The sequence below is a fragment of the Mesorhizobium sp. WSM3868 genome (assembly GCF_002294785.1).
In the GTDB taxonomy this organism is placed as follows: Bacteria; Pseudomonadota; Alphaproteobacteria; order Rhizobiales; family Rhizobiaceae; genus Mesorhizobium.
On sequence record NZ_NSGB01000019.1, the window covers coordinates 1 to 56,793 of the forward strand.

The 56,793-nt window shown below is 63.3% G+C and carries 52 protein-coding genes and 2 tRNA genes (1 of these 54 only partly in view); 25 read left to right on the plus strand and 29 right to left on the minus strand.

All coding sequences use genetic code 11. The features are described 5' to 3' along the window. The 3 genes from CK221_RS24440 to CK221_RS24450 all read right to left on the minus strand — a co-directional run. On the minus strand, positions 1 to 350 hold a 350-nt coding region (locus CK221_RS24440; protein ID WP_143749098.1), incomplete at its 3' end, for a transposase. 152 nt (positions 351 to 502) lie between these two features. Then, the gene (locus CK221_RS24445; protein WP_095779569.1) at positions 503 to 1,666 is read right to left on the minus strand and encodes an alpha/beta hydrolase; all 1,164 of its coding nucleotides are present in this window, start codon (positions 1,664 to 1,666) and stop codon (positions 503 to 505) included. Between the two features lie 106 nt (positions 1,667 to 1,772). Next, complete coding sequence (locus CK221_RS24450; protein ID WP_066998881.1) at positions 1,773 to 2,882, minus strand: alpha/beta hydrolase; 1,110 nt, start codon at positions 2,880 to 2,882, stop codon at positions 1,773 to 1,775. A gap of 215 nt (positions 2,883 to 3,097) precedes the next feature. Between CK221_RS24450 and ilvA the strand changes: the two genes are divergently transcribed. Beyond that, on the plus strand, positions 3,098 to 4,354 hold the full coding sequence (gene ilvA, locus CK221_RS24455) for a threonine ammonia-lyase IlvA (protein WP_095779570.1): 1,257 nt from the start codon (positions 3,098 to 3,100) through the stop codon (positions 4,352 to 4,354). Further along, a complete protein-coding gene (locus CK221_RS24460) occupies positions 4,351 to 4,923 on the plus strand; it encodes a DUF1697 domain-containing protein (protein ID WP_095779571.1) in 573 nt (190 codons plus the stop codon). Before ilvA ends, CK221_RS24460 begins: the two co-directional genes overlap by 4 nt. A 12-nt stretch (positions 4,924 to 4,935) precedes the next feature. On the opposite strand, the gene CK221_RS24465 is transcribed toward CK221_RS24460, so the two are convergent. After that, positions 4,936 to 5,223 (minus strand): DUF2218 domain-containing protein, encoded by a 288-nt coding sequence (locus tag CK221_RS24465; protein ID WP_095779631.1) that lies wholly within the window; start codon positions 5,221 to 5,223, stop codon positions 4,936 to 4,938. A gap of 125 nt (positions 5,224 to 5,348) precedes the next feature. Continuing rightward, a complete protein-coding gene (gene gloA, locus CK221_RS24470) occupies positions 5,349 to 5,789 on the minus strand; it encodes a lactoylglutathione lyase (RefSeq protein WP_066998873.1) in 441 nt (146 codons plus the stop codon). Positions 5,790 to 6,048: 259 nt separating this feature from the next. On the opposite strand from gloA, the gene CK221_RS24475 reads away from it, so the two are divergent. The 3 genes from CK221_RS24475 to CK221_RS24485 all read left to right on the plus strand — a co-directional run bounded on the left by CK221_RS24475 (position 6,049) and on the right by CK221_RS24485 (position 8,129). Then, on the plus strand, positions 6,049 to 6,642 hold the full coding sequence (locus CK221_RS24475) for a cold-shock protein (protein ID WP_066998870.1): 594 nt from the start codon (positions 6,049 to 6,051) through the stop codon (positions 6,640 to 6,642). Between the two features lie 191 nt (positions 6,643 to 6,833). After that, positions 6,834 to 7,346 (plus strand): DUF192 domain-containing protein, encoded by a 513-nt coding sequence (locus CK221_RS24480; protein ID WP_066998868.1) that lies wholly within the window; start codon positions 6,834 to 6,836, stop codon positions 7,344 to 7,346. Between the two features lie 15 nt (positions 7,347 to 7,361). Next, positions 7,362 to 8,129 carry an alpha/beta hydrolase gene (locus CK221_RS24485; RefSeq protein WP_095779572.1) on the plus strand — a complete coding sequence of 256 codons (768 nt, stop codon included), beginning with the start codon at positions 7,362 to 7,364 and terminating at the stop codon, positions 8,127 to 8,129. A 121-nt stretch (positions 8,130 to 8,250) separates the two neighbouring features. On the opposite strand, the gene speB is transcribed toward CK221_RS24485, so the two are convergent. Continuing rightward, positions 8,251 to 9,216: an agmatinase gene (gene speB, locus CK221_RS24490; RefSeq protein WP_095779632.1), complete on the minus strand. Its 966-nt coding sequence runs from the start codon at positions 9,214 to 9,216 to the stop codon at positions 8,251 to 8,253. Positions 9,217 to 9,257: 41 nt separating this feature from the next. Further along, on the minus strand, positions 9,258 to 9,872 hold the full coding sequence (locus CK221_RS24495; RefSeq protein WP_095779573.1) for a hypothetical protein: 615 nt from the start codon (positions 9,870 to 9,872) through the stop codon (positions 9,258 to 9,260). Between the two features lie 121 nt (positions 9,873 to 9,993). On the opposite strand from CK221_RS24495, the gene cysE reads away from it, so the two are divergent. Beyond that, positions 9,994 to 10,842: a serine O-acetyltransferase gene (gene cysE / locus CK221_RS24500; protein ID WP_095779574.1), complete on the plus strand. Its 849-nt coding sequence runs from the start codon at positions 9,994 to 9,996 to the stop codon at positions 10,840 to 10,842. A 137-nt stretch (positions 10,843 to 10,979) separates the two neighbouring features. Next, positions 10,980 to 11,183: a DUF3126 family protein gene (locus CK221_RS24505; protein ID WP_040969488.1), complete on the plus strand. Its 204-nt coding sequence runs from the start codon at positions 10,980 to 10,982 to the stop codon at positions 11,181 to 11,183. On the opposite strand, the gene CK221_RS24510 is transcribed toward CK221_RS24505, so the two are convergent. Then, entirely contained in the window at positions 11,180 to 11,899 is a 720-nt protein-coding gene (locus CK221_RS24510) for a hypothetical protein (RefSeq protein WP_348628446.1), read from the minus strand. The genes CK221_RS24505 and CK221_RS24510 overlap by 4 nt on opposite strands. Positions 11,900 to 12,241: 342 nt before the next feature. Here CK221_RS24510 and clpP point away from each other — a divergent pair, with 342 nt between their 5' ends. From clpP to hupB, 4 genes are all read left to right on the plus strand, one after another. After that, positions 12,242 to 12,871 carry an ATP-dependent Clp endopeptidase proteolytic subunit ClpP gene (gene clpP / locus CK221_RS24515; protein WP_066998854.1) on the plus strand — a complete coding sequence of 210 codons (630 nt, stop codon included), beginning with the start codon at positions 12,242 to 12,244 and terminating at the stop codon, positions 12,869 to 12,871. A 296-nt stretch (positions 12,872 to 13,167) separates the two neighbouring features. Next, the gene (gene clpX, locus CK221_RS24520) at positions 13,168 to 14,442 is read left to right on the plus strand and encodes an ATP-dependent Clp protease ATP-binding subunit ClpX (RefSeq protein WP_059185169.1); all 1,275 of its coding nucleotides are present in this window, start codon (positions 13,168 to 13,170) and stop codon (positions 14,440 to 14,442) included. 275 nt (positions 14,443 to 14,717) lie between these two features. Beyond that, on the plus strand, positions 14,718 to 17,129 hold the full coding sequence (lon, locus tag CK221_RS24525) for an endopeptidase La (RefSeq protein ID WP_066998851.1): 2,412 nt from the start codon (positions 14,718 to 14,720) through the stop codon (positions 17,127 to 17,129). Positions 17,130 to 17,324: 195 nt separating this feature from the next. Beyond that, positions 17,325 to 17,597 carry a DNA-binding protein HupB gene (gene hupB, locus CK221_RS24530; protein ID WP_027166452.1) on the plus strand — a complete coding sequence of 91 codons (273 nt, stop codon included), beginning with the start codon at positions 17,325 to 17,327 and terminating at the stop codon, positions 17,595 to 17,597. 83 nt (positions 17,598 to 17,680) lie between these two features. Here hupB and CK221_RS24535 read toward each other — a convergent pair whose 3' ends face one another. Continuing rightward, positions 17,681 to 18,703 carry an aldo/keto reductase gene (locus CK221_RS24535; RefSeq protein ID WP_095779575.1) on the minus strand — a complete coding sequence of 341 codons (1,023 nt, stop codon included), beginning with the start codon at positions 18,701 to 18,703 and terminating at the stop codon, positions 17,681 to 17,683. A gap of 187 nt (positions 18,704 to 18,890) precedes the next feature. Here CK221_RS24535 and hxlB point away from each other — a divergent pair, with 187 nt between their 5' ends. Together hxlB and CK221_RS24545 are read left to right on the plus strand one after the other, a co-directional pair. Next, complete coding sequence (gene hxlB / locus CK221_RS24540; RefSeq protein ID WP_095779576.1) at positions 18,891 to 19,457, plus strand: 6-phospho-3-hexuloisomerase; 567 nt, start codon at positions 18,891 to 18,893, stop codon at positions 19,455 to 19,457. A gap of 4 nt (positions 19,458 to 19,461) precedes the next feature. Beyond that, positions 19,462 to 20,205 (plus strand): creatininase family protein, encoded by a 744-nt coding sequence (locus CK221_RS24545; protein ID WP_095779577.1) that lies wholly within the window; start codon positions 19,462 to 19,464, stop codon positions 20,203 to 20,205. 30 nt (positions 20,206 to 20,235) lie between these two features. Here CK221_RS24545 and CK221_RS24550 read toward each other — a convergent pair whose 3' ends face one another. From CK221_RS24550 to CK221_RS24560, 3 genes are all read right to left on the minus strand, one after another. After that, the gene (locus tag CK221_RS24550; protein WP_066998838.1) at positions 20,236 to 21,153 is read right to left on the minus strand and encodes a carbohydrate ABC transporter permease; all 918 of its coding nucleotides are present in this window, start codon (positions 21,151 to 21,153) and stop codon (positions 20,236 to 20,238) included. An 8-nt stretch (positions 21,154 to 21,161) separates the two neighbouring features. Then, a complete protein-coding gene (locus tag CK221_RS24555) occupies positions 21,162 to 22,283 on the minus strand; it encodes a sugar ABC transporter permease (protein WP_095779633.1) in 1,122 nt (373 codons plus the stop codon). 153 nt (positions 22,284 to 22,436) lie between these two features. Next, positions 22,437 to 24,101: a sugar ABC transporter substrate-binding protein gene (locus CK221_RS24560; protein WP_095779578.1), complete on the minus strand. Its 1,665-nt coding sequence runs from the start codon at positions 24,099 to 24,101 to the stop codon at positions 22,437 to 22,439. Positions 24,102 to 24,379: 278 nt separating this feature from the next. Between CK221_RS24560 and ugpC the strand changes: the two genes are divergently transcribed. The 3 genes from ugpC to rbsK are packed head-to-tail and all read left to right on the plus strand — an operon-like array spanning position 24,380 to position 26,851. Beyond that, the gene (ugpC, locus tag CK221_RS24565; protein ID WP_095779579.1) at positions 24,380 to 25,438 is read left to right on the plus strand and encodes a sn-glycerol-3-phosphate ABC transporter ATP-binding protein UgpC; all 1,059 of its coding nucleotides are present in this window, start codon (positions 24,380 to 24,382) and stop codon (positions 25,436 to 25,438) included. 26 nt (positions 25,439 to 25,464) lie between these two features. Then, on the plus strand, positions 25,465 to 25,917 hold the full coding sequence (locus CK221_RS24570) for an RbsD/FucU family protein (RefSeq protein WP_066998829.1): 453 nt from the start codon (positions 25,465 to 25,467) through the stop codon (positions 25,915 to 25,917). 4 nt (positions 25,918 to 25,921) lie between these two features. Next, positions 25,922 to 26,851, plus strand: coding sequence for a ribokinase (rbsK, locus tag CK221_RS24575; RefSeq protein WP_066998826.1), 930 nt, complete (start codon positions 25,922 to 25,924; stop codon positions 26,849 to 26,851). A gap of 811 nt (positions 26,852 to 27,662) precedes the next feature. Here the strand turns inward: rbsK and CK221_RS24585 are convergent. Beyond that, positions 27,663 to 29,009, minus strand: a complete 1,347-nt coding sequence (locus tag CK221_RS24585; RefSeq protein ID WP_095779580.1) for an FAD-binding oxidoreductase — start codon at positions 29,007 to 29,009, stop codon at positions 27,663 to 27,665. Between the two features lie 229 nt (positions 29,010 to 29,238). After that, positions 29,239 to 29,315 (minus strand) — tRNA-Asp (locus CK221_RS24590). Positions 29,316 to 29,533: 218 nt separating this feature from the next. On the opposite strand from CK221_RS24590, the gene CK221_RS24595 reads away from it, so the two are divergent. Further along, positions 29,534 to 29,609: transfer RNA gene (locus tag CK221_RS24595), tRNA-Val, on the plus strand. A 21-nt stretch (positions 29,610 to 29,630) separates the two neighbouring features. On the opposite strand, the gene CK221_RS24600 is transcribed toward CK221_RS24595, so the two are convergent. The 13 genes from CK221_RS24600 to CK221_RS24660 all read right to left on the minus strand — a co-directional run bounded on the left by CK221_RS24600 (position 29,631) and on the right by CK221_RS24660 (position 41,959). Continuing rightward, a complete protein-coding gene (locus CK221_RS24600; RefSeq protein ID WP_095779581.1) occupies positions 29,631 to 30,401 on the minus strand; it encodes an SDR family oxidoreductase in 771 nt (256 codons plus the stop codon). Between the two features lie 13 nt (positions 30,402 to 30,414). After that, the gene (locus CK221_RS24605) at positions 30,415 to 31,410 is read right to left on the minus strand and encodes an ABC transporter permease (protein ID WP_095779582.1); all 996 of its coding nucleotides are present in this window, start codon (positions 31,408 to 31,410) and stop codon (positions 30,415 to 30,417) included. A 97-nt stretch (positions 31,411 to 31,507) separates the two neighbouring features. Then, the gene (locus CK221_RS24610; RefSeq protein WP_066995049.1) at positions 31,508 to 32,548 is read right to left on the minus strand and encodes a sugar ABC transporter substrate-binding protein; all 1,041 of its coding nucleotides are present in this window, start codon (positions 32,546 to 32,548) and stop codon (positions 31,508 to 31,510) included. Between the two features lie 39 nt (positions 32,549 to 32,587). After that, positions 32,588 to 33,352, minus strand: a complete 765-nt coding sequence (locus CK221_RS24615) for an ATP-binding cassette domain-containing protein (RefSeq protein WP_095779583.1) — start codon at positions 33,350 to 33,352, stop codon at positions 32,588 to 32,590. Continuing rightward, entirely contained in the window at positions 33,349 to 34,515 is a 1,167-nt protein-coding gene (locus CK221_RS24620; RefSeq protein WP_095779584.1) for an ROK family transcriptional regulator, read from the minus strand. Before CK221_RS24620 ends, CK221_RS24615 begins: the two co-directional genes overlap by 4 nt. 141 nt (positions 34,516 to 34,656) lie before the next feature. After that, entirely contained in the window at positions 34,657 to 35,385 is a 729-nt protein-coding gene (locus CK221_RS24625; protein WP_245430737.1) for an ABC transporter permease, read from the minus strand. A gap of 23 nt (positions 35,386 to 35,408) precedes the next feature. Beyond that, the gene (locus CK221_RS24630) at positions 35,409 to 36,182 is read right to left on the minus strand and encodes an ATP-binding cassette domain-containing protein (protein ID WP_066995060.1); all 774 of its coding nucleotides are present in this window, start codon (positions 36,180 to 36,182) and stop codon (positions 35,409 to 35,411) included. Continuing rightward, on the minus strand, positions 36,182 to 37,234 hold the full coding sequence (locus CK221_RS24635) for an ABC transporter substrate-binding protein (RefSeq protein WP_179295198.1): 1,053 nt from the start codon (positions 37,232 to 37,234) through the stop codon (positions 36,182 to 36,184). Before CK221_RS24635 ends, CK221_RS24630 begins: the two co-directional genes overlap by 1 nt. Positions 37,235 to 37,299: 65 nt before the next feature. Beyond that, a complete protein-coding gene (locus CK221_RS24640; protein ID WP_067328264.1) occupies positions 37,300 to 37,734 on the minus strand; it encodes a VOC family protein in 435 nt (144 codons plus the stop codon). Positions 37,735 to 37,736: 2 nt separating this feature from the next. After that, a complete protein-coding gene (locus CK221_RS24645; RefSeq protein WP_066995066.1) occupies positions 37,737 to 38,471 on the minus strand; it encodes a FadR/GntR family transcriptional regulator in 735 nt (244 codons plus the stop codon). Beyond that, a complete protein-coding gene (locus CK221_RS24650) occupies positions 38,468 to 39,904 on the minus strand; it encodes an FAD-binding oxidoreductase (RefSeq protein ID WP_095779586.1) in 1,437 nt (478 codons plus the stop codon). Before CK221_RS24650 ends, CK221_RS24645 begins: the two co-directional genes overlap by 4 nt. 137 nt (positions 39,905 to 40,041) lie before the next feature. After that, positions 40,042 to 41,325, minus strand: a complete 1,284-nt coding sequence (locus CK221_RS24655) for a M23 family metallopeptidase (RefSeq protein WP_095779587.1) — start codon at positions 41,323 to 41,325, stop codon at positions 40,042 to 40,044. 166 nt (positions 41,326 to 41,491) lie between these two features. Next, positions 41,492 to 41,959: a peroxiredoxin gene (locus CK221_RS24660; protein WP_095779635.1), complete on the minus strand. Its 468-nt coding sequence runs from the start codon at positions 41,957 to 41,959 to the stop codon at positions 41,492 to 41,494. 97 nt (positions 41,960 to 42,056) lie between these two features. Between CK221_RS24660 and CK221_RS24665 the strand changes: the two genes are divergently transcribed. After that, on the plus strand, positions 42,057 to 45,467 hold the full coding sequence (locus tag CK221_RS24665) for a DUF3971 domain-containing protein (RefSeq protein ID WP_095779588.1): 3,411 nt from the start codon (positions 42,057 to 42,059) through the stop codon (positions 45,465 to 45,467). Positions 45,468 to 45,476: 9 nt separating this feature from the next. On the opposite strand, the gene tyrS is transcribed toward CK221_RS24665, so the two are convergent. Beyond that, a complete protein-coding gene (gene tyrS / locus CK221_RS24670; RefSeq protein WP_095779636.1) occupies positions 45,477 to 46,730 on the minus strand; it encodes a tyrosine--tRNA ligase in 1,254 nt (417 codons plus the stop codon). Between the two features lie 350 nt (positions 46,731 to 47,080). On the opposite strand from tyrS, the gene CK221_RS24675 reads away from it, so the two are divergent. After that, on the plus strand, positions 47,081 to 48,724 hold the full coding sequence (locus tag CK221_RS24675) for a glycosyltransferase family 39 protein (protein ID WP_095779589.1): 1,644 nt from the start codon (positions 47,081 to 47,083) through the stop codon (positions 48,722 to 48,724). Positions 48,725 to 48,760: 36 nt separating this feature from the next. Continuing rightward, positions 48,761 to 49,612, plus strand: coding sequence for a phosphatase PAP2 family protein (locus tag CK221_RS24680; RefSeq protein ID WP_066995296.1), 852 nt, complete (start codon positions 48,761 to 48,763; stop codon positions 49,610 to 49,612). Between the two features lie 29 nt (positions 49,613 to 49,641). Here CK221_RS24680 and CK221_RS24685 read toward each other — a convergent pair whose 3' ends face one another. Continuing rightward, positions 49,642 to 50,316, minus strand: coding sequence for an alpha/beta hydrolase (locus tag CK221_RS24685; RefSeq protein WP_066995082.1), 675 nt, complete (start codon positions 50,314 to 50,316; stop codon positions 49,642 to 49,644). Between the two features lie 247 nt (positions 50,317 to 50,563). Between CK221_RS24685 and CK221_RS24690 the strand changes: the two genes are divergently transcribed. The 5 genes from CK221_RS24690 to CK221_RS24710 all read left to right on the plus strand — a co-directional run. Continuing rightward, the gene (locus CK221_RS24690) at positions 50,564 to 51,724 is read left to right on the plus strand and encodes a cysteine desulfurase family protein (protein WP_095779590.1); all 1,161 of its coding nucleotides are present in this window, start codon (positions 50,564 to 50,566) and stop codon (positions 51,722 to 51,724) included. 237 nt (positions 51,725 to 51,961) lie between these two features. Continuing rightward, positions 51,962 to 53,479: a Fe-S cluster assembly protein SufB gene (gene sufB / locus CK221_RS24695; RefSeq protein ID WP_067328280.1), complete on the plus strand. Its 1,518-nt coding sequence runs from the start codon at positions 51,962 to 51,964 to the stop codon at positions 53,477 to 53,479. Between the two features lie 26 nt (positions 53,480 to 53,505). Then, positions 53,506 to 54,261, plus strand: a complete 756-nt coding sequence (sufC, locus tag CK221_RS24700; protein WP_066995090.1) for a Fe-S cluster assembly ATPase SufC — start codon at positions 53,506 to 53,508, stop codon at positions 54,259 to 54,261. A gap of 25 nt (positions 54,262 to 54,286) precedes the next feature. Beyond that, entirely contained in the window at positions 54,287 to 55,561 is a 1,275-nt protein-coding gene (gene sufD, locus CK221_RS24705; protein ID WP_095779591.1) for a Fe-S cluster assembly protein SufD, read from the plus strand. Positions 55,562 to 55,664: 103 nt separating this feature from the next. After that, positions 55,665 to 56,793 carry the 5' portion of a cysteine desulfurase gene (locus CK221_RS24710; RefSeq protein ID WP_095779592.1) on the plus strand. Its footprint extends 113 nt past the window's final position, so 1,129 of the gene's 1,242 nt are visible here — the first part of the coding sequence; the start codon lies at positions 55,665 to 55,667; the stop codon falls past the right edge of the window.

Genomic DNA, 56,793 nt, shown 5'->3' on the forward strand with positions numbered 1-56,793 from the left:
GACCAACGTCTTTTTTTGTACGACAGACCCTCGGCGTGGACGAACTCCCAGACCGAGCGATAGTCGACCTCAAGCCCTCGTTCGGCGAGCTCGGCGACAAGCCCGCGCAGCGTGAAGGCCTGCTTGCGGCAGCGCTCAATGAGCCAGTCGCGCCAGGCCCCCGATAGCTTCTTCGGCTTGGAACCACCGACTTTGCGCGGTGCTACGCTGCCGGTTTCCTCATCGAGCTTCACCCACTCGATCGCAGCGCTGTAGCTGACCCCGAAACGCTTCGCAGCTGCGCGCCGCGACATTCCCTCTGTCTTCACCGCCGCCACGACGCGCTCTCGCAGATCCATCGATAGTGCCATCCATGCTGGCCTCCTTCCCAGCATGAATGGTGAATCATAAACCCGCTGATTTGGGAATCCTCAACGACTCCCAACAATTTCATCCCGCTCTAGCATCGCCGATGTTGGGGTGAGGCCGGCCTGACCCGCACCTCGACACGCCTAACCGGTGCTCAGCCGCCGGTGGCGATCGTCAGCACCCTGAACGGCGTGGTGATGACCACCTCGGCGACCGAGCCGACCGCCTTGCCGAGACCCTGGCCGATATTGTTGAGCTGCGTTGGATCCGGCTCGTCCGAGGCAAGACCGGCAGGCGTGCGCAGTCGATTGCCGAGCAACTGCACCAGGATCGGATTGTCGGCGAATTTGGCATGGTTTAACCGGTCTCCGCCCTTGGTTTGGGTCAGATCGACCACCGTCACGCCGTAGTTGGCGAGATCTGCCGCGTTGTCGTAATCGCCGACGCGCGGCTTTTCGCCGGAGATGAAGCTGGACAGCTTGAGCGCCCGGTCGTCGCCCGAGAGAAGGATGGCGAAAGGCTTGTCGGGCTTGCCGTAGCGGATCATCTGCTTCTTGAAAACATCGACGTCGATGTCAGGCGAGGCGAGGATGACGTAGCCGAGCTTGCCGTTGAGATCGCGGTCGCCGGTGATGGCGAGCTGGCGCAAAGCTTCCATCGTCAGCCAAGTCCCCATCGAATGGGCAATGATGTCAATGCTTTTGGCGCGGGACTTGGCAAGCATCCTCAGTGTCGCTTCCAGGTCGTCGCGCGCGGCGGTGGAGCTGTCCTTGTCATAAATGTAGCCGGTCGTCTTGCCGCTCGACGCCCACGAGAACAGCACCGGTGTGCCCGGATAATTCGTGTCGTGCGCGATCTGCGTCAGGCGGTAAACGCCATCGTCGAAGCCGTTGTTGAAGCCGTGCACGAAGACCAGGGCGCGGTCGCCGCGTATGGCAATATCTGTGCCGACCGCCTTCGCGAATTGCGAAGCGTCCCCATAGTGGACGACATCGGTGGCGGTGAACTGCCTAGCCGGAATGCTGTCGGCCGAACCCTTGGCGCGCTCGATCGCCCCAAGCTGGTGGATCCTTGGAACCGTGACGTCGACACGCGCGTAGCTGGTGGTCAGCGAACGGTCGCCGTCGAAAACCTGCCGCGGGTCCTTGGTCGCCTGCTGCCGGGTCGTGGCGACGAAGATCTCATGCTTGGCCGCAATTTCGGATGCAGGCGCGGTAACGGGCTTCCGATTGAGCAGGTCAGGCGCGTTCTGCCCGGCGCAGCCCGTCAGGGCGAGCGTGAAGGCAAGGCCAAGGACGATCTTCCAACGCACGATCACCCGGGATCCCCCAAGGGCGGCAAACCTCTCGGGCTCCTTCGATAAAGCCAGCGAGCGGTCTGGTCCAGTTCAAAGTCCGTGCAGGGCGGCAACCGCGTGAACACGGTTATTGAGTGGCGAGCTGGCTGATCCGGTCGGTGACGTCGCGGTCGCTGGCAAAGCCGTCGTCCTGGCGCAGCCGCTGGCCGATCATCTTCACCAGCATCGGGTTGTCGGCGAATTTGGTGTGGTTGAAGCTGTCGTTGCCCTTCACCTTGGAGAGGTCGACCACCGTGACGCCGTAGGAGGCGAGGTCGGCCGCGTCCCTGTAGTCGCCGACGCGCGGCCGTGCACCGGCAATCAGGCCGGAGAGCCGGAGAGCGCGGTCGTCGTCCGACAGGAGCAGGATGAACGGCTTGTCGGGCTTGCCGTAGCGGCGCATCTGGCTCTTGAAGACATCGACGTCGATGTCGGGCGAGGCCAGGAGAACATCGCCGAGCTTGCCGCCGAGGTCGCGGTCACCGGTGATGGCGAGCTGTCGCAGTGTTTCCATCGTCACCCACGTCCCCATCGAATGGGCGACGATGTCGATGCGGCGCGCACCGGTCTGCGCCAGCATTCTCAGCGTCACTTCCAACTGGTCGCGGGCGGCGGCGGCACTTTCCTTGTCATAGACATAGTCGGTGGTCTTGGCGCCCGAAGCCCATGAAAAAAGCACCGGCGTGCCGGGATAGCCGGAATCGTGAACGATCTGGGTCAGACGGTAGACGGCATCGTCGAAGCCGGTGTTGTAGCCGTGGACGAAGACCATGACGCGGCCGCCGCGGGCGTCGATGTCGGCATTGAGCGCGCTGGAGAATTTCGGCTGCGTGTCGTAGCCGACGACCTCGGAAGCCATGAAATATTTGGTCGGATCGTTCGACGTCCCGCGCGAGCGACGCTCGATCTGACCGGTCTCATGAACCGGCGGGACGGTGACGTTGACGCGGGCGTAATTGAGCGTCGCCGAGCGCTCGCCGTCGAAAACCTTGTTCGGGTCGTCGGAGCGCTTGCGGGTGGTGGCGATGAAGATCGAATGGTTGCCGGCGATCTCGGTCGCCGTCGTCGGCACCACGACGCTGCCCAGGATTTCCTGTGACGGTCGTCCCGCGCAGCCTGCAACCAGCAAGGCCAGGGCAAAGATGCAAATCGTCTTCAAATGCACGTCGAAACTTCCATTCGGGCCGCAATTGGCCATCCGCCTCCGCGAAATCTCCCGGACAGGGGAAGTGCGGCGGAAGTAAGTCGTGTCCAGCCGAAATTTGATCGGCGGGTGCCAATCGCCTCGGCACTGTTGCGCGAAAACCAAAGCGGCGGCAGGAGGGCGGCGAGCGGCTGCATCGGTGGCCGCGAAAACCAAACTATGCAATAGGCTTGGGCTGCGAACCACATGGTCTCGGAGCCGGTTGCCTCATGAACAGTTTTTCTTCCCGCGTCGCAGGCGCCGCGGAGGCGATCCGCGGGATCTTTCCGGAAACGCCGCTGCAGGAGAACGACTATCTGTCGAGAAAGACCGGCGCCCGCATCCTCCTGAAGCGCGAGGACCTGACGCCGGTCCGCTCCTACAAGATCAGGGGCGCCTTCAACTTCTTCCGCAAGGCGCTCGCCGCCGGCAACAATGCCGAGCTGTTCGTCTGCGCCTCGGCGGGCAACCACGCGCAGGGCTTTGCCTTCGTCTGCCGCCATTTCGGCAAAAAGGGCGTGGTGTTCATGCCCGTGACGACGCCGCAGCAGAAGATCGACAAGACGCGGCTTTTCGGCGGCGATTTCGTCGAGATCAGGCTGGTCGGCGACTTCTTCGACGATTGCTATCGCGCCGCCTTCGAATTCACCGAAGCCGCCGGCGCGCATATGGTGCCGCCCTTCGACCACAAGGACATCATCGAGGGGCAGGCGACCGTCGCCTACGAGATCGCAACCCAGATGCCGGGCGGGCGCATGCCCGACATCGTCATGCTGCCGGTGGGCGGAGGCGGCCTGGCTGCCGGCGTCACCCATTATTTCGCCGACCAGCAGCGTGAATTGCGCTTCGTATTCTGCGAGCCGGCGGGTGCGCCTAGCCTTAGCGAGAGTCTCGCCGGCGGCAAGCGGATCAGGCTCGCCAAGGTCGACAACTTCGTCGATGGGGCGGCGGTGGCTGAAATCGGCCGCGAGCCGCTGCGCCATCTCAAGGAATTCACCGCTGACGCGGTGCGCCTTGTCCCGGAAAACCGGCTTTGCGCGACGATGATCGAGATGCTCAATGTCGAGGGCGTGGTGCTGGAGCCAGCCGGCGCATTGGCGATCGACGCGCTCAAGGATTTTTCCCGCAAGGAGATGAGGGGCAAGACCATCGTCGCGATCGTCTCGGGGGGCAATTTCGATTTCGAGCGCCTGCCGGACGTCAAGGAACGAGCGCTGCGTTTCGAAGGGCTGAAGAAGTACTTCATCATCCGCTTCCCGCAGCGGCCGGGCGCATTGCGCGATTTCCTCGAAATGCTCGGCCCGGACGACGACATCACGCGCTTCGAGTATCTCAAGAAGTCGGCGCGCAATTTCGGCTCTGTGCTGATCGGCATCGAGACCAAGGACCGGCGCAATTTCGATCTGCTGAAGGCCAATTTCGACGCCGAGGGCGTGCAGTATCAGGACATCACCGACAACGAGACGCTCGCGGGGTTCATCATATGAGCGGGCCAAAAACGGGCGACAAAGGAACGGTGTTCGTAGCCCTGTTTTCCGGGATCAATGTCGGTGGCAACCGCATCGTCAAGATGGCGGAGCTGAGGTCGTTCTTCGAAGACCTCGGCTTCACAGACGTATCGACCTACGTGCAAAGCGGCAGCGTCGTGTTTCGTGCCAACAACAGCGACGCTGCGGCGCTGACCAAAGCACTCGAAGCGGCCTTCGAGAAGAAATGGGGGTTCAATTCCCGCATCATGGTGCGCAATGCCGGCTGGTTCGAGCGCCTGGTGAAGGACAATCCCTATCCGGAGGTTGCGGGCGAGCCGACCAAGCTGCATGCCTATGCGCTGGAGCGAGAGCCGACCGCGGAAGAGGCGAAGCGGCTGGCGGAAAAGTGTGCCGGCCCAGAGCGCTTCGAGATCAAAGGCGACGTGCTTTACCTGCATGCGCCGGAAGGGCTTGGCAAATCGGTGTTTGCCAATCTTATTGGGCGAACGCTCAAGGTGCCGGGCACGGCGCGCAACTGGCGCAGCGTGCTTGCGCTGCTCGAAATGGCCAGCAAGGCCGCCGGCTGACGCTCAATTCTTTCAGGCAGCCTTCTGCCAGTCGAAGGTCAGCTCCTCGCAGAAGGCGAAGCGCTTGATGTGGTCGGCGACCACGGCTTCCAGCCGCTCGAGCGAGGCGGCGTCGTCAGCGGCGACCGCGATGTGGAGAGCCTTGTCGTCTGCATCCATCACGGTGCGGCCGAGCGAGAGCTGGATGGCGCCGTGATGCGGGTCGAATTCGACCGGGAACTTGTGCGCCCAGTGCTTGCAGAGCTGCTGCAGATAGCGGCTGGCGTTTTCAGTGGCGACGTCGGCGCGGCTGGTCGGCATGAAATTCTCCCGGCGGATCAAGAAAAGCGCCAGCCTGATCTGGCTGGCGCCACAAGCGCTTAGATAGGCGCGATCCGGCAAAACGCCATAGACCGGCCGGTCAAATCCCCGGGAGGGGCAGGCGCCTACCAGCTTCCCGTATTCGACATCGAGGCCCATGGCTCCGCCTTTGCCTTGGCCGGGCCTTTCTGCAGGAGCTCGATGGAGATGCCGTCCGGCGAGCGGATGAAGGCCATGTTGCCGTCGCGCGGCGGCCGGTTGATGGTCACGCCATTGTCCATCAGCTTCTGGCAGGTGGCGTAGATGTCGTCGACCTCATAGGCGAGGTGGCCGAAGTTGCGGCCGCCTTTGTACTCCTCCGGATCCCAATTGTAGGTCAGCTCGACCAGCGGCGCCTTCTCTGCAATGCCGCTTTGCTCATCATCGGGCGCGGCGAGGAAGATCAGCGTGTAGCGTCCCTGCTCGTTCTCGTAGCGACGCACTTCCTTGAGGCCGAGCTTGTTGCAGTAGAAATCGAGCGATTGATCGATGTCGGCGACGCGGACCATTGTGTGAAGATAGCGCATATCGGATTCCTCGCGGCGTTACGTTTGCGGCGCACCATAGGAGCCGCTCCGCCAAAGGGCAATCGTCCGACAAAACCGATAAGGTGATCGATTTCAGCCGCGCCTTTGCTCTTCAGGCCGCGCCGGTAAACAACAATTGAGGCTTTCCGGTGCTCAACGGTGAAAAAAGGCACGTCAGGTCTTGCACACCCCGGAAGCCGCAGTGTTAATCTGATGGCAAGAATCACTAGCGGTTGCAGTTGGAAAAGGGGGCGTTCTTATGGGGGAAAAAGCCTCTTTTACGAGGCGGGACGGAAGCCTTGACGACGCCTTGACGCGAGACAGTGGCGGCGACTCCGCCGGGCTTGTCGAAATCGCCGGCGCTATCAAATGGTTCGACGTGGCCAAGGGCTACGGCTTCATTCTTCCGGACGACGGCGTCTCGGGTGATATTCTCCTCCATGTGACATGTCTTCGAAGAGATGGCTTTCAGACCGCGCTGGAAGGCGCGCGCGTCGTCTGTCTCGTCAAGCAGGGCGAGCGTGGCCTGCAGGCGTTCCGGGTTCTTTCCATGGACGCCTCGACAGCGGTGCATCCGGCCGAGCAGGAGCAGCGCACGCATGTCACCGTGACTGCCGAGAGCGGGCTCGAGCGGGCGCTGGTGAAGTGGTTCAACCGCACCAAGGGCTTCGGCTTCCTGACCCGGGGCGAGGGCACCGAGGACATCTTCGTCCATATGGAGACGCTGCGCCGCTACGGCATTACCGAGCTGAGGCCCGGCCAGGTCGTTCTGGTCCGTTTCGGACGCGGCGACAAAGGCCTTATGGCCGCCGAAATACACCCCGATATGGGCACCTTGCCGGTCTCGCATTAAAGCGCGGCCCGACGCACTTTATTTTTTGCTTGATGCAGGTTCGCCAAAACCGCTTGGCAGATTTGGGCGACATGCATCGGGCTCTCTCGATACGATCGGGATGCCCTGCCCGGTGCAAGGCCGTTCCTGTCCAAAAACCAGTTCCACTCGCTCGGATCATGGTCTAGGACAGGGCCTGGACGAGGTATCACATGGCTCATCGCAACTGGCTGACCGCAGGCGCGCTTTGCGCCGCCATCGCTCTGGCCGCCATTTTCAGCGCCTTGAGACCGAGTTCGGCGGACGGTCAGGCGATGATGCTGCCTGCCGATCCGACGCGGCTCGTCGCGATCACCGGCTCCGGCAAGCATTCCTTCTCAATCGAGATAGCCGACAGCTCGGAAGAACGCGAGGCCGGGCTGATGTACCGCAAGGACATGGCCGACGATCACGGCATGCTGTTCGTGTTCGAGCGGCCCGCTGAGGTGAATTTCTGGATGAAGAATACACCGATGCCGCTCGACCTGGTCTTTATCGGCCAGGACGGCAGGATCAAGGCCGTCAAGCGTGGCGAACCGGAATCGGAGGCGATCATCTCGCCCGGACAGCCGGTAAGCTTCGTGCTTGAGCTGAAGGCGGGAACGGCCGCCAAGGACGGTCTGAAGGACGGCGATCTCCTGCGTCACCCAGCGATCGATAAGACCTCGGGCGCCGGCTCCAACTGACCGCGGCTGCACCAGATGCAATATTTTTCCCATGACGGCTTCGAACTCGCTTACCTCGACCGCCGGCCGGCGTCCGGTCAGGGCGATCCGGTGCTGATGATCCACGGCTTCGCCTCCAGCCACTACGTCAATTGGGTCTCGCCGGGCTGGTTCAAGACGCTGAACGACGCGGGGTACCGCGCCATCGCCGTCGACAATCGCGGCCACGGTGCGTCGACGAAGAGCTACCAGGAGGCGGACTACACGCCGGCCAAGATGGCCTCGGACGCGGCCGCGCTGCTCGATCACCTCGGCATCGAGCACGCCCATGTCATGGGCTATTCGATGGGCGCGCGGGTATCCGCCTTCATGGCGTTGTCCAATCCGGACAAGGTGGCGACGCTGGTGTTCGGCGGCCTCGGCATCGGTCTTGTCGACGGCGTCGGCGACTGGGATCCAATCGCCGATGCGCTTCTGGCCGAGGATGCCGGTACGATCAGCCATGCGCGCGGCCGCTCGTTTCGCGCCTTCGCCGACCAGACGCGCAGCGACCGCCGGGCGCTGGCCGTCTGCATAGTCGGCTCACGCGCGTCAATGAGCGAGGACGATGTCGCGCGGATCGCCCAGCCGACCCTGATTGCCGTCGGGACCAAGGACGACATCGCCGGCTCGCCCGACGAGCTTGCCGCGCTGATGCCCCACGCAGAGGCTTTTCGCATCGAGGGCCGCGACCACATGCTCGCCGTCGGCGACAAGAGCTTCAAGCAGCGCGTGCTGGAGTTCTACGCCGAAAATCCGCTCTGACCCATACCGTCCGCTGCGGGCGACGACGCGTCTACCTAAAGCAGGTTGCGCGAAACGCGACCTGCTTTTGACCTTTGCGATGTCCTTTTCCCGAAACTGGAAGCACTTCGGGGAGAATGCTTTAGCCGCGCGTTCTCCTGTCGGCGATGGATTTCGCCATAACGCAAAGCAGCTCGAACATCATGGTCGCGCCGGCAAGCGCCGTCATGCCGCCAATATCAAAAGGAGGCGCGACCTCGACGACGTCGGCTCCGGCGAAATTCAATCCGTCGAGCAATCGAACCAGCTCCTGCACCTCGCGGGTGGTGAAGCCGCCGAGCTCCGGCGTGCCGGTGCCGGGGGCCATCGACGGATCGATGCAATCGATGTCGAAGGTCACGTAAGTGAGGCTGTCGCCGACAAGATCGCGTGCTTCCTGCATGACGGAAGCGGTGCCGCGTTTGACGAACTCTTCCATATATACGATGCGCACGCCCTGAGCGGTCGCCCAGTCGTGTTCGCCCGGCTCATAGATCGAGCCTCGAATTCCGATCTGAATAACCCGCTTCGGGTCGAGCAGCCCTTCCTCGATCGCGCGGCGAAAGGGCGTCCCGTGTGTATAGGGATTCTCGCCGAAGTAGCAGTCGTTCGTGTCGGAATGCGCGTCGAAGTGAATCATGCCGACGGGTTCCTTGCGGGCGATGGCGCGCAGCACCGGCAAGGTCGTCAGATGATCGCCGCCGGCGGCCAAAGGAAGAGCGCCGTCAGCAACGATGGCGGCAATGCCGTCCTCGATGCGCTTCAATCCGTCGAGCAAGTTGATCGGATTGACCGAGAGGTCTCCCACATCGGCGACATTGGCAATGCTGAACGGCTCGGTTCCCGACACGTGGTGGACGCGGCGCATCAGGCTCGACTGGTTCCTGATTTCGCGTGGACCGTGGCGGGCGCCGGCCCGATTGGTCGTGCCGCCATCCCAAGGAATCCCGACAAGGGCAATATCGAGCCCCTTCGCGTTCGGCACCGCCGGCAGCCGCATGAAGGTGGAAAGCCCGGCAAATCGCGGCACCTGGGCGGCGTCGACGGGTTGGAAGAAGTTGTTTTCCATGGTTTCGGTCATCCCAGAGGCGTTCACGTTCGGCGTGGCGATCAGGTCTGTTGAGACTGGTCTTGCAGGACCTGCAGCGATCGGACCAGATTTTCCCTGGCCCGAGCCTCGAACCGATCGCGAAACGATTGTGTGTTGAAAATATGCGGACGGGCCAGGAAGCTCGTCAGGACAGCCGCGCGGCCGGCGCGCCAGATCGGTTCCTCGACCCAGCCATATTCGCGCCGGACCGCCTTCTCGTAGGCGTCGAAGCGGTTCGGGTCGGCACCGAGGATCGCGAGGTCCATGTCGAGGAAAAGGGCGGCATCGCTTGCGGCATCCTCATCTTCGAGCGGCGGCAACTGGTGCGTGGCGGTGGCGCTGATCATGGCCAGAATCCGGGCAAGCCGGGCCGGGTCGGTGCGGCCGGAGAGCTTCCTTTCTGCCAGCACGGCGCTCTTTGCCTCGTTGTCCTTGGCGCGGCTGTCATAGACCGCATCATGGAACCAGATCGCCGCTTCGATTGCTTCTGGATCGTCAAGAAGGTGCCGGTGTTCGGCTGCCAACGCCAGCATTGCTTCGATGTGAGGCAAGCCGTGGTAGTGGCGATCCGCGCTCTGATAGAGCGCGGCAAGCTCGCTTTTCAGCGCATCGTCGATCAAGGGTTCGTTTTCCATCGCCGCTTGAATCTCGGTGAACCAAGTCCATTTGACAAAGCACTAAGGAAAATTGAGTTCAACCGTGTTATGATCTGGCCTATATGTGCCGCCGGATGAATGAGCAGGCCGGAGACCGTCGATGAACAGCGTTACGATAGCCCGCCCCAGCATGGTGCAGCCGGTCGACCCGATCTGGCGCGCGATCAGGGATGAGGCGATGGAAGCGGTAAACCGCGATCCGTTGCTGGCTGCTTTCCTCTATTCCACCATCCTCAACCAGGAGAGCCTGGAAGAAGCGGTCATTCACCGCCTGGCCGAGCGCCTGGCGCATCAGGATATCGGCTCCGACCTCATCCGGCAGACCTTCAAGGCCATGCTTGCCGACGATCCGGAGTGGAGCACGACGGTCCGCGTCGACATCCAAGCCTATTACGATCGCGACCCTGCCTGCGACCGCTTCATCATGCCGGTGCTTTATTTCAAGGGCTTTCATGCCATCCAGACGCACCGTTTGGCGCATTGGCTGTGGAACCAGAGCCGCAGGGACTTCGGGCTCTACCTGCAGAGCCGCTCGTCCTCGGTGTTCCAGACCGATATCAACCCGGCCGCCCGCATCGGCAAGGGCATTTTTCTCGATCACGCCACCGGCCTGGTGGTCGGCCAGACCGCCGTCATCGAGGACGATGTCTCGATCCTGCACGGCGTGACGCTGGGCGGCACCGGCAAGGCCAGCGGCGACCGCCATCCGAAGATCCGCCGCGGCGTGCTGATCGGCGCCGGCGCCAAGATACTCGGCAACATAGAGATCGGCCATTGCTCGAAGATCGCGGCCGGTTCGGTAGTGCTTTCGCCCGTGCCGCATAACAAGACGGTCGCCGGCGTGCCGGCGCGTGTCGTCGGAGAGACCGGCTGCGACCAGCCCTCGCGACAGATGGACCAACTCCTGCCCTCGCAGACGATGGACCACGTCGTCAGCTTCGACATCTGATTCTGCGGTCATCGCCAGTGGCCGGAGTCCGGTCGCCACTCAAGGCTCGGTTGTAATGCTGCCGGCTTGCCTTTACATCGCCATCGTCGGCGTGTCAGAAGCGCGTTCCAACGAACAGCCGCATTCGGAGAAGACTTTTGAAGCCAGACGAAATCAGAAAGCTGGACGCCTACTTCAAGCGCGTCTTCCAGAATCCCAAGCTGCAGGTGAAGGCGCGCCCGCGCAAGGAAGACTCTGCCGAGGTCTATGTCGGCGACGAATTCCTCGGCATCGTCTTCAAGGACGAGGACGACGGCGACTATAATTTCTCGATGGCGATCCTCGACGTCGACCTGGCCTAAGCCGGCTTTCCGGCCGGGCTCGCCATGCCGACCCGGTCGGAAACCCCCCCGCGTGATTTTCCGGCTAGTCCACGCAGTGCCGCGGGATATGCACCCGCCGCCAGTCGGTCGAGCCTTCCCGCACCACCACCCGCCGCGCTACCCTCCGGTATGAGGGCGCGATTTCCGTGATGCGCCGCTCTCCTGGCCGCACCAGCACCTCGCGGGCCACGCCTTCGTATTCGGCCGGAAGGACGACGCGCCGGACGCGCTCCGGCTCGACGATGACCGTTTTGGCAACCCGCTTTGGCAACCCGCGCGTAGCGCGCCTCACGCCACACCTTGCACAGCACCTTGCGGCCGTGGATGACCCGCCATTCCCAGGCATAGCCGCCGTCATCCACCTTGACCGTGTGATAGACGGTGCGCGTCACGGCCGGTACGACTTCATAGCTGATGCGAGGCGTGGCGATCTGTTCGATGCTCTCGGTCGTGCCGTAGATCGGCGCGTCATAGTGGACGAGCTGGCCGCCGGGGCTCACCATCACGTCTTCATAGACCGTGTCGTAGATCGCCGGCCGATGCACCGGCTCGTAGCATTCGAGCGTGCGGCCGCCGGCCGCGGCCTGCGACACGGCGGTAAGCATTGCGAGGCTGGTCGAGGCGAGCGATGCGGCACCCTTGCGAAGGGAGCTCTTGCAAAAGGAACTCGTGCAAAAGGAACTCTGGCTAAACATGACGTTCACCCGTTGAAAAAAGGACGCCGGTTCAACGCGGGAGCGTATCGGAAGGTCCGCCATGGACGGGGATTTCACGGCTTGTCGTTAAGCAGCGCGGTTAAGAAACTGCTACCGTGGCGGCCGGGTAGCGCCCTGGCATTTCGGGCAAAGGGCCATCTCCGGCGCAACCTGCAGCATTTCCTTGGGCCGAGCCGCTTGCTTCGACTTAACCAGATGGCTAGGAGGGGCGGCCTTGCGCTAGGGTGAGCCGGCATCCTATTTAGGATTCAACGATCCAGAACCGATTCCGCCCGATTGCTCAGGTCTACGGCGCCGGAATCCGTCCAACAAGGGTAGTCCATGAAGAACCCCGTCGAAACCTACATGAACCTCGTTCCGATGGTGGTCGAGCAGACCAATCGCGGCGAGCGTGCCTACGACATCTTCTCCCGCCTGTTGAAGGAACGCATCATCTTCATCACCGGCCCGGTCGAGGACGGGATGGCGACGCTGGTTTGTGCACAGCTTTTGTTCCTCGAGGCGGAGAACCCCAAGAAGGAAATCAACCTGTACATCAACTCGCCGGGCGGTGTGGTGACATCGGGCATGGCGATCTACGACACCATGCAGTTCATCAAGCCGGCGGTATCGACGCTCTGCATCGGCCAGGCAGCCTCGATGGGCTCGTTGCTGCTTTGCGCCGGCCACAAGGATATGCGGTTTGCCACGCCGAACGCCCGTGTCATGGTCCATCAGCCGTCCGGTGGCTTCCAGGGCCAGGCGTCGGACATCGAACGTCATGCGCAGGACATCATCAAGCTGAAGCGCCGCTTGAACGAGGTCTATGTCAAGCACACCGGCAAGAGCTATGACGAGATCGAGCGGACGCTCGACCGCGACCATTTCATGACCGCCGACGAGGCCAAGGAGTTTGGTCTGATCGACAAGGTCATTACGACGCGCGAACTTGGCGAAACCCCCGCCGCATAGGCTCTGATTGGGGGCTGAATGGCGGGATAACGCGCTTTTGGCGCGGCTTGCGGCATTTCGGCCACAATTGCCTGTTCCCTCAAGGTTCGGGATTGCCTACGTTAAGGCTATGTTGATTTTCGACGGCTTAGCTTTGCATGGGGTTGCTGCGAATCATTGTCGCGTTTTCTGATTGTGTTTCGGACGGAATGCGCTGTGTGAGCCGGGACACTGGCGCCGGCGGATTCCTGCGATAGATTGATGAGGCGCCAATGCGGCCAGACCATCGGCTGGCAGGCGGTGAAAGGACAGAAAAAATGAGCAAAGTTAGCAACAACGGCGGCGATTCAAAGAACACGCTCTATTGCTCGTTTTGCGGCAAAAGCCAGCACGAAGTGCGCAAGCTGATCGCCGGTCCGACCGTCTTCATCTGCGACGAGTGCGTCGAACTCTGCATGGACATCATCCGCGAGGAGAACAAGACCTCGATGGTGAAGTCGCGCGAGGGCGTGCCGACCCCGCAAGAGATCCTCAAGGTTCTCGACGACTATGTCATCGGCCAGCCCTACGCCAAGCGGGTGCTGTCGGTGGCCGTCCACAACCACTACAAGCGCCTCGCGCATGCCGGCAAGAACAACGACGTCGAATTGGCAAAGTCGAACATCCTGCTGATCGGGCCGACCGGCTGCGGCAAGACGCTGCTCGCCCAGACGCTCGCCCGCATCATCGACGTGCCGTTCACCATGGCCGACGCCACGACGCTGACCGAAGCCGGTTACGTCGGCGAGGACGTCGAGAACATCATCCTGAAGCTCTTGCAGTCGGCCGACTACAATGTCGAACGTGCGCAGCGCGGCATCGTCTATATCGATGAGATCGACAAGATCTCGCGCAAGTCGGACAACCCGTCGATCACCCGCGACGTCTCGGGCGAGGGCGTGCAGCAGGCGCTGTTGAAGATCATGGAAGGCACGGTTGCCTCCGTGCCGCCGCAGGGCGGCCGCAAGCACCCGCAGCAGGAATTCCTGCAGGTCGACACCGCCAACATCCTGTTCATCTGCGGCGGCGCCTTTGCCGGACTGGACAAGATCATCTCGGATCGCGGCCGCAAGACCTCGATCGGCTTCGGCGCAACCGTGGCGTCGCCCGAGGATCGCCGCACGGGCGACCTGTTCCGCCAGGTCGAGCCGGAGGATCTTTTGAAATTCGGCCTGATCCCGGAATTCGTCGGCCGTCTGCCGGTTCTGGCGACGCTCGAGGACCTCGACGAGCCGGCGCTGATCCAGATCCTGACGGAACCGAAAAATGCGCTGGTCAAGCAGTATCAGCGGCTGTTCGAGATGGAGAATGTGGATCTCACCTTCCACGAGAACGCGCTGTCGGCGATCGCCAAGCGCGCCATCGAGCGCAAGACCGGTGCGCGCGGCCTGCGTTCCATCATGGAAGCGATCCTGCTCGACACGATGTTCGAGCTTCCGGCGCTGGAAGGCGTGCGCGAGGTGGTGATCTCGGAAGAGGTGGTCTCGGGTAACGCCCGGCCGCTTTACATCTATTCCGAGCAGAAGGAAAAGAAGGGCAATGTCAGCGCCTGAAATGGCACTGATCCGGCAAATTTTCATGGAACGGCGCCCGTGTGGCGCCGTTTTGCTGTGAGGGGGCTTACCTGTAGGTGATGGAGTGGCTGATCAAAGCATGCTAACCCTTGATCTTTGCACCGCCCGCATCCACCTAACAGCGGAAGGCCGAGGGCCCGAATTCTGCGCTGTAAAATTCCCGTCACAAACGGTGGTAGGCGGAACGACGCTCGGTCGTTAATATAAGATTCGCGGTTGGCTCAATTAGCGGCCGCGACATGAAAGGTTGGACAATGGCCAAAATATCCAGGGCTTCCGGCGACGGCGTGTTTGCAGTCCTCCCACTGCGCGACATCGTCGTGTTCCCGCACATGATCGTCCCGCTCTTTGTCGGGCGTGAAAAGTCGATCAAGGCGCTGGAAGAAGTGATGGGTCAGGAAAAGCAGATCCTGCTTGCCACCCAGATGAACGCAGCCGACGATGATCCTGAGCCCGATGCGATTTTCGACATCGGCACGCTCGCCAATGTGCTGCAGCTCCTGAAGCTTCCCGATGGCACCGTGAAGGTGCTGGTCGAGGGCGCCTCGCGCGCCAAGATCGTCTCGTTCACCGATCGTGCCGACTTCCACGAGGCCCGCGCCACCGCGTTGGTCGAGCCGGAGGAGGAAGAGGTCGAGATCGAGGCGCTGGCCCGTTCGGTCGTCACCGACTTCGAAAACTACGTCAAGCTGAACAAGAAGATTTCGCCCGAAGTGGTAGGTGCCGCCAGTCAGATCGACGACTATTCCAAGCTCGCCGACACGGTTGCCTCGCACCTGGCCATCAAGATCCCCGAGAAGCAGGAGATGCTCGCCACGCTCTCCGTCAAGGAGCGTCTCGAGAAGGCGATGGGCTTCATGGAAGCCGAGATCTCCGTGCTCCAGGTGGAGAAGCGCATCCGCAGCAGAGTCAAGCGCCAGATGGAGAAGACGCAGCGCGAGTACTACCTCAACGAGCAGATGAAGGCGATCCAGAAGGAGCTCGGGGAGGGCGAGGACGGCCGCGACGAGGCTGCCGAGATCGAGGCGCGCATCAAGAAGACCAAGCTCTCCAAGGAAGCCCGCGAGAAGGCGGAAGCCGAATTGAAGAAGCTGCGGTCGATGTCGCCGATGTCGGCTGAATCGACGGTGGTGCGCAACTATCTCGACTGGCTGCTGTCGATCCCGTGGGGCAAGAACTCCAAGGTCAAGCAGGATCTCGGCTACGCCCAGGACGTGCTCGACGCCGATCACTTCGGCCTCGACAAGGTCAAGGAGCGTATCGTCGAGTATCTCGCCGTGCAGAGCCGTCAGAAGAAGATCAAGGGTCCGATCCTGTGCCTCGTCGGCCCGCCCGGCGTCGGCAAAACCTCGCTCGGCAAGTCGATTGCCAAGGCCACGGGGCGTGAGTTCATCCGAATGGCGCTCGGCGGCGTGCGCGACGAGGCCGAGATCCGCGGTCACAGGAGGACCTATATCGGCTCGATGCCCGGCAAGGTCATCCAGTCGATGAAGAAGGCCAAGAAGTCCAACCCCCTCTTCCTGCTCGACGAGATCGACAAGATGGGCCAGGACTTCCGCGGCGATCCGTCGTCGGCCCTGCTCGAGGTGCTCGATCCGGAGCAGAACTCGACGTTCATGGACCATTACCTCGAAGTCGAATACGACCTGTCGAGCGTGATGTTCGTGACGACGGCGAACACGCTGAACATCCCTGCGCCCCTGATGGACCGCATGGAGATCATCCGCATCGCCGGCTACACCGAGGACGAGAAGATCGAGATCGCCAAGCGGCACCTGATGCCGAAGGTGATCCGCGATCACGCGCTGCAGCCGAACGAGTTCTCGGTCGGCGAGGACGCGATCCGCGGCATCATCCAGACCTACACCCGTGAAGCGGGCGTCAGAAGCCTCGAGCGCGAGCTGATGAAGCTCGGGCGCAAGGCGGTGACCGAGATCCTGAAGACGAAGAAGAAGACGGTGAAGATCACGGCCGACAACCTCGCCGATTATCTCGGCGTGCCGCGCTTCCGCTTCGGTCAGGTCGAGGCCGACGATCAGGTCGGCGTCGTCACGGGTCTTGCCTGGACGGAAGTCGGCGGCGAGCTGCTCACCGTCGAAGGCGTCATGATGCCCGGCAAGGGACGCATGACGGTGACCGGCAACCTGCGCGACGTGATGAAGGAATCGATCTCTGCGGCGGCCTCTTACGTCCGCTCGCGGGCCATCGATTTCGGCATCGAGCCGCCGCTGTTCGACAAGCGCGACATCCACGTCCACGTGCCGGAGGGCGCGACGCCCAAGGACGGCCCGTCGGCGGGTGTGGCGATGGTGACGGCGATCGTGTCCGTGCTCACGGGCATTCCGGTCCGCGCCGATGTGGCAATGACCGGCGAGGTGACGCTGCGGGGCAGGGTGCTGCCGATCGGCGGCCTGAAGGAGAAGCTGCTTGCCGCGCTGCGCGGCGGCATCAAGAAGGTGCTGATCCCGGAAGACAATGCCAAGGACCTGGCGGAGATCCCGGACAATGTGAAGAACAACATGGAGATCATTCCGGTGTCGCGGGTCGGCGAGGTGCTGAGGCACGCGCTGGTCAGGATGCCGGAGCCGATCGAATGGGTCGAGCCGGTCAATCCGCCGGCCGGCGCGGACGCCGGCGACGACGCCGGCAAGTCGCTTGCGCATTAGTTTCTTCTAAGGTTGCAATGCACAAAGAGAGAGCCGGGCTTTCAGCCCGGCTTTTTCATGTGAAAAATCTCCGAAAAAGTGGAAAAAAGCCCGGAATTCTGCGGTTTTCGGCTTGGGTTCCGGAACGCTTCTTTCTAAAGTCCGTTTCCTGCCGGATGAGTCGTAGTTCCGGTTTTCTCATGGAAGGGAATTTTTATGAACAAGAACGAACTGGTGTCCGCCGTCGCCGACTCCGCAAGCATTTCGAAGGCTGATGCGCAGTCCGCCGTCGATGCGGTGTTCTCTGTGATCACTGGCGAACTGAAGAAGGGCGGCGATGTCCGGCTTGTCGGCTTCGGAAATTTCACCGTGTCAAAACGTGCTGCTTCGACCGGCCGCAACCCGCAGACCGGCGCGGAAGTGAAGATTCCGGCGCGCACCGTGCCGAAATTCTCGGCCGGCAAGGGCCTCAAGGACGCGGTCAACTAGGACCTTTTCTTTTTAAGATCAGATGAGCCGGGCTTGCCCGGCTCTTCCTTTTTGTGACCCGCGCCAGGGGCATATGTGTGGCATCAGCCGGTAGGCGCGTCGGCGCGCATCAGGCCTTCTTGCTTGAGATCCGCCCACAATGCTGCCGGGATCTTCACGTCGAGCAGTGCACGGTTGCTTTCGACTTCGGCCGGCCGTTGGCCGCCGGGTATTACCGACATCACGGAAGGGTGCCGCAGCGGGAACTGCAACGCCGCCTCGATCAGTCGCACGCCATGGCGCTTGCAGACCGCCTCGATGCGTGCCACGCGATCGAGCACGTCTTTTGGCGCCTCTGTGTAGTTGTAGAAGGCGCCGGGCTTCGGCCCTGTCGCCAGTATGCCGGAATTGTAGGGCCCGCCAAGAACGATGCCGATGCCGCGCTGCTCGCAGAGCGGCAGGAAGCTCGCAAGCGCATCCTGCTCGAGCAGCGTGTAGCGGCCGGCGAGCAGAAAGAGGTCGAAATCACCGCGCTCGGCGAGCGTCTGGCAAACCTGCCACTCGTTGATACCGCCTCCGAAAGCCTTGATCACGCCCTGGTCACGCAGCGCGAGCAGCGCGTAATAGCCCGAAGACATGAACTCCTCGATGCGCCGGTCGGAAGCCTCCTTGCTGCCATGGGTGAAGATGTCGACATCGTGCACATAAAGGATGTCGATGCGGTCGACGCCGAGCCGCTCCAGCGAGGCCTCGAAGGAACGCATCACGCCGTCGTAACTGTAGTCGTAGACTTCCCGGCGCGAGGGCGTGTCGAAGAACTTGCCGATGCCGGTTCGCTGGTCGGGCGCAGAGACGCGCATGAGGCGGCCGACCTTGCTCGACAGCACATAGTCGTCGCGTTTCTTGCCGCGCAGGAAGGGGTTGAGCCGGGTTTCGGAAAGGCCGAGGCCATAGAGCGGAGCGGTATCGAAATAGCGGCAGCCGGTCTTCCAGGCCGCCTCCAGCGTGGCATTGGCATCCTCGTCCGAGACAGCGCGGTAGAGATTGCCGAGCGGCGCGGTGCCGAAACCAAGCTCGGTGAAGGTGATGCCGCCATTGCCGATGCGGTCGAAATGCCGTGTCTTCATATCGGCAAGATGTCCTGGATTGATTTGTCTGACATGACACTAGCACGCCGGTGGCACAGCAAAAGCGCCGAGGCTCGTTGGACACGAATTTTCGCGGTGATAGCATGAACGAAAACAAGTGTTTCGCGCCGAACGCGATCGCAAAGCCGCATGCCTATCAAGGCATCGGCAGACAGGATGAGCAGCCATGACGCAAGCCGGATCGGAGTTGTTTGCGACAGCGCTGGGCGAGCTCGGCGCCGTGTTGGGGCGCATCGATGACGGTCGGGTTGACGCGGCCTGCGCAATGCTCGCCGGCGCTGGCAAGATCGTCGTCTATGGCTGCGGCCGCGAAGCGCTGCAGGTCAAGGGCTTCGCTATGCGGCTCTTCCATCTCGGCCTGCCGGTTTCGGTGGTCGGCGATATGACCACGCCGCCCCTCGGCCAGGGCGATGTCTTCCTGGCGAGTTCCGGACCGGGCGAGACCGCCACCGTTCTCACCTTGATGCGCGTGGCCCGGGAGGCCGGCGCCAAGGTGGTGTTGCTCACGGCCGAACCGGCGGGCAGCGCGGCAAAGCTTGCGGACTTCACGCTGCTCGTTCCGGCCCAGACCATGGCGAGCGACCAAGGCGCCGCCAGAAGCTCGGTGCTGCCCATGGGCTCGCTGTTCGAGGCAGCGCTTTTCCTGGTGTTCGAGGTGATGGTGCTGAAACTCGAGGCGCTCACCGGCGCAACGCCGGAGACGATGCGCGCCCGGCACACCAACATGGAGTAGGGACATGCGCTACGAACTGATGCTGCCGCACCAGATCCGCAACGCGATCGAGGAGAACTGGCCGCTCGCGCTGCCGCTCGGCGTGCTCGAATACCATGGCGAGCACATGGCGGTCGGCATGGACACGCTGGCCGTCATCAAGACGCTCGAGCTTATCGAGAAGGAGCGGGACATCGTCATCCTGCCGCCCTTCTATTATGGCGCGGCGAGTTATGCCGTGGCGCCGCCGGAAGGCAGCGGCTCGGTGCAGGTCGGCGGTCCGGTGCTGGCGCCCTTTGCGGAGGAATTGTTCTATGGCCTGCTGCGCATCGGCTTCCGCAACATTCACGCCATCATCCATCACCAGACCGAGAATTTCGTCGCCGGCATGCCGACCGATCTCGCCTTCAAGACCGCCGGCCGGCAGGCGATTTTCCGCTTCCTGGAGAAGGAACGCGGCGAGGGCTGGTGGGGCTCGGAGAAGATGGTCGACTACTATGCCGGCCATGCCCAGGGCGAGAACGTCTTCAACTGGGTGCAGGTGCACCCGCTGATGCCGGCCGCAATGACCGGCAAATATCCATTCGACCATGCCGGGATCGGCGAGACATCGCTGATGCTGGCGCTACGTCCCGAAGCGGTGGATGCCGGTCATTTCGCGGACAATACCGGCTGGTACACAAAAGGCGCATCGGATGCCTCGGCCGAGCTGGGCCGGAAGGGTGTGGCGATGATCCTCGAGCATTTGCGGGCGATATTGCGGGCCTAGCTCGCTTCTCCCACAAGAAGGGGAAGGCGGCTATTTCACCGAACCGGCCGTCATGCCCATGATCAGATAGCGTTCGAGCGCGATGCCGATGATCGCCAGCGGCGTGATGGCTGCTGTCGCCAGGGCTGCCATCGACCACCAGTTGATACCTTGCGAGCCGGTCTGGCTCGCCACCATAACTGGGATGGTCTTGGCATCCGTCGACGTCAGAAGGGCGGCGAAGAAATATTCGTTCCAGCAGAGCACCATCGCCAGGATGAAGGCGGCGACCATGCCTGGGAGCGCGATCGGCATGACAATGCGGAAGAAGGCGCCCCAGATCGACAGGCCGTCGACGAGTGCCGCCTCCTCGAGCTCGACGGGAATGGAGTTGAATTGGTCGCGCATGATCCAGATGACGATCGGCAGCACCATCAGCGTGTAGAGGAGCACAAGGCCGATGCGGGTGTCGAGCAGGGCCACTTCGCGGTAAAGCACCAGGAAGGGCAGCGCCAGCACCACCGGCGGCAGGATCAGCTGCGAGAGGAAGAAGAAGGAGATGTCCTCGTTCTTGAACCAGGCGAACTTGTAGCGGTATCGGGTCAAGCCATAGGCGGCGAGGCTGCCGATGATGATGGCGAGGCTCGACGCGCCGACAGAGGTAATGACCGAGTTCATGAAGCGTTTCAGGAACTCGTCGCGCACCGTCGAGGTCTGGACGATCGAATCCGGCGACAGCCCGAGTGAGCGCCAGCCCTTCCAGTCTGGCTGGAAGTCGACGAAGGGGATGAGGTGCCCCTGCGTGACATCGACCGCCGACTTGAACGAAGTGGTGATCGTCCAATAGATCGGGAACAGGCAGACGAAGGACCAGAACACCAGGGCGCCATAGATGAAGACGCGGCTGGCGAGGAAGGCCGCCGGGGAGCGGATATCGGAAACGGTATATTCGGTGGTCTGGACGCTCATATGGACGCTCAGTTGACGTTGCGCACGAAGCGACTGGCGAGCTTCAGCAGCCAGGTGACGAACACGACGATGATGATCAGATAGACCATGGCGAGCATGGTGCCGTAGCCGACATTCGAACGGTCGCGATATTCGCGGTAGATGAAGCTCGAAACGGAATCGGTGGCGCCGCCGGGCCCGCCGGACGTCACCGTAATGATGATGTCGGCGAGCTTCAGCTTGAAGATGATGCGCAGGATCACCGCCGTCACGGACACCGGCAGCATCAGCGGGAAGGTAACCTGCCAGAAGGTCTGCCATGTCGTCGCGCCGTCGACGCGCGCCGCCTCGATCACCTCGCGCGACATCGCTTGCAGGCCGGCGAGCAGCATGATCATCATGAACGGAATGAAGGTCCAGGCGTCGAGCACCATGATCGAGATGCGCGCGATGATCGGGTCGGAGAAGAAGGCGGGATTGTCCCAGCCGAGATGGCGCGCCAGCGTCGATGCCGGTCCGAACCGGTATTCCATCAGCGACTTGCCGACCATCCAGGAGACCGCCACCGGCGACAGCATGAGCGGCAGCAGGAAGACCACACGGAAGAATTTCCTGGCGCGGATCTGCGCGTTGAGCAGCAGCGCCAGTCCGAAGGCGATGACATATTCGACCAGCACCGCCAGCACATAGAGGACCATGTTGAAGAGCGCGTTGCGGTAGTAGGGGTCGGCCAGCATCTGCCAGAAATTGTCGAGACCGTTGAACCTGCGGCCAGCGAAGGAGCTGAGGTTCCAGTCGGTCAGCGCGATATAGAAGCCGAACAGCGTCGGGAAGATCACCATGGCGACGGTGAAGAGCAGCGCCGGCAGCAGGAACAGCGCGCGCTGGCCGTCCTCGCCGCGCGTCAGCACTTGCCAGGCGCCGAGCGCCACGCCCCACAGCACATAGGCGTAGACCACCGGACGCCAGGTATAGAAGCCGATCGTGTCGACCTCAGTCTTGTAAAGGATCTGCATGACGATCGTCGCCAGCAGCACGAGCGTCGCGGCGATCATCAGGGCCCAGCCGAGGCGCTTGCGGCCGGGCGGAATCAGATCGATCGCTGCGGAGTTAGCCGGCCATGCATTGGCGGTTGAAGTCTGCTCAGCCACGCCTCTCGCCTCTACCTTGCTTTGGATGCAATTCCGGAGGAAAACCGCTTCACGCTTTTCCTGGAATTGCTGGAAGTCCAAATGACCGGCCATTGCCGGTCAACATGCGGCCCGGCGACGAGGTCGCCGGGCCGCGACTTCTCATGGGACAGCCTACATGCCGAGCGAGGCTTTGTAGAGCTTGATTTGGTTCTCGCGGCCGATCTGGTCGGTCAGCTTCTCCCAGGCGGCGGCGATGGCATCCGCACCTTCCTGCGCCTTCATCTTGCCGGCGAAGGTGTTGGCCAGGATGTCCTCGGCGGCGCTGTAGTACTGGAAGATGCCGGGGATGCGCGGCTCGATCGCGGCGTTCGGATGGTTGTAGGAGTCGCCCTCCGACTTGAGATAGGAGGTGATGAAGGCCTCGTCATAGCCGGCCGCCACCCATTCCGGAATGTTGAAATGGGAGTTGCGGTAGGGCTGGAAGCCGGAAGGATAGGCCGCGCACCACAGCGACAGATCCTTGCCGCCGAGATGGGCCGCCGCCGACCACGCCGCCTTCTTCTTCTTCTCGTCGCTGTCGACGCGGGCCATGACGTAGACGCCCCAGCCGAGATAGGCGCAGTTCGGCGCATAGTTCGGGCCGCTGGCCAGCTTGTCCCACTTTCCGGTCTTCGAATTGTAGACGTCGTCCGAGCCCGGCAGGATCGAGAAGCCGGTGACGTCGCCGATGACCGAGGAGTCGTTGGTCTTGACGTTGGAGCCGATATCGCCCCACCACGGGATCATCGAGCCCGTGCCGGCCAGGAACTGCTGGAAGCCGGTGGTGTTCGGATCGGCGTTGATCTGATCCGGCGGCTCCGAGGGCAGGGCGTCGATGACGTCCTGGATGGCCCGCACCCAAGGCGGGTTGTTGATGCGCGGCTTCATCGTATCCGGATCGAACAGCCAGGCCTTGTCGTCGGGGTGCTTGGCATAGGCAGAGGCGCGGCTGCCGAGGAAGTAGAAACCGAAGCCGCCCCAGGGCTTGGGCGCGTCGAGATAGCCATAGACGTCCTGGCCCTTGAACTGCTTGCCCTTGAGGAACTTGGTGACTGCCTGCACTTCCTGCCAAGTCTTGGGCACGCCCCATTCGGTCGTCGCGCCGCTCTCCTTCCAGGCCTTGGCGAGATCGGGATCGGAGAATACGTCGGTGCGGTAGTTGAAGTTGTGCGTATCGCCGTCGATGGTCACGCGATACTGCTTGCCGTCCCAGGTGCCGACCGGCGGCTTGAGGTAGTTGACGAGATCGTCCATGTCGATCTGCTTCTTGACCCAGTCGGGCATCTCCGAGGTGAGGCCCTTGCCGCAGACGTCGCCCTCGAAGGGCGCACCCATCTCGATGATGTCGAAGTCGACGGTTTTGGTCGCGATCGACTGCTGCAGACGGGCGTTGTAGTCGGCCTGGGCGAGGTCGATCCAGCTGATCTTGGCGCCGGTATAGGCCTCCCACGGCTTCAGGAAGCCGCGGAACAGCACGTTGTGCAGGTTCTGGTTGTTGAGGCCCATGAAGGTGAGCTCGACACCGGCAAACTCGCCTTGCTTGACGTTGGCCTTGGTCGCTTCCAGGCAGAGCTCACCGACTTTCTGGAAGTCGGCGTCCGTCGGCTGGCCTTTGCCGACGCCGGGTATCTGCAGGATTTTCGCGCGCAGGTCGTCGGCGGCAGCCGCCGGCCTGGTCAGCGCGCCAAGCCCCGTGCCGGACGCTGCTGCGAGCGCCGCCATGCTGGCCGCGCCCTTCAGCAAATCGCGGCGGGTCGCCCCGGCACGCACCAGTTTTTCGTAAAGATCGACTCTCATCTCAAGGTTCCTCCCAGAACTTCAGTCGTGAATTGATTCTGCCAATCTCTCGACGTCGAAACGTCTGCGGTTCTCCTATACCATAGGGCAGCGTGGGACCCCACCCTGCGTCGCCTGGAGATCCGATTTTCGGGACAAGGACCGGCATTCGGATTGGCACTCGTCACTATTCGCGTAATCGATTACCTTGTCAACAAGATTGGCTTTTTATCTATAAGATACCGACTTGCCCTTGCGGTTGGCAATGGCTAGCTTCACCGAAAAAGATAGGGGAGACAATGGCTCAAGTCGCGATCGCCAATGTGGCCAAGGCTTTCGGAACCGTCAAGGTTCTACATGAGGTCAGCGTCGATATCGCCGACGGTCAATTCGTCGTCCTGGTCGGCCCTTCGGGCTGCGGCAAGTCCACGCTGCTGCGGATGGTGGCGGGGCTGGAAACGGTTTCCGGCGGAACGATTTCGATCGGCGACCGCATCGTCAACAACCTGCCGCCGGCCAAGCGCGACATCGCCATGGTGTTCCAGAACTACGCGCTCTATCCGCACAAGACGGTGGAGCAGAACATGGCTTTCGCGCTGAAGCTGCGCGGCACCGATCCGGCCATCGTCGCCGAGCGGGTGAAGCGTGCGGCCGACATCCTCGACCTCAATCCCTATCTCAAGCGCTATCCGCGCCAGCTTTCCGGCGGCCAGCGCCAGCGCGTCGCCATGGGCCGCGCGATCGTGCGCAACCCGCAGGTGTTTCTGTTCGACGAGCCGCTCTCAAACCTCGATGCCAAGCTGCGCGTGCAGATGCGCACCGAGATCAAGGAACTGCATCAGCGGCTGAAGACCACCACCATCTACGTCACACACGACCAGATCGAGGCCATGACCATGGCCGACAAGATCGTGGTGATGCGCGATGGCCGCATCGAGCAGATCGGCGCGCCGCTGCAACTGTTCGACCGGCCGGCCAACCTGTTCGTCGCGGGCTTTATCGGCTCGCCGGCGATGAACCTGCTGAAGGGCACCGTGAAGAAGGGTGAAAAGCCGGAGGTCGACATAGCAGGCTCGGCCTTTCCGATGCCTGCCAGCATCGCCGCGGCGGACGGCCAGGCCGTCGTCTATGGTGTGCGGCCCGAGCATCTGGAGATCCATCCCGACGGTGTGGCGTCCACGATTTCGGTGGTCGAGCCGACCGGCTCGGAAACCCTGGTGTTCGTGCGCTTCGGCGAGGGCGAGATGGTGGCGCTGTTCCGCGAGCGTCACGACTTCAAGCCTGGCGATACGCTGAAGCTCAGGCCGCGGCTCGACCATGTCCATCTCTTCGACGCAGGGACCGGCAAGCGTCTCTGACCGCAAACACACATCGAGGAAACCCAATGCTCAAAGGGATCAATCCGCTGCTCAACGCCGACGTGCTCCAGGCACTGCGGGCGATGGGGCACGGCGACGACCTGATCATCGCCGACACCAATTTCCCATCCGACTCCGTCGCCAAGCAGACGGTGCTCGGCAAGCTGCTGCGCATCGATGCGCCGGCGGCCGAAGTGGTGAAGGCGGTGCTGTCGCTCTATCCGCTGGACAGCTTCGTCAACGACGCGGCCGCGCGCATGGAGATCGTCGGCAAGCCGAACGAGATCCCGCCGGTGCAGAAGGAGGTGCAGCAGGAAATCGACGCGGCCGAGGGCAAACCCTGGCCGATGATCTCGATCGAGCGCTACGCCTTCTACGAGCGGGCCAAGAAGGCGTATTGCGTCATCCAGACCGGTGAGCGCCGCTTCTATGGCTGCTTTGCCTTCCGCAAGGGCGTCATTCCGCCGGATGCGGAGTAAGGAGATGTCCGCCAGCAAGCCAGTCGTCATCCTGGGTGTCTTCGTCGCCGACACCGCCTATCGCGCCGACCGCCAGCCGCGCATGGGCGAGACGATCCTCGGCAATTCGTTCAAGCTCGGACCCGGCGGCAAGGGCTCGAACCAGGCGGTCGCAGCCGGCAAACTCGGCGCCGACATCACCTTCCTGACCCGGCTCGGCATCGATGCCTTCGCCGACATGGCCAAGCAGACGTGGAAGGATGCGGGCGTCAAGAGCGCGGTCATCGACACGCCGGACAGCTACACCGGGGCGGCTTATATCTTTGTCGAGGAGGGCAGCGGCAACAACGCCATCATCGTCAGCCCGGGTGCTGCGATGCTGATCTCGTCCGCTGACATCGAGGCGCATGCCGACCTGATCCGCTCGGCGGGCGTCTTCGTCACCCAGCTCGAGCAGCCGATCGACGCGGCGCTGAAAGCCTTGCAAATTGCGCACGGGGCAGGGGTGACTACCATTCTTAACCCGGCGCCGGCCGCCACCCTGCCGGACAGCATCTACGCGCTTTGCGACTACGTCACACCCAACGAGTCCGAGGCCGAGGGGCTGACCGGCATCGCCGTCTCTTCGGTCGACGATGCCCGCCGCGCCGCCGACAGCCTGCTGGCAAAGGGCGTCGGCGCCGTGATCGTGACGCTTGGCGAGAAGGGCGCGCTGCTGCACACCAGGGAGCGATCCGATCACGTCGGCGCCGTCAGTGCCGGCCCTGTAATCGAAACCACGGGGGCGGGCGACGCCTTCAATGGCGGACTTGCGGCGGCGCTTGCCAAGGGCGTCGAGCCGCTGGAGGCGGTGCGCTTCGCCTGTGCCGTCGCAGGCATTTCGGTGACCCGGCCGGGCACCGCGCCTTCCATGCCGACGCTCCAGGAAGTCGAGGCGCTGCTGGCGCGCGGTTGAAGCCGCTAAATCTCGCGTGGCGTTTCAGCGGCGCTAGCCGGCCATCGGCTTGACCACAACTCACAGAAGTTGGTCTCTCACGGCCCCCAGGGTTGCATATTAGCCACGGTTAATATTAATCGGCGCCAACGCTGCATCAACGGCATAGGTGTCCCGTAATGGGCCACCGTGTCTGGCATCGCAATTGCACTGTCAGCAATGCCGGGGTGGACTGTGCCTCGGTAGCCGGGGGGTTTTTTGGGGGGCCCGCCGCTCCGCGATGGAGCGGCGGGCGCTTTAAGGGTCGAGGGTACTGGCGATGTATTTTCCGCAATTTCTGGTGGGCATGTTCGCGAGTTCGTTCACGGTCGCAATCTGGGTCGGGCTGCAAACCGGCTCCGCCTGGAAGGCGCTTGGCTGCGCTATGCTTGCGATGATCATCCTCCAGATTGGATATGCCGGACTTGTCATTCGGCTGATCTACAAGCGGGGCCCGCAAGGCACTGGAGCAGACTTTATATCGGCAAATGCGGCGCCACCGGTGCAGCGAGCGCGCCCACACTAGAGGGCTCACCTCCAACCCGCCAACGCGCCCTGCGGAACGCAAGCAGTGCCAGCGCGTTCACCGTCTTGACCAGCACAGGCAGCCTGGTTGCCCGGAACGGTGAGATGAAAACGCCCTATAAAAAGCCCACGCTTGTAAAGCGCGAGAAGCTCACCGCCCGAACCGCGCAGATTGTCGCCTCCGGTGTGATATTGGGCGAGTGAACAGGGGCGCCGAAGGGCAGCTGAAGAATTTTGCTGCTCACAGGCTGGCCGGTCGGTGACTGCTCTAGAGGGCCGGACCCGGCCGAATGGCGCTTCCGTCAGAAAAGCGCGACAGGCGAAAGCGGGTGAGATCGTGCCCGATCTGGTTTCCCTGGATCATGTCGGCGACGACGCGGCCGATTCCGGGTCCGATACCGAAGCCGTGACCGCTCATGCCCGTTGCGACGATAAGGCCAGCTATCGCCTGCACTTTGTCCACAATGGGAACGACATCCGGCATCGCGTCGATCATGCCAGCCCAGCTTGCCTTTAGGCGCACCGCGTCGAGCTGTGGGAACAGGCGCCTGAAATTGCGCTCGATGGAACGCAGACCAGAACGTTCGGGAGCTGGATTTAGCACCCGCATTCTTTCGAAAGGACTTTGCGAATCCGGCGCCCAGTGACGCGGCGTCGACCAGCCATCCGGGTAGCCCGCTGGCGCAGCCGGCGAATAGCGTGAGCCGAAAGGATTGGCCATGAGCGCGGGAAGGTATTTCTTCGCATGCCGGAATGCGTCCGGGCCAAGGTGAAGCAAATGACTGCCTCCGGCAGCGAGCGTGTATCCGCCATCCTGTCGGCGTCTGAAAGCGATATGCTCTCCTGCCGCGGCTCCTGCATAGACTTCAGGCATCGCCTCGGTTGCCGCGACGGTCGACCTTACACTGAGCTGGGGAATGGAAACGCCATGTCTTCTCAGGAACAGGGAAGACCACGCACCGCCGGCGAGCAGAACGCTCGACGTCTCGATGTGACCCGCCTCTGTCCACACTCCCCTGATCCTCCCGGCCGAGATTTCCAGGGCTCGCGCCGCGCAATTCTCCACAATCTTGACGCCCTTGCGGGCGGCAAGCCGGGCGAGTGCGGGCACGGCCAGCCAAGGCTCCGCCCGCATGTCGGAAGGCGTTGTCATCGCGCCCTTGAAACTGCGCGACATGCCTTTGATGAGACCGGCGGTTTCCCGTGCGTTCAGCAGGCGCGTGTCGATCTCATGGGCGGCAGCGATCTTCAGGAATTTTTCGAAGCGGGCCATTTCGCGGTCGGAGCTTGCCAGGTAAGTCACGCCTGTCTGCTTCAAGCCGATGTCTTCGCCGCATTCCTCAGCCAGTTGCCGCCAATGACGCGCCGCCTCGATCACGATCGGCAGTTCGTCCGCATCGCGTCCCTGTTTGCGGATCCATCCCCAATTGCGCGAGGACTGTTCGGCAGCGATGCGTCCCTTTTCCAACAGCGTCACCGAGATGTTGCGCCGCGCAAGAAAAAGCGCTGTCGCAACGCCGATAACGCCGCCACCGATAGTGACCACGTCAGCGCTATTCGGTGGAGGGCCGGGAAATTGAACCGGATCTGCTTCGGAGAACGGGAAAGTAGGCAAGGGGAGAATCCTGAAAAGGCTGCGTCAGCTATGGCCCACCGGCAGCCAACCTTTCTTGAGGCAGTTCTGGGGAAGGTGGAGCACAGGCGCCTGACGAGCGGCTCCCGTAGTCGCCAATTCAGACGCGGTGGATCGCGAATGTTGGCCGCAGCGAATACAAAAAGTTGAAACTCTCCGGAAAATGAAAGTTCAAGCTTTTGAAGAGCAGGGCCTAAACCCTTGAAAAGACTGGCGCGAGTGACGGGGCTCGAACCCGCGACCTCCGGCGTGACAGGCCGGCACTCTAACCGACTGAGCTACACCCGCGCACTGACGAGCACGTGTCAGGCGTGTTCGTCGTTGGGGCGCTGGATAAGGGGTTCGTTTGCGGGTGTCAAGCGCGGCATGTGAGCATAACAGCAATCAGCAGAAGGTTTTTTGACAAGTGCGCCGGCATTGGCGAAATCCGTCCGATAGTGAGTGCGCCGGCTGTTCATTGGGCCTTGCGAATAGAGCTCTAACTGCTTAAAGGTCCGGCCCGGAGCGGGCGATTAGCTCAGTTGGTAGAGCGCTTCGTTTACACCGAAGATGTCGGCGGTTCGAGCCCGTCATCGCCCACCAGTTTCCCGGCACAATCAAGACTCACGGCGGCGTCAGGCGGAAATCCTGGCCTTCGGGCAGGAGCTGGCCGCCATCAACGACGATCGTGGTGCCGGTGATGTAGCTGGCGTCGTCGGAGGCCAGGAACAGGAAGGTGTTGGCGACGTCGCGTGGCGTGCCGAGACGTCCGAGCGGCACGGCGTCCTCCATGCTCTTGATGAAGGCGGCATCGCGGTGAAGCTTCATGCCTTCGGTCAGGATGTTGCCAGGCTCGACGCCGTTAACGGTGATGCCATAGCCGGAAAACTCCAGCGCCGCCGCGCGGATGAAGCCGTTGATGCCGGCCTTGCTTGCCGAATAATGGCCGTGGCCGGGGCTGCTCACTTGCGGGCCGGTAATGGAAGAGGTGAAGAGCATGCGACCGCTGCCCTGAGCCTTCATCGGTGGAAGCGCTGCCCGCGCGGTGTTGAAGCTGCCGCGCAGATTGACCGCCATGACCCGGTCCCAGTCCTCCGGGCTGGTGTTCTCGATCAACTGCCAAGGGTAGATGCCGGCGTTCTGGACGATGATGTCGAGGCGGCCGTGACGCTGCAGCGCCAATGCCACTACCGCTTCGGCGTCGGCCATCCTGGAAATGTCGGTGCGGATGAAGGCGGCACCCAGTTCGTCGGCGCTCGCCCTGCCGGCTTCGGCTTCACTGTCGGCCAGCACAAGGCTGGCGCCTTCCTCGGTGAAGCGCTGGGCTATGCCCCTGCCGATGCCACGCGCGGCCCCGACGATCACCGCCACCTTGCCTTGGATGCGTCCGGTCATGCGAGCCGTCCTGTCATGCGAGCCTTTGGCGAATGGTTTGCTTGAAAGCGTCGAGAAGCACGGCCGCCAGCACCAACAAGCCGTGGATGACCTGGGTGAAGTTGGCCGGCAGGGCCATGAGGTTGATGGCGGTGTTGATGGCCGACAGAAGTAGCACGCCGGCATAGACGCCGGGCAGGGTGCCGACGCCGCCTTTCAGGCTGACGCCGCCAATGACCACGGCGGCGAAGGCGTTGAAGAGCAGGCCGACCCCGAGATTGGCGGTGGCGCCGGAGGTGCGGATGGCGAGCAGCCAGCCGGCGAGGCCGGCGATGGCGCCGGCAAGCACGAAGGCGATGATCAGGTTGCGGTTGACGCGGATGCCGGCACGGAAGGTCGCGGTCTCGTTGCCACCGATCATCACCAGATGCCGGCCGAACGGCGTCTTGGCGAGAATCAGCGAGAAGACGACGAAGCAGCCGACAGCGATCCAGGCGGTGAGCGGCAGCCCGACGAGCCGCTGGATGCCGAACCAGCGGATGGCCGGCGCCAGGTCCTGCGCCGAGCGTCCGCCTGAAACGACAAGCACCAGGCCGCGCACCCAGATATAGGAGGCAAGCGTGATGATGAAGGCGCTCATCCGCAGTCTGACGATGAGGAAACCGTTGATGACGCCGATAAGGGCTCCCACCGCCAGGGCTACGGCGAGCGAGACCGGCACCATCAGCCAGTCCGGATGCAACTGCAGGCCGAGGCCGATGCCTGACGAGCAGAACATGATGCCGACCGCCATGGCGCTGAGCGCCGCGACCGATTCAACCGACAGGTCCATGTGACCGGCAATGATGACCAGCGCCAGGCCGATCGACATGACGCCCAGCACGCTCGAAGCCTCGACGATGTTGGCGAAGATGCCGAGCTGGAAGAAGTTCGGAATGAGCGTCGAGAACACGGCCAGCACAAAGACCAGCATGAACCAGACGAGATTGTCGAGCACAAGCTCGAGACTGTGGCGGGTGCGTGGGCTCATCGGCCGATCCGGTTAGCGTCGAATTTGAATATGCGGCTGCCGCGGGGCGGGCCTGCGAGGCTCCGGGCCGGGAGGCCCGGAGCTCGATGCAAAAGGCCTACTCGACGGGCTTGACGGTATCCGTCGGCGGCTTCAGGTTGCCCCAGAAAGCGGGGTTGTCGACATTCTCCTTGGTGATCGCCGCACCCGGGATCTTGATGTTCGGGCCCCAGGCTTCCTTGGTCACCACCGACTTCAGGCCGAGCACGTCATATTCGCCGGGCTTGATCTCCTGCTTGTTGACGACCTTGTCCATGAACATGGCGACGGCCGCGGCCTGGGCGTAGAGCGGCTGTTCGACTTCGACGTTGAGCCAACCCTTGCGGATAAGGTCGAGGCCGACCGGCGCGCCGTTCGAGCTCATCATCATCACGTCGCCCGGCTTCTTACCGGCAGCCTCCAGCGAGGCAACGCCCGCGACCGAAAGATGTGCGGCGTGGCTGAAGATCAGGTCGATGTCGGGATTGGCCAAGATCTGGTCGGCAACGATGGTGCCGGCGTTGCTCGCCTCCCACTGCATGGCGGGCAGCGAGATGATCTTGACGTCCGGAAACGCCTTCATCTTCTCCTCGAAACCCTTCTGGATGTCGAGCGTGTAGGGATCGCCGGGATCGCCGAGCACCTGCAGGATCTTGCCCTTGACCGAGCCATGCTTGGCCTTCAGCAGCGCTTCGGCCTGCTCGGCCGCAATGTGGCCGATCTCGACCGTGCCGGCGACCGATGTGAAGTCGGATGGCGTGGCGGTGATCTGGCGGTCGAACTCGACCACAGGGATGCCGGCCGCGCGGGCGGCTTCAACGGATGGCTTCAACGCATTGAAATCGACCGCGGCGAGGATGATCGCCTTCGGCTTCAGTGCGATGACGTCGTTCATCTGCGATTGCTGAGCGTCGGTCTTGTTGTCGGCGTTCAGTGTCTTCATCTCGTAGCCGACCTGTTTCAGGAACAGTTCCAGCGCGCTCACCGAGCCGGTCTGGAATTCGTCGAGCAAGGTCGGCACCAGGTAGTAGACGGTACCCTTGGACTGGGCGAATGCCGGCGTGAGCGTGGCAATGGCCAGGGCCAGGATACCGAAGACAGAAAGTAGCATTCGCTTCATGTCGTTCGCTCCTCTTTTCGCCGGACCCCTCATTGTCCCTCAGCCCGCCGGTCCGGCACCGGCGAGCGTTTCCCCGGTGATCATGTTGATCACCGCATCGGGACTTGTCTTGTTGCGGGCAACGTCGCCCGCCACGACGCCCTGGCGGATCACCACGATCCGGTCGGCGACCTGGAAGGCCTGCTGCATGATGTGGGTGATGATGACGACGCCGATGCCTTGGCTCGCCACCTTGCGGATCATGTCGAGGCCGCGGCGCGTCTGCTCGACGCCGAGCGCGGCGAACGGCTCGTCGAGCAGCACCAGCTTGCCGCCCCAATGAACGAAACGGTTGAGCTCGATCGCCTGCCGCTGGCCGCCCGAGAGATGCTCGACCTTGGTGCGCAGCGAGGGAATGCGAGTGCCGGCATTGGCCAGCGCCTTCGCCACTACGGACTCCATCGCGCGCTCGTCGAGCACCGGAACGCCCAGCACCTTGCGGGTGATCTCGCGGCCCATGAAGAAGTTGGCCACCACGTCGACATTGGTGCAGAGCGAGAGGTCCTGGTAGACGGTCTCGATGCCGGCGGCCTTGGCCTCGGCGGGGGTTTTGGCGAGGAATTCCTTGCCTTCGAACAGCATGCGACCCGAGGTCGGCTCAAGTCCGCCGGCAATGATCTTGACCAGCGTCGACTTGCCGGCGCCGTTGTCGCCGAGCAGCGCCACCACCTCGCCGCGCGCGATCGAGAAGCTGATGCCCCTCAGCGCCCGGATGGCGCCGTAATTCTTGGTGACGTTGTCAAGGACCAGCAGGGGTTCGCTCATGCCGCGATGTCTCCGCCGTTCAGAAGGTCGCCTTCGCGCTGCCGCTTGGCGGTGAAGATCTGGCCGAAGCGCGGCGAAAGCACGCCGGAAACGGCAAGTGCCGCGGCGCCGCGCAACACGGCATGCTGCCCGCCCTGCGCCACGAGGATGCGCGGCGCGGCGCGATCCTTGCGAGCCGAAACCGAATTGTGCAGCGGCTCCGCCAATGCAGCCAGGCGTTCGAGCAACTGAGGCGAGGCGAGGCCCCCAAGCACGATCGTCTCGGGGTCGAAAAGGTTCTCGATGACTGCGACGGCGTTGCGGAAGATCGGAGCGACTTCGGCCACCCATCCGGCGTCGTTGCCGTTCCAGCGGCCGCGCGCCTCGAGCGACAGATAGCGTTCGAGGCAGCCCCGGTTGCCGCAGGGGCAAAGCTCGCCTTCCGGAACGACGGGGATGTGTCCGATCTCGCCGGCATTGCCCCAGGCCCCGCGCAGCACGCCGCCGTCATGCACCATGGCGCCGCCAAGCCCGACGCTGAAGTAGAGATAGTAGTAGTCGGAACGCTGGAGGCCGAGGCCGTAGAGGCGTTCCCCCATGGCCGCCGCCGCCATATCGGTCTCGAAGAAGGCGGGCAGGCCGGTCGCGGCGGCAAGGCGCTCGCGCAACGGCACGCCTTTCCAGCCCGCCATTGTGGTCGGTCCGACGAAGCTCATGGACTCGACGCCGAACGGGCCGGGAAGCGCCATGCCGACGCCGATGACCCGTCCTCCGGCGCGGCGCCCGATCAGATCGGCAACCATGGCGCCGATCGCCTCGAAGGCGAGATCGGGTGTCGGGCTCGGCGCTTCGCGATGGACGCTCTCGATCACGTCGCCGCTCAGGTTGATGAGTGCGGCGTCTATCCCCAGCGGGGTGAGGTGGATGCCGACGGCATAGCCGCCTTCCGGGTTGATGCGCAGCGTGGCCGGCGGCTGGCCGCGGCCCTTCGGTTCCTCGCGGACCGACAGTATGTAACCCTGTTCCTCCAACTCGCGCACGATAGTCGAGACCGTCTGAACGGTGAGCCCGACGTGCTGCGCGATGTCGCCGCGGGCGATCGGACCGAAGCGGCGGATGGATTCGAGCACGATGCGCCGGTTGTATGGCCGCCCGAACTCCTGATTGGTTCCCCGCAACGCCATGGCTTGCGCTCCTGACGGACACAAGGTTCGCAGAGAAGATTTATTCAGTCAAATGGAATTCAAAAATAATTTGCCCGGCTCTCGAGGAGAGCAAGTTTCCCTGCGGCCCCGGCGCTTGCGACCCGGGCAATGTGCGGAAAGCTAGTATCTGATGACGCGACGCTCGATCAGCACGACGATGCAGAAAAGCGCGATCGACAGCGACGACGACAGCACGATCGCGGCGTAGAGCCGGTCGGATTGATAGTTGAACGTTGCCTGGATGATCAGCGCGCCGAGGCCTTTGTCCGAGCCGATCCATTCGCCGACGATGGCGCCGATCACCGCAGTGGCCGAGGAGATGCGGAGCGAGGAGAACAGCATCGGCAGGGCGCGGGGCAGGCGCAGAGCCCAGAAGATCTCCGAGCGTGTCGCCGACAGCACGCGGAACAGCTCGTGTTCGTTGTCGCTTGCCGAATCCAGGCCTCGGATCATGTTCACCAGGGTCGGGAAGAAGCAGATCACGGCGGCGATGACGATCTTGGGCGTCATGCCGAGGCCGAAGATCAGGATGATGATCGGCGACAGCGCCAGGATCGGAATGGTGTTGAAGAACAGGACGATCGGGAAATAGGCGGCCTGCAGGAAGCGGCTGTGCACGAAGACCACGGCAAGCAGCACGGCGGCGAAATTGCCGATGACGAAGCCCGCCAGCGCCTCGATCAGCGTCGGTCTGAGATTGTCGATGAGCAGGGCGAAATTCTTCTGGAAGACGCCGAAGATCGCCGTCGGCGTCGGCACGATATAGGCGGGCACGCCGAGCAGCGGCAGGAGATACTGCCAGGCAATCAGGATCGACGCGGCGCCCAGAACCGGAAGCGCAATCGCCATTTGCGGGCCAAGCGGCGCCGGTCTCACGATGCGCGCTCCAGCGCTGCACGCAACTCGGCCATGGCGCCGACGATCGCCGCATCCTCGCGCTTGCAGCGGTTGCCTTCCTGCTTGAAGGGCCGCAGGTCGAGGTCCTTCACCACCCGTCCCGGATTGGCAGCCAGCACAATGACGCGCTCTCCGAGATAGGCGGCTTCGGCGATCGAATGGGTGACGAAAAGGATCGTTGTGCCGGTGCGCCGCCAGAGCGTCAGCAATTCGTCGTTGAGGCGATCGCGCGTGATCTCGTCCAGCGCGCCGAACGGCTCGTCCATCAGAAGCAGCCTGGGCTCGCCAAGCAGGGCGCGGGCGATGGCGACGCGCTGGCGCTGGCCCCCCGAAAGCTGATGCGGCAGGCGTTCACCGAGTCCGCCAAGCCCCATCAGCTCCAGCAGTTCGCTGCTGCGGTCATCGATCTTGCGTGTGAGGCTGCGCTGGCCGACGCCGAGCGGCAGGCGCACATTGTCGCGCACCGTGCGCCAGGGCAGCAGGGTGGAATCCTGGAAGACGAAGCCGACGTCGCGGCGCGAGCGCACCGCGTGCGGTGTGGCCCCAAGCACGCTGATCGTGCCGTCCAACGGGTCGAGCAGGTCCGCCACCACGCGAAGTAAGGTCGACTTGCCGCAGCCCGACGGGCCGAGGATCGACAGGAAGGAGCCGGCCGCGACCGTGAGGTCGAGGCCGGACAGCACTTTGACGACCGTCTGCCGGCCGCCATAGCCGACATCGAGCTTCTGCGCTTCGATGGCGTTCGGCATCAGGCCGCGGGCGCGTCGAGCTTGGGCCGGTCGGCGGCCGAAAGCTCCAGGATCTTCGTGGTGTAGACATCTTTGGCGGCCGGGCGTCCGTTCGGGTACTGGCCGACCTTGTCGAGCAGCGTCAATTGCTCCTCGATGGAGGCAGGGTCGAACGTGCCCCAGCCATCCTTGGCGGTCGCGCCGTCGAAGGAGAGTTTCAGCACCAGGTTGACGGTCTTCTCTTCCCAGCCGAGATCCATCTCCGGATAGGCGGCGACCATCTTCTTCACCGCTTCCTGGGGGTTGGCGTGAACCCAGCCCCAGCCCTTGCCGACCGCGCCGACGAACTTCGCCAGTGTGTCGGGGTCCTTCTCGATCGCCGCGTCGGTCGCGAAATAGACGTCGGCGTAGGAAGCGAGGCCGAGGTCGCGCACCAGGAGATCGATGCGGTCCTCGCCGACCACGCTCAGCGCCTGGGTGTTGGTGATCCAGCCGCCGATGGCGTCGACGTCGCCGCGCACCAGAGGCGCCTTGTCGAAGCCGACATTGACGATGGTGACTTCCGACGGGTCGATGCCGTTCTTGGCCAGGATCTCATCGATGACGAAGCGCGCGGTCGGCTGGATGCCGATCTTCTTGCCCTTGAGGTCGGCAACATTGCGGATTGGCTTTCCCGGTTTCGAGGTCAGCGCATAGGGGCCGGTGCGGAAGCCGCAGGCGATGATTTTGATCGGCACGCCGCTGGCGCGCGCCGCATAAAGCTGCGGCGTTTCCGAGAACTGGCCGAGCTGCGCGGCGCCGGAGATCACCGGCGGCACGGTCGAGGCGTTGGGCCCGCCAGGGCTGAACTCCACCTCGAGCCCGGCATCGTTGAAATAGCCGTTGGCGACGGCCGCGATGTCGCCGATCTGGCCATTGGACATCAGCCAGTCATACTGGATGACGACCTTGCCGGCGGCCCTGGCGCCCGGCGTCAACACCAATTGCATACCGGCTGACGCGGCTGCGACCGCTGCGAGGCCGCCCTTCACGAAAGCGCGGCGGTTCAATTCGTAGTCTTGGTTCCCACTCATTTTTCGCTCCTGTTGCAGACTTCTTGTCTCTTCTTTCCAAGCGCCGCTCCCTCGGCGCGGCGTCGCTACGGCTGTTGGTCGTGGTAGTCGCCAGGGCCGCCGTCGAGCCAGGCGTAAAGCTCCCAAAGCGTGTCGTCCGGATCGGTGAAATAGGCGCAGCGCGCATTCCAGACGTAGTTTTCGGGCGGTCCATAGAAGGGCACGCCCTTGGCGCTCAATTCGCCGTGCAGCCGGTCGATCTCGGCCGGCGATCCGAGCTGGACGGCGACGCAAACCTTGTGCGCTTGGCGCGGCGATCTCTGGTTCGAGACGCCGGTGTGTCGGTTGATGTGGTCGAGCTCCCAGGCGGCGAGAGTCACGCCCTCGCCATGGAAATCGGCAAAGCCTTCGGCACGCCGACGCAGCCGGAAGCCGAGTTTCCCGACATAGAAGTCGACCGTACGCTCGATATTTTCCACCAGCAGGCAGACGTCGGAGATGCGGGTGAGGTTGGCCGGCATGACTATTTCGTCCCGCCGGTCTTGGAGAGTGGCAGCTTCACGCCGACGCGGTTGGCGGCGCCGATGATGTGCGTACGCATTGCTGCTTCCGCCGCCGCCGGATCGCCCGCCACTAGCGCCTCGTAGATGCGCACATGCTCGCCGACATTGATCTCGACGAGATCGTGCAGCGGGTTGGTCATGCGGGCATAGTGGATCGACTGGCGGATCTGCTCACAGACAAAAGAGATGAAGGTGTGGATGTAGCTGTTGCCGGTCGCCCGCGCGATCTCGCGGTGGAAGAGCAGGTCGGCGTCGATGCTGCCTTCTTCCCAGCGCTCCTCGCCGCCCATGCGGTCGAGCGCCGCCTTGATCGAATCGAGATGCTCCTGCCCGCGCCGCGCCGCGGCGAGCGCCGCCGACTCGGCCTCGAGGATGCAACGCAGCTCGAACAGCCGCTCCATATTGTGGGTATCCTTGAGCGCCTCGCGGTCGATGCGGATGGCGGCCCTTTGCTCGGGCGCCAGCACGAAGGCTCCGATACCTTGCCGCGCTTCGATCATGCCGTCGGCCCTGAGCTGGGCGATCGCCTCGCGCACCACATTGCGGCTGACGCCGAACTTCTCGGAAAGCTCCTGCTCGGTCGGCAGCCGCGCGCCGGGATTCAACTCGCCGGATTCGATCTCGCGGCTGAGGAAGGCCGCGACCCGGTGCGGCAGGGTTTCGACGGTGCCGATGGCGGCCAGTCTCTGCTTCATAAAAAACGCTCCGTCGAGGGCAGCAGGCAGCCGGGATTCATCACCCCTTTAGGGTCGAGCGCAGTCTTCAGCGCGGTAACCATGCGGCGATGCGCCGGCGAGAGCCCGGCCCAGAATTCTCGGGCACGGCTGCGGCCGATGCCGTGCTCGGCGCTGATCGAGCCGCCGAGGCTGACGGCGATGTCGTAGAGTCCCGCCGTGATTTCCTCGCCGCGCACCCGGGCTTCGCCATCAGCGAGATCGAGCGGCGGCAGCACATTGAAATGGATGTTGCCGTCGCCGGCATGGCCATAGGCCAGTGCAATCCAGCCCGGATGTTCGGTGGCGACGAAGCGGCGGGCGCGCTCGACAAGGGCAGGGATATCGGAAATGCGCACCGAGAGATCGGTGCGCACGTGGTAGCCGCGCTTCGCCTGGCCCTCGACCAGTCCCTCGCGGATCGCCCAGAAGGCCTTAGCCTGCGCGTTGCTGGTCGCGAGGACTGCGTCGGCCACCAGGCCGCTTTCGAGCGCATCGGTTAGAAAACTGGCGAGCACGCCGTTGAGGTCGATGGTCGGTCCGGAGGACAATTCGATCAGCGCATGGACGGGTGCTGCGACAGGCGCCATCATTCCAGGATCGACTAGCCGGGCCAAATCGATGCATTCCGAGCCGATGATCTCGAAGGCGGAAATCAGATCGGAGCAGGCGCGGCGCGCTCGGTTGAACAGGCCGATGGCCGCTTCGAACGAGACGAGGCCGAGATAGGCGGTCTCGACACGGGCCGGCTTCGGGAACAGCTTGACCTCCACACCGGTAATGATGCCGAGCGTGCCCTCGGAGCCGATGAAAAGCTGCTTCAGGTCATAACCGCTGTTGTTCTTGCGCAGCCCGGAAAGGCCGTTCCAAAGCTCCCCATCGGCCAGAACAACTTCCAGCCCCAGGATCAGGTCGCGCGCCATGCCGTAGCGCAGCACGTTGACGCCGCCGGCATTGGTCGCGGCATTGCCGCCGATCTGGCAACTGCCTTGTGCGCCGAGCGCCAGTGGGAACAGGCAATCTTCGGCCTCGCTTGCCTCTTTGATCGTCTGCAGCACGCAGCCTGCGTCCGCCTGAAGCGTGAAGTTCGCGCGATCGATCCGGCGGATGGCGTTCAGCCGCTCCAGGCTGACGACTATACCGCCGGTGCTGGTGCCATCGATGGCGCCCGAAACCAAGCCGGTGTTGCCGCCCTGTGGAATGACGCCGAGTCCCAACTCGCCGCACAGACGCATCAGCGCCTGCACCTCCGCAACCGACGCGGGGCGCAGTACGGCCAGCGCGCTGCCTCGATAGTCGCCGGCCCAATCGCCGAGATACTTCGCCATTCCAGCAGTGTCGGCGGTGAGACCGCTCCGCCCCACTGCGTCTTCGAGGACGCTGAGGATATCCGGTGAGAGGCTGCGAAGGGTCATCAGCGGCGTAGTCGGTGCGAGGCGATAGGGTGATGCATATCATCCTACAACTTGGGTCAAGTCAATCCGAGCCGAGCGCTGCCAAGGCAAAACGGTGGATAAGTCTGGAGGGACCTCAGTCGGCCGCGAGGCGTGCGTCAAAGGTACTGCGCGACCTTCTTGCCGACGGCGAGGAAGCGCAGCGGGTCGACCGCCTCGCCGTTGTGGCGCACTTCGTAGTGGAGATGCGGACCGGTCGAGCGGCCGCTGCTGCCGGTCTTGCCGATCACGTCGCCGGCGGCGAGCTTCTGGCCGACAGTCACGTCGATCTCGCTGAGGTGGCCATAGCGCGTCGCAAAGCCGTTGCCGTGGTCGACCTCGACCATGCGGCCGTAGCCGCCGTTCCAGCCGGCCTTGGTGACGACGCCGGCAGCGGTGACCTTCGCCGGCATGCCGATCGGCGCCCTGAAATCCATTCCCGTATGCAGGGCGGCCGTGCCGAGGATCGGGTCGGTGCGCACCCCGAACGGGCTGGTCACAGTATGGCCCGGCGCGGGATTGCTGAGCGGCAGCTTGCGCGCCTCTTTCTTGACTTGATCCAGCGCATCAAGAGCTTCATCCAGCTCTTTGACTTTGCTGTCGAAGATCATTGAAGAATCGAGCGGCACCAGCGGCCCGCCGACATCGTTCTTGTCGAGCTCCGTGTCGACCGGCAGCCCGGCGGCTTGCAGTGCCTGCGAGATCGCGTCGGCGTTGCGATAAGCGTTGTCCGCAAGCGTGGTGATGCGGGTGAGTTGCTGGTTCTCGATGGACTTGAGCGAAGCGTTGATCGACACGAAGAGCTTGTCAGCGCGATCCGCTGACGTTTCGTTGTCGAGCGGGTCCGAGCGTGGCGACCACAGAGAGAATGGCCTCGTGTCGCCGGCGCCCAACGACGCGACGGAGTAGGTCGGCGCCTGCGAAAGACCGCCGGTGATCTCGGCGCGCTCGTCGGGTTTGGTCGCGGTGGCATTGGCTGCGGCGGGCACATCGCCGACCTCGCTCTCGGCGCGTTCGAGGATCGGCCCGAGCCGGCCGTGGCGCTGGCTGAGCTGGGTCTGCCTGGCCAGCAACTCGCTGACCTTGGTCTCCATGAGCTGCTGGTCGAGAAGCTGGCGGCTGGTGATGCGATCGACCTGGGCGCGAAGCGCGGAGATGCGATCCTCATAGGCCTGCTGCATGCGCGCCTGCCTGGCCGTGGTGGCGCCGATCAGGTCATCGCGGAGCACCAGGTAGGAGGTGGCGAGCAGATAGCCGATGGCGATCGCCGCAAGCGCCGACCCGATGAAGGCGGCGAGCCACGGGCGGATGGTGAAATGCCGGATCTCGTTGCCCCGGGCGATAATGACCGTATGGGGCTCCTTGCGCCTGCCGAAGACCGCTGACTGACCATTTGGATTCACGGGACCAAGCTTTCGTTACGACTCCAACGACAGCTCGATTACACATTATTAGGGTTAACAAAGCTTTGCTGGCCGCGATGTCGGCGTAACCAATTCCCGCAGCGCGGGTGGCAGGTTGCAGGGAAGGAGGCCAGCAAAATCGCGGAAGCTTTGGGTCTGCCCCGCTTCAGAGCGCGCGCACCGCCTCCAGCACCTCTTCGGCATGGCCCTTGACGCGCACCTTGCGCCAGATGCGGGCGATGCGTCCGTCCTGGCCGATCAGGAAGGTGGCGCGCTCGACACCCATGTACTTGCGGCCGTACATCGTCTTCTCGACCCACAGATGATAGGCCTCGATCGCCTTGCGCTCCTCGTCTGCGACGAGATCGAGGGTGAGATCGTATTTCGCCTTGAATTTGTCGTGTTTCTTGACGCTATCCGGGGACAGCCCGATGACCACGGCGCCGGCCTTCTCGAATTCCGGCTTCAGCTGCGAGAAGCCGATCGCCTCGTTGGTGCAGCTTGTGGTGTCGTCCTGCGGATAAAAGTAGAGTACGACAGGTTTTCCCCGGATCGCGGCGAGGCTGAGGGAGCCGCCGCCGTCGCGCGGAAGATCGAATTGCGGCGCAACGTCGCCCACGTCGAGTTCAGCCATGTCGATGCCCTTGTTTGCGGTTACGCGCGGATCGAGCATCGATATAACGTGAGGCGGGGATTCGTCCACGACGAGTACGTTTACAACGGAATATTGCTTGGATCAGGAGCAACCGCAGCACGAGAAGATCAGGTTCAGGCGTGACGAGATCACCGACCTGGGAGCTTTTCCGTCCGCTTGCAGCGTGCCGCCGCTCGGCCGTGCTTCGGTGCGCCGGCGCTTCCGCATCCTCGGTCGGGTGTTCGCCGGGCTCTGCGCGCTGGTGCTTCTGGCGGCAATTGGCGTCTATGTGCTTGGCACGTCAGGCATCGGCACCGAGCGACTTCGCGCCGAAGCCGAGACGGCCATCGAGAAGCTCGCAGGCGTCGATCTCAACGTCACCGTTGGGCCGGCGCGGTTGACGCTCGATGGGTCGAGCTTCGTCGCCCTGCAGGTCAGCGACGTCAGCTTGAAGACGGCCGACGGCAAGCCGATGGCCGATGTCGGGCGCGTCCGCTTCGGCATGCGCCTGCTGCCGCTGCTATCCGGCGAGGTCAAGCTCACCAGCGCCCGGTTCTCCGATGCTCGCATCATGGTCGCCGCCATGCCGTCCGGCAGCGGTGATTGGACGGCGGCTTTGCGCAACGAGGATGGCTTGGTCGATCCGGAGAAAGTATCGGCGGCGGTGTTTGGCGGCGTCAACGCGGCGCTGGATGCGGTGCGCGCGGAATCGATGCGCCAGATCGACCTCCGCAACGTCGAGTTCGAATTGCCGCCGGGCGGATCGGTCAGGCGTGTGACCGTCGCCGAGGCCACGGTTGGGCAGACGGGCACAGGCAGCATGGAACTGTCTTCAAATGCCGATGTCGACGGCCGGCATGTCAGCCTGAGCGCCTCCGCGGCGCGCGATCCGAGCGCCAGGCGGATCGCAGCGCTGGACGCCGCCCTCGCGATAGCGGACGTCGGCGTAACGCCCGCTCAGGGAAGCTCCAGCGGCGGGAACTTCGCTGCCCAGGGCGGCAAGCTTGGTTCTGTTGCGCTGAAGCTTTCGGGCGCCGAGGCGTCCGGCGAGACGCCGTCGCGGCTGACGGCGTCGCTGTCGCTCGGCGGCTCGGTGCTCGATCTCGGCTCGCGCGGGCTGCTGCCGGCCGACGTCGATGCCAGGGCCACATTGGTCGCGGGATCAAACAAGGTCTCGGTCGACAAATTGCTGATCAGGACCGGCCGCTCGACATTCGATTTCTCAGGCTCGGTCGGGCCGAAACCGGCAGCCGCGGGCGAGGAGCCGTCCTACCGCTATGACCTTGTCAGCGACGGCTCGACGCTCGCGCCTTCGGAATCGCCGGAGCCGGCGCTTCAGTTCCTTGCCCGGGTCGCCGGCGTCTACCAGACCAAGAGCCGCAAGCTCGTCGCCGAGCAGATCGGCGTCCGCTCCGGCGGTTCGAGCGACGTGCTGGGCACGGCGTCGCTCGCCTTCATCGACAATGGCCCGCCGGGTGTGTCGCTGTCGCTCAATGTCCACGACATGCCGGTTTCGCATGTGAAGCAGTTGTGGCCCTGGTTCTCCGCCCGCAACGCGCGGCTTTGGGTGCTGGACAACCTGTTCGGCGGCCGCGTGGTCGACGCCAACCTGCAGTTCCAGGTCGTTCCGGGGCGGCTCGGCAACGGCGTTCCGCTTTCCGGCGACGAGGTGTTCGGCCGCTTCCAGGTCGAGGGCTCGCGCTTCGATACCGCGGGGCGCATTCCGCCGATCCGCGATGCGGTCGGTGTCGTTGCCTTCCATGGCAACGATGTCGATATCACGCTGTCCTCGGGCAGCGTTTTTATGCCGAGCGGCCGCACCGTGGCGGCAAGCGGCGGCACGCTGACGATCAAGCAGGCGAATGTTTCGCCCGTGATCGGCTCGCTCGACATCGATGTCGCCGGCGAAGCCCCGGCGATCGCCGAACTCGCCTCCTTTGAGCCGATCAACGCCATGCGCCATGTCGGACTTGCGCCTGAGGATTTGAGCGGCACCGTCACCGGGCATGTGCGGGCCGACATTCCGCTGACTTCCGGCGTCGATACCTCGAGGCTCGACTGGCTGGTGGCGCTGGACTACCAGGATCTTTCCTTAGCCAAGCCGTTCGAGGACCAGATGGTGACCGAGGCCGACGGGTCGATCACCGTGAGCCCCGACCGTGCGGTGATATCGGCCAAGGCGAAGCTGAACGGCATTCCGGCCGAGCTCGACCTGGTCGAGCCGCTCGAGGATAGTGGCCCGCCGCGCAGCCGTAAGGTCGCGCTGGTGATCGACGACAAGACGCGCGCTGCAGCAATGCCCGGCCTGTCGCCGCTGCTTTCCGGAACCATCAAGGTGGCGATCGACAAGAGCGGCGAGGGCGTCCAGAACGTGTCGGCCGACCTGACCAACGCAAGGCTCGACATCCCCTGGGCAGGATGGAGCAAGGGTGCCGGCATTCCGGCCAAGGTCACCTTCACGATGGCAAAGTCCGGCAGCACGACCACGCTGTCCGACTTCGATCTCGACGGGAAGAGCTTTTCGATCGACGGCGATGTGACACTGGTCAACGGGGCGCTGTCCTCGGCCCGGTTCAGCAAGGTCGCGCTCAACAGAGGAGACGACGTCGCGGTCTCGGTCAAACGGTCGGGCAAAAGCTATGCGGTCACTGTCAGCGGCGACTCTCTCGACGCCCGCTCGCTGATCAAACAGTTCACCTCAGACGTCGATACAGCCACAAAAGGCGCCGGCGCCGACGCGATCTCGGTCAGCGCCGACGTGAAGTCGCTGACCGGCTTTCACGACGAGGTGCTGTCGAACCTCAAGCTGAATTACAGCGCTGCCGGCTCCCGGGTGAATGGTCTCGATGTCAGCGCGACGGCGAGTTCGGGTGCCGCCATTGCCGTCCGAAACACCACCGGCGACGGCGGCCGGTCTCTCAGGATGAAATCGGCCGATGCCGGCGCTATCCTGCGCTTCCTCAACATTTACGAGCATATGGAGGGCGGGGCCATCACGCTGTCGCTGGCGGGCGAGGCCGACGGGCCAATGAAGGGCCAGGTCGACGCCAGCAATTTCTATGTCGTCAACGAGCCGAAGCTTGCGTCGATCGTGTCGACCAGGCCGGCCGGCGACACGCGCAGCCTCAACCAGGCGGTCAAGGCCAACATCGACACCTCAAGGGTGCAGTTCGAGCGCGGCTATGCCGAGATCGACAAAGGCTCCGGCTATCTCAGACTGGCAAACGGTTTGTTGCGCGGTCCGCGCATCGGCACCACTTTCCAGGGCACGCTCTACGACCAAGACAACAATATGGACATGACCGGCACCTTCATGCCGGTTTATGGGCTGAACCGCATCTTCGGCGAACTGCCGCTGTTCGGCCCGCTGCTCGGCAACGGCCGCGACCGCGGCCTGATCGGCGTCACCTACCGGCTGCGCGGCAACGCCAACAAGCCGACGCTCAACATCAATCCGCTGTCGGTGGTGGCGCCGGGAATTTTTCGCTCAATCTTCGAGTATCGGTGATCAGGCCGACTAGATCGGCCGCACCAGAACGTGCTTCTTCCTGCCGAACGAGAGCTTCACCACACCTTCCGCGCCCAGGTCCTCAAGCGTCACCATGCGCCGGTCATCCGTGACCGCCTGGTCGTTGAGGCGCACGGCGCCGCCCTGGACATGCCGGCGCGCTTCGCCATTGGAGCCGGCGAGTCCGGCGGTGACGAACAGCGACAGGATGCCGATGCCGGCCTCGAGATCAGCCTTGGCGACGTCGATGCTGGGCAGCGTGTCGGCGAGCGCGCCTTCCTCGAAAGTCTTGCGCGCGGTCTCTGCAGCCGTTTCGGCCGCCGCGCGGCCATGCAGCATGGCGGTGATCTCGGTGGCGAGAATCTTCTTCGCCTGGTTGATCTCCGAGCCGCCGAGCTTTTCGAGGCGCGCGACCTCGGCGAGCGGCAGTGTCGTGTAGAGCTTCAGGAAGCGCCCGACATCGGCATCCTCGGTGTTGCGCCAGTACTGCCAGAACTCGTAAGGCGACAGCATATGGCCGTCGAGCCAGACAGCGCCGGAGGCCGACTTGCCCATCTTGGCGCCCGACGAGGTGGTGAGCAGCGGCGTCGTCATCGCAAACAGCTGCACGCCTTCCATGCGATGACCGAGATCGATGCCGTTGACGATGTTGCCCCACTGGTCGGAGCCGCCCATCTGCAGCCGGCAGCCGACGCGCTTGTAGAGCTCGACGAAGTCGTAAGCCTGCAGGATCATGTAGTTGAATTCGAGGAACGACAGCGACTGCTCGCGGTCGAGCCTGAGCTTTACGGAATCGAAGGCCAGCATGCGGTTTACGGAGAAGTGCCGGCCGACATCGCGCAGGAAATTGACGTAGTTGATCTCCATCAGCCAGTCGGCGTTGTTGACCATCACCGCGTCGCCGGCGCCGCTGCCGAATTTGAGGTATGGCGCGAAATTGCGGCGGATGCCGACGAGATTGCTCTCAATGTCCCCAGGCGTCAGCAGCTTGCGCGCCTCGTCCTTGAAGGAAGGATCGCCGATCATCGAGGTGCCGCCGCCCATCAGCGCGATCGGCCGGTGGCCGGTCTGCTGCAGCCAGTGGAGCATCATGATCTGGATCAGCGATCCGGCATGCAAGCTCTTCGCCGTCGCATCGAAGCCGATGTAAGCGCTCACCGTTTCCTTGGCGAAGAGCTGGTCGAGGCCGGGTTCATCCGAAATCTGGTGGATGAAGCCGCGCTCGCTCATGATGCGCAGGAAATCGGACTTGAAGGCGGACATCTTTTCTTCCCGGAGGTCGCACGGCATTTGGCCGAGCTTGACGTGAAGGGGCGCGTTTAGCATCCAAGCGCGATCAGCAAAAGTGGTTTCCGGTTTTGCGTAGGATCGCGCTTCAAGAGGCAAACAGGCGATCAGCAACAGTGGCTTCCGGTTTTGCATAAGATCGCGCTTCAACCGGCAAACGGGCGATCAGCAAAAGTGGCTTGGGGCATTGCGTGCTATCGCCTGCCATGAGCCGCATCCTTGCTTCGCCCCTTTTGCTGGCGTAATGAGGCGCCCGCGCAAGGGCAGCACGCCCCGAGGCGCCGCGACGGGGCTATCCCGCAGATCAGATCGGACAAGCTCCCGCGATGAACAGGAACTATCTCCTCCTCTTTCTGTTCAGCATCCTGATGACCGTCAGCGGGCTGGCAAGCCTGCCGCCGGTCGACCGGGACGAATCCCGCTTCGTCCAGTCGACCAAGCAGATGGTCGAGACCGGCGACTATATCGACATCCGACTGCAGGATGTGACCCGCTACAAGAAACCGATCGGCATCTACTGGCTGCAATCGGCGGCCGTCGTATTGAGCGGTGAGGGGGCCAAAGCGCCGATCTGGGTCTATCGGCTGGTTTCGATGCTCGGCATTGCGGTCGCCGTCGTGGGCATCGGCTGGACGGGCACAAAACTCTTCGGCGCCAATGCCGGCCTTGCCGCCGGCCTGATGATGGCCGCCATCTTCGCCACCGCCTTCGAAGGCCGCGACGCCAAGACCGACGCCATGTTGCTCGCCTGCTGCGTGGCCGCGCAAGGCGCGTTGGCGCAGGTCTATCTGGCCGCGCGCCGCACGGAGCCGGTTGCCGGCCACCTCCCATGGATATTCTGGATCGCGCAGGGACTGGGAATTCTGATCAAGGGTCCGGTCGCTCCGCTGTTGTCGCTGCTGACGGCCGGCGCGCTGTTCGCCTTCGAACGCGACTGGCGCTGGCTTTTGAAGCTGAAGCTGGTGCGCGGCGTTGCAATCGTGCTCGTCATCGTGCTGCCCTGGATCATCCTCATCAGCTGGAAGAGCGGCGGCGCCTTCTTCCAGGAGGCGGTCGGCAAGGACATGCTGAACAAGGTGGCGCAGGGCGAGGAATCGCATGGCCTGCCGCCGGGCTTCTATATGCTCACCTATTCGCTGTTCATGTGGCCTTTCGGCCTGATCGCGGTCGGCGCCGGGCTGCAGGCCATCAACCGCTTCTGGGACGACCCGCGCCTGCGCTTCTGTCTCGCCTGGTATATCCCCTTCTGGCTGGTGTTCGAGGCGATCCCGACCAAGCTGCCGCATTATGTGCTGCCGGCCTATCCCGGCATGGCGCTGCTGATCGGCTGGCTGCTCACCTTGCCGGAGGATAAGGCCAATGCGCCGCTCAAGCGCTGGCAGAACTGGCTGTGGTGGTCGACCGCCTTCGGCGTCGTCGTCGTGTCGATCGGGCTAACCGCAGTATGCATAGGCGCGCCGCTCTATCTCGCAAAAGCCTTTTCCTGGTGGAGCATTCCGGCGGCGATCGCCGCGCTCGTGACCGGCTATCTCGCTTTCCCGCGCCAATTGCAGGTGCCGCTCGAACGCATCGCCGCGATCGCGATCGGCGCGGGCGTAACCTTCAGCCTGCTGTTCGGCGTGATTGCGCCGGCGCTGAGGCCGATCTGGCTGAGCCCGGCCATCAAGGCAGCCGTCGATGCCAACCGTCCTTGCGACACCACGGTGGTCGCCTCGTCCCCCTATCACGAGCCGAGCCTGGTGTTCCTGGTCGGGACCAAGACCGTGCTGACCGACGTCGATGGCGTGGCAAAGCACCTGCTGGCCGATCCGACCTGTGCGCTGGGACTGGCGCCGGTCAAGGAGGAGCAAAAGCTAAACGAGCTGCTTGCCGGGCAGGGCAAGTCGGCGAAGCGACTGACCGAGATCGACGGGCTCAACTATTCGTCAGGAGACAAGCTGGCGCTCGGCCTTTATCGAGTGGCCCAGTGAGGAATAATGTCGGAGCTCGAAGACCCCTATAGAGCCATGTCCGCCGTTTCTCTTTACCGCCGTTCGCTCGGCAACTTCCTCGACACGACGCGCATCGTGCAGCGGCGTTTTGCAGTGCGGCCCGCGCGCTATCCCGAGATTCCCTGGCTCGTCTGGGTCTCTGCATGGCTTCTGCTGGCCATAGCCATTGGCCTCACCCTGGACAGCGCCGCCGGCAGGATGCGCGGCGGGTGGACGCCAAGCTTCGTCCGATTCACCGACTTCTTAACGGATTTCGGCCTGGGCGGCTGGTATCTCATCCCCGCGGTTCTCTGCCTCGTCGCCGCCAACCTGACGGACTGGCGACGGCTTTCCAGGTCGTCGCGTCTGCTCGTCTACAATTGGACCTGCTTCGCTTTCCTGGTGCTTTGCGCGGTTAGTCTTTCCGGGCTGGCCGTCAACTTACTAAAATACGGCATCGGCCGGGCCCGGCCGCTCTATTTCAACGATTACGGGGTGCTGTCGCTGCATCCCTTCGCCATGGATGCGCGCTTCGCCGGCTTTCCGTCCGGCCATGCTACGACGATGGGGGCGGTGTTCGGCGTCCTCTTGCTGCTGTTTCCAAGGCGCTGGCACATCGCGCTTGCGGCCACGGCCTTGATCGCTTCGACGCGCGTCTTCGTCGGCGCGCATTATCCGAGCGACACAGTGGCCGGCTTTGGGCTCGGCCTTGCCTTTGCGATCGCCGCAGGGTTGGTTTTCGCGCGGCTCGGTTTCATCTTCCGGCGGCCGTCGTCGACCAGACCCGTGCCCAAGCGCACGTTCCGGCTGCTGTCTTCCAGCGGATCCAAGGACAAAACATCGCTGGCGAGGCGGAGCCGCGAGCAATTGTCGGCTGACCGCCCGTAGAGCTATTTGGTCTAAGGTTAGCCCGAAATCTACCTCAGCCGCTTCGGCCGTGGATCGGCGAGCTCGCCGGCCAGACGCCGGTCGAGGTAATCGGCGCATTCGTCGATCAGCAGTTCGGCGTGGTTGGCGAAGAAATGGTTGGCGCCGGAGATAGTCTTCTGCGTGATGGTTATGCCTTTTTGCGTGTGCAGCTTGTCGACCAGCGTCTGCACGTCCTTGGGCGGCGCCACCTTATCGGCATCGCCATGGATGATGAGGCCGGACGACGGGCAGGGTGCCAGGAACGAAAAATCGTAGGTGTTGGGCTGCGGGGCGACCGAGATGAAGCCCTCGATCTCGGGCCGGCGCATGAGCAGCTGCATGCCGATCCATGAGCCGAACGAATAGCCCGCGACCCAGCAGCTCTTGGAATCCGGATGCAGCGACTGCACCCAGTCGAGCGCAGCGGCCGCGTCCGACAATTCGCCGGTACCGTGGTCGAACTCGCCCTGGCTGCGGCCGATGCCGCGGAAATTGAAGCGAAGCGTGGTGAAATCGCGCTTCTGGAACATGTAGAAGAGGTCATAGACGATCTTGTTGTTCATCGTGCCGCCGAATTGCGGGTGCGGATGCAGCACGATGGCGATCGGCGCGCTCTTTTCCTTCGAAGGCTGGTAACGGCCCTCCAGGCGACCAGCCGGACCGGCGAAAATGACCTCAGGCATAAAATACTCCACGTGGCATACGAAGGCGCGGGCCCGGACTCTTCCTTTGGCCCATTCTGTGGCCTTGACGCCGGGCAAGCGTCTTCCTAGAAGCTAGTTTAGAATTGTTCAAAACTGGGTGCCGAAAACGCATTTTCTCGGCCGCCCGCGCCGCAAGCCGGGTAAATAGGACGGCTCGCCTTGCAATTTCAAGGAAATAACGCGCCGTCCTCGCGGAATGGCTGCTGACAGGATCGACTGAAGGAAAATGGCCGCAACTCGCGCCTATCTCGACTACAACGCCAGCGCACCTCTCATTGCAGAGGCGCGGTCGGCGATGGTCGCGGCGCTCGATGCCGCCAATCCGTCGTCGGTTCACAGCGAGGGCCGCGCGGCGCGGCGGCTGATCGAGGATGCCAGGCGTGACGTGGCAAGACTGGTCAATGCCAGGCCCGAGCACGTCGTGTTCACCTCCGGCGCGACGGAGGCCGCATCGACGATGCTTGCTCCCGACTGGCAGATGGGGCGCGGCTCTGTCCGCATCAGCCACCTCTATGTCTCGGCCGCCGATCATCCCTGCATTCTGAATGGCGGGCGGTTCTCGGCGCCGCAGGTGACGAGGATCGGCGTCGATCGAGACGGCATTGCCGATCTCGAGGCGCTGACTGCGGCGCTCTCCGCGCATGACAAGGCTGCCGGCCTGCCGCTGGTGGCGATCCATGCCGCCAACAACGAGACGGGGGTGATCCAGCCGATCGGACGCATCGCCGAGATCGTCAAGGAAGCGGGCGGCGTGCTGGTCGTCGATGCCGTGCAGGCGGCAGGACGGATTCCGATCGACATGTCAGCCGGTTATGCCGATTATCTGATCCTTTCCTCGCACAAGATCGGCGGCCCGAAGGGCGTCGGCGCCATCGTCGCCCGGGCCGATCTGATGATGCCGAAGCCGCTGATCAATGGCGGCGGCCAGGAAAAGGGCCATCGCGCCGGCACGGAGAATCTTCCCGGCATGGCCGGTTTTGGTGCCGCGGCGCGGGCAGCACTCGCCGGCCTGGAAGACATGGAAGCGGTCGCGCGCCGTCGCGACAAGGTCGAAGCCATCGTCCGGGAGCTCGTCCCTGATACGGAAATCTTTGGAGCGGCAGCGCCAAGGCTTGCCAATACGACATTCTTCGCTATTCCCGGCGTCAAGGCCGAGACCGCGCAGATCGCCTTCGATCTCGCCGGTGTTGCGCTGTCGGCCGGTTCCGCCTGCTCGTCGGGGAAAGTCGGGCCAAGCCATGTGCTGAAGGCGATGGGCCACGGCGAGAGCCTTGGCGCATTGCGCGTCTCGATTGGCCGCGCTACCGGCGCCGAGGAGATCGAGGCGTTCCGGGCGGCTCTGGCGGGCATAGCCGCGCGTCGGGGTGGAAAAGAAAAGGCTGCCTGACGGCGGCGAGGCATCGGACAAGAGATCCCCGGCGGCTCTTGAAATCCGGTGCTCGAAAAACGAATTCAGGCCATCCGGCCTGGTAGAGCCGTGCGTTTCGTCTGGACGGGTGAATTCCCGGCCGGAACGCACTATATGGAGCTTACTCCGCAGCCGAGTCCTTCCTGGGGCGCGTTTCTGCGGTGCCATAGTTTGAAAACTGCCGGGCCTTGACCCCGGCGTGGATGGAGAACGCTTATGCCTGCTGTGCAGGAGACGATCGATCGAGTCCGAAAGATCGACGTCGACCAGTATAAATACGGATTCCAGACAGAGATCGAGATGGATAAGGCCCCCAAGGGCCTGAGCGAAGACATCATTCGCTTGATCTCCGAGAAGAAGGGCGAGCCGGACTGGATGCTGGAATGGCGTCTGGGCGCCTATAGGCGCTGGCTGACGCTGGAAGAGCCGACCTGGGCGCGCGTCCACTATCCGAAGATCGATTTCCAGGACATCCACTACTACGCGGCGCCGAAGAGCACGCCGGGACCGAAGTCGCTGGACGAGGTCGATCCCGAATTGCTCAAGGTCTACGAGAAGCTTGGCATTCCTTTGAAGGAGCAGGAGATCCTCGCCGGCGTGCAGAAGACCGACGCTTCGGAGCTGGAGGAGGCCAACGACAACGTCTACAAGTCCGGCCGCGTCGCGGTCGACGCCGTGTTCGATTCCGTCTCGGTGGTCACCACCTTCAAGAAGGAGCTGGCTCAGGCCGGCGTTATCTTCTGCTCGATCTCGGAAGCGATCCGCGAGCATCCGGAGCTGGTGCAGAAATATCTGGGCTCGGTCGTGCCCACTTCCGACAATTTCTACGCCACGCTGAACTCGGCCGTGTTCACCGACGGCTCCTTCGTCTTCGTGCCGAAGGGCGTGCGCTGCCCGATGGAGCTGTCGACCTATTTCCGCATCAACGAGAAGAATACGGGCCAGTTCGAGCGCACGCTGATCATCGCCGAAGAGGGGGCCTATGTCTCCTATCTCGAAGGCTGCACGGCGCCGCAACGCGACGAGAACCAGCTGCATGCCGCGGTGGTCGAGCTGATCGCGCTCGACGATGCCGAGATCAAATATTCGACGGTGCAGAACTGGTATCCCGGCGACGCCGAGGGCAAGGGCGGCATCTATAATTTCGTCACCAAGCGCGGTGACTGCCGCGGCCATCGTTCGAAGATCTCGTGGACGCAGGTCGAGACCGGCTCGGCGATCACTTGGAAATATCCGAGCTGCATCCTTCGCGGCGACGATTCCAGCGGCGAGTTCTATTCGATCGCGGTGTCGAACGGCTATCAGCAGGTCGACAGCGGCACCAAGATGATCCATCTCGGCAAGAACACGTCGAGCCGTATCATCTCCAAGGGTATTGCCGCCGGCTTCTCGCAGAACACCTATCGCGGCCAGGTCTCGGCGCACCGCAAGGCGACCAACGCCCGCAACTTCACCAACTGCGATTCGCTGCTGATCGGCGACCAGTGCGGCGCGCACACCGTGCCCTACATGGAAGCCAAGAACGCGACGGCGAAGTTCGAGCACGAGGCGACGACGTCGAAGATATCCGAGGACCAGAAGTTCTACGTGATGCAGCGCGGGATTCCCGAGGAAGAGGCGATCGCGCTGATCGTCAACGGCTTTGTCAAGGACGTCATCCAACAGCTGCCGATGGAGTTCGCCGTAGAGGCGCAGAAGCTGATCGGCATCAGCCTCGAGGGTTCGGTCGGCTGACCGCAGAAGATATTCAGGAAAAAAATATGCTTGAGATCAAGAATTTGCATGCCCGCATCGTCGAGGACGGCACGGAGATCATCCGTGGCCTGAACCTGACGGTCAAAGCCGGCGAGGTCGCCGCCATTATGGGCCCGAACGGTTCGGGCAAGTCGACGCTGTCCTACATCCTTGCCGGTCGCGAGGATTACGAGGTCACAGAAGGCGACATCCTCTACAACGGCCAGTCGATCCTCGAAATGGATCCGGCCGAACGTGCTACCGCCGGCATCTTCCTTGCCTTCCAGTATCCGATGGAGATACCGGGCGTCGCGACCATGGAATTCCTGAAAGTGGCCATGAACGAGCAGCGCAAGGCGCGCGGCGAGGAGCCCCTGAAGGTTCCGGAATTCCTGAAGCGCGTGAAGGACGCCGCCGCTTCGCTCAACATGGACATGAACATGCTGAAGCGGCCGCTCAATGTCGGCTTCTCCGGCGGCGAAAAGAAGCGCGCCGAGATCCTGCAGATGAAGCTGCTCGAGCCGAAGCTCTGCGTGCTCGACGAGACCGATTCAGGCCTCGACATCGACGCCCTCAAGATCGTCGCCGATGGCGTCAACGCGCTGCGCTCGCCGGAGCGCGCGATCGTCGTCATCACCCACTACCAGCGCCTGCTCGAGCACATCGTGCCGGACAGCGTGCACGTGCTCTACAAGGGCCAGGTCATCAAGTCTGGCGACAAGTCGCTGGCGCTCGATCTTGAAACCAACGGCTATGCCGGCGTGATCGGGCAAGCCGCGTGAGATGGGGCCAAGTGAGGCAAGAGCAATGAACATGCACGCACAGCCCCAGCGGACATTGGCCGAAACCGCGCTGATCGACGCCTTCGGCGAGCGGCTGTCGCTGCTGCCCGGCGACGGCGCGGTGATGGTCAAGCGCGACGACGCGATCGAGGCGATCAAGCACGGCCTGCCGACGCGCCGCGTCGAATCCTGGCATTATACGGACCTGCGCCGGCTGCTGACCTCGGTGCCGGCCTTCGAGGCCGGGGACATCGCAAAGGCGCTCGATCCGGTCCTCGACGGTTCGGCCGTTCTGCCGGTGCTGAACGGCGTTTCGAGCGCCAAGGCTCCCGAGATCGAAGGCGTCACGGTGGAGCGCCTGTTGGAGAAGCTCACCGACGGCAGTATCGCGCCGGGGCTCGATCGCTATGGCGCCGATGACGCAATCGGCGCGCTGAACACGGCCTTCGTGGCCGACGGCTATTTCATCGACATCGCCGACGACGCCGAGCTGGAAAAGCCGATCGAGCTGCAGAACCTGCAGGCCGGCGGCCAGACGCATGTGCGGCTCCTGGCACGTGTCGGTGCCGGCGCCAAGGCAATCATCGTCGAGCGCCAGACGAGCGAGGGCGGCGAGGCCGCGCTCGTCAGCTCGGTCAGCCAGCTCGTGGTCGGCGACGGCGCCGAGGTGACCTGGCTGATCGTGCAGGAGCAGCCGGACACGGCAACGCACCTTGCTCAGTTCAAGGCGCATATCGGCAAGGACGCCAAGCTGACGCTGTTCGTGATGAACGCCGGCGGCAAGCTGGTGCGCCAGGAAGTCGTGGTCAGGACGACTGGTGAGGGCGCCGATTTCAAGCTGCGCGGCATCAACCTTCTGGCCGGCGACACGCACACCGACACCACCATGGTGCTCGATCATGCCGTGCCGCACACCGCCTCGACCGAAGTGATCCGCAACGTTGTGACCGGCAAGGCGCGGGGTGTCTTCCAGGGGCGCATCAACGTCCACCAATACGCGCAGAAGACCAACGCCAAGATGGCGTGCAACACGCTGCTCCTGTCGGACGAGGGTGAGTTCTCGACCAAGCCGGAGCTGGAAATCTTCGCCGACGACGTCGTCTGCGGTCACGGCGCGACGGTCACGGAGATCGACCACAACCATCTGTTCTATCTGATGGCGCGCGGCATCGACGAAAAGGCGGCTCGAGGGCTGCTGGTGAAGGCTTTCGTCGCGGAAGTGATCGAGGAACTGGACGACGAGGCGCTCGTCGATGCGCTCGAAGCGCGGCTCGACGCCTGGTTTTCGACGCACGGATAGCGCTTTCCCCTTCTCCTACTTGGGAGAAGGTGAATTGGCGCGGAGCGCCAAGACGGATGAGGGGTGCTGGACGGAGTGAGGCGAAGCCTCGAAAGACCTTGTGATGGACCAGAAGATCGAAACCGCTCCCTACGACGTCGAGGCGATCCGCCGCGACTTCCCGATCCTGTCGCGGCAGGTCTACGGTAAGCCGCTGGTCTATCTCGACAACGGCGCCTCGGCGCAGAAGCCGCAGGTGGTGCTCGACACGATCCAGCACGCCTATTCCCAGGACTACGCCAATGTCCATCGCGGCCTGCATTTTCTGTCGAATGCCGCGACCGATGCTTATGAGAAAGCACGCGAGACGGTGCGCCGCTTCCTCAATGCGCCGAGCACCGACAACATCGTCTTCACCTCCAACACCACCTCGGCGATCAACACGGTCGCCTATGGCTACGGCATGCCGAGGATCGGCGAGGGCGGCGAGATCGTGCTCTCGATCATGGAGCACCACTCCAACATCGTGCCCTGGCATTTCATCCGCGAGCGGCAGGGCGCGAAGCTTGTCTGGGTGCCGGTCGACGATCTCGGCGCCTTCCATATCGAGGAATTCGAGAAGCGGCTGACGAACCGCACAAAACTCGTCGCCATCACCCACATGTCGAACGCGCTGGGCACGGTGACGCCGATCAAGGAGATCGTGCGCATCGCGCATTCGCGTGGCATTCCCGTGCTCGTCGACGGCAGCCAGAGCGCCGTGCATATGCCGATCGACGTGCAGGACCTCGATTGCGACTTCTTCGTCTTCACCGGCCACAAGGTTTACGGTCCGTCCGGCATCGGCGTGCTCTACGGCAAGAAGCACATGCTGGAAGCGATGCGGCCCTTCATGGGTGGCGGCGAGATGATCGAGGAGGTGACGGAAGACATCGTCACCTACAACGAGCCGCCGCACCGTTTCGAAGCCGGCACGCCGCCGATCGTGCAGGCGATCGGGCTGGGCGCCGCGCTCGAATATATGGAACAGGTCGGCCGCGAGCGCATCGCGGCGCATGAGGCGGACCTCAAGAATTACGCGCACGAGCGGCTGCGCGCCATCAATTCGCTGCGCATCTTCGGCGACGCGCCCGGCAAGGGCGCCATCATCTCGTTCGAATTGCAGGGCATCCACGCCCATGACGTGTCGATGCTTATCGACAGGCAAGGCGTCGCGGTCCGCGCCGGCACGCATTGCGCCCAGCCGCTGTTGA

Bases quoted from the DNA above. Each gene is read 5' to 3' on its own strand.
- gloA (WP_066998873.1), bottom strand. From the start codon at position 5,789: ATGCGCTATCTTCACACAATGGTCCGCGTCGCCGACATCGATCAATCG.
- ugpC (WP_095779579.1), top strand. From the start codon at position 24,380: ATGGCTCAAGTCGCGATCGCCAATGTGGCCAAGGCTTTCGGAACCGTC.
- CK221_RS24465 (WP_095779631.1), bottom strand. From the start codon at position 5,223: ATGCCGACCAGCCGCGCCGACGTCGCCACTGAAAACGCCAGCCGCTAT.
- CK221_RS24620 (WP_095779584.1), bottom strand. From the start codon at position 34,515: ATGGCGTTGCGGGGAACCAATCAGGAGTTCGGGCGGCCATACAACCGG.
- CK221_RS24615 (WP_095779583.1), bottom strand. From the start codon at position 33,352: ATGAGCGAACCCCTGCTGGTCCTTGACAACGTCACCAAGAATTACGGC.
- CK221_RS24640 (WP_067328264.1), bottom strand. From the start codon at position 37,734: ATGCCGGCCAACCTCACCCGCATCTCCGACGTCTGCCTGCTGGTGGAA.
- sufD (WP_095779591.1), top strand. From the start codon at position 54,287: ATGAACATGCACGCACAGCCCCAGCGGACATTGGCCGAAACCGCGCTG.
- cysE (WP_095779574.1), top strand. From the start codon at position 9,994: ATGAACAGCGTTACGATAGCCCGCCCCAGCATGGTGCAGCCGGTCGAC.
- CK221_RS24625 (WP_245430737.1), bottom strand. From the start codon at position 35,385: ATGGCGATTGCGCTTCCGGTTCTGGGCGCCGCGTCGATCCTGATTGCC.
- CK221_RS24650 (WP_095779586.1), bottom strand. From the start codon at position 39,904: ATGACCCTTCGCAGCCTCTCACCGGATATCCTCAGCGTCCTCGAAGAC.
- lon (WP_066998851.1), top strand. From the start codon at position 14,718: ATGGCCAAAATATCCAGGGCTTCCGGCGACGGCGTGTTTGCAGTCCTC.
- CK221_RS24630 (WP_066995060.1), bottom strand. From the start codon at position 36,182: ATGCCGAACGCCATCGAAGCGCAGAAGCTCGATGTCGGCTATGGCGGC.
- CK221_RS24635 (WP_179295198.1), bottom strand. From the start codon at position 37,234: ATGAGTGGGAACCAAGACTACGAATTGAACCGCCGCGCTTTCGTGAAG.
- sufB (WP_067328280.1), top strand. From the start codon at position 51,962: ATGCCTGCTGTGCAGGAGACGATCGATCGAGTCCGAAAGATCGACGTC.
- CK221_RS24645 (WP_066995066.1), bottom strand. From the start codon at position 38,471: ATGAAGCAGAGACTGGCCGCCATCGGCACCGTCGAAACCCTGCCGCAC.
- sufC (WP_066995090.1), top strand. From the start codon at position 53,506: ATGCTTGAGATCAAGAATTTGCATGCCCGCATCGTCGAGGACGGCACG.
- CK221_RS24680 (WP_066995296.1), top strand. From the start codon at position 48,761: ATGTCCGCCGTTTCTCTTTACCGCCGTTCGCTCGGCAACTTCCTCGAC.
- CK221_RS24550 (WP_066998838.1), bottom strand. From the start codon at position 21,153: ATGAGCGTCCAGACCACCGAATATACCGTTTCCGATATCCGCTCCCCG.
- speB (WP_095779632.1), bottom strand. From the start codon at position 9,216: ATGGAAAACAACTTCTTCCAACCCGTCGACGCCGCCCAGGTGCCGCGA.
- CK221_RS24690 (WP_095779590.1), top strand. From the start codon at position 50,564: ATGGCCGCAACTCGCGCCTATCTCGACTACAACGCCAGCGCACCTCTC.
- CK221_RS24570 (WP_066998829.1), top strand. From the start codon at position 25,465: ATGCTCAAAGGGATCAATCCGCTGCTCAACGCCGACGTGCTCCAGGCA.
- CK221_RS24450 (WP_066998881.1), bottom strand. From the start codon at position 2,882: ATGGCCAATTGCGGCCCGAATGGAAGTTTCGACGTGCATTTGAAGACG.
- CK221_RS24495 (WP_095779573.1), bottom strand. From the start codon at position 9,872: ATGGAAAACGAACCCTTGATCGACGATGCGCTGAAAAGCGAGCTTGCC.
- CK221_RS24610 (WP_066995049.1), bottom strand. From the start codon at position 32,548: ATGAAGCGAATGCTACTTTCTGTCTTCGGTATCCTGGCCCTGGCCATT.
- CK221_RS24605 (WP_095779582.1), bottom strand. From the start codon at position 31,410: ATGAGCCCACGCACCCGCCACAGTCTCGAGCTTGTGCTCGACAATCTC.
- CK221_RS24510 (WP_348628446.1), bottom strand. From the start codon at position 11,899: ATGTTTAGCCAGAGTTCCTTTTGCACGAGTTCCTTTTGCAAGAGCTCC.
- CK221_RS24480 (WP_066998868.1), top strand. From the start codon at position 6,834: ATGGCTCATCGCAACTGGCTGACCGCAGGCGCGCTTTGCGCCGCCATC.
- CK221_RS24460 (WP_095779571.1), top strand. From the start codon at position 4,351: ATGAGCGGGCCAAAAACGGGCGACAAAGGAACGGTGTTCGTAGCCCTG.
- CK221_RS24475 (WP_066998870.1), top strand. From the start codon at position 6,049: ATGGGGGAAAAAGCCTCTTTTACGAGGCGGGACGGAAGCCTTGACGAC.
- CK221_RS24600 (WP_095779581.1), bottom strand. From the start codon at position 30,401: ATGACCGGACGCATCCAAGGCAAGGTGGCGGTGATCGTCGGGGCCGCG.
- clpX (WP_059185169.1), top strand. From the start codon at position 13,168: ATGAGCAAAGTTAGCAACAACGGCGGCGATTCAAAGAACACGCTCTAT.
- hupB (WP_027166452.1), top strand. From the start codon at position 17,325: ATGAACAAGAACGAACTGGTGTCCGCCGTCGCCGACTCCGCAAGCATT.
- CK221_RS24675 (WP_095779589.1), top strand. From the start codon at position 47,081: ATGAACAGGAACTATCTCCTCCTCTTTCTGTTCAGCATCCTGATGACC.
- ilvA (WP_095779570.1), top strand. From the start codon at position 3,098: ATGAACAGTTTTTCTTCCCGCGTCGCAGGCGCCGCGGAGGCGATCCGC.
- rbsK (WP_066998826.1), top strand. From the start codon at position 25,922: ATGTCCGCCAGCAAGCCAGTCGTCATCCTGGGTGTCTTCGTCGCCGAC.
- CK221_RS24545 (WP_095779577.1), top strand. From the start codon at position 19,462: ATGCGCTACGAACTGATGCTGCCGCACCAGATCCGCAACGCGATCGAG.
- CK221_RS24560 (WP_095779578.1), bottom strand. From the start codon at position 24,101: ATGAGAGTCGATCTTTACGAAAAACTGGTGCGTGCCGGGGCGACCCGC.
- CK221_RS24660 (WP_095779635.1), bottom strand. From the start codon at position 41,959: ATGGCTGAACTCGACGTGGGCGACGTTGCGCCGCAATTCGATCTTCCG.
- CK221_RS24485 (WP_095779572.1), top strand. From the start codon at position 7,362: ATGCAATATTTTTCCCATGACGGCTTCGAACTCGCTTACCTCGACCGC.
- tyrS (WP_095779636.1), bottom strand. From the start codon at position 46,730: ATGTCCGCCTTCAAGTCCGATTTCCTGCGCATCATGAGCGAGCGCGGC.
- CK221_RS24535 (WP_095779575.1), bottom strand. From the start codon at position 18,703: ATGAAGACACGGCATTTCGACCGCATCGGCAATGGCGGCATCACCTTC.
- CK221_RS24685 (WP_066995082.1), bottom strand. From the start codon at position 50,316: ATGCCTGAGGTCATTTTCGCCGGTCCGGCTGGTCGCCTGGAGGGCCGT.
- clpP (WP_066998854.1), top strand. From the start codon at position 12,242: ATGAAGAACCCCGTCGAAACCTACATGAACCTCGTTCCGATGGTGGTC.
- hxlB (WP_095779576.1), top strand. From the start codon at position 18,891: ATGACGCAAGCCGGATCGGAGTTGTTTGCGACAGCGCTGGGCGAGCTC.